50 protein-coding genes, 1 pseudogene and 2 riboswitches (2 of these 53 cut by a window edge) are annotated in these 57,671 nt (G+C 47.2%); of the genes and pseudogenes, 40 read left to right on the top strand and 11 right to left on the bottom strand.

The features are described from left to right. Window positions 1-1,981 carry the 5' portion of a DUF2339 domain-containing protein gene (locus G358_RS0109935; protein ID WP_157274320.1) on the bottom strand. 389 nt of this gene lie to the left of the window's left edge, so only the first 1,981 of its 2,370 coding nucleotides appear in the window; the start codon lies at window positions 1,979-1,981; its stop codon lies beyond the left edge, outside the window. Window positions 1,982-2,768: 787 nt separating this feature from the next. Here G358_RS0109935 and G358_RS31645 point away from each other — a divergent pair. From G358_RS31645 to G358_RS0109900, 6 genes are all read left to right on the top strand, one after another. Beyond that, a complete protein-coding gene (locus G358_RS31645) occupies window positions 2,769-3,941 on the top strand; it encodes an SEC-C metal-binding domain-containing protein (protein WP_019637061.1) in 1,173 nt (390 codons plus the stop codon). A 58-nt stretch (window positions 3,942-3,999) separates the two neighbouring features. Next, window positions 4,000-4,103, top strand: a riboswitch (TPP riboswitch). Between the two features lie 209 nt (window positions 4,104-4,312). After that, window positions 4,313-5,002 (top strand): thiaminase II, encoded by a 690-nt coding sequence (tenA, locus tag G358_RS0109920; protein WP_019637060.1) that lies wholly within the window; start codon window positions 4,313-4,315, stop codon window positions 5,000-5,002. Between the two features lie 79 nt (window positions 5,003-5,081). Continuing rightward, entirely contained in the window at window positions 5,082-5,927 is an 846-nt protein-coding gene (thiM, locus tag G358_RS0109915; protein WP_019637059.1) for a hydroxyethylthiazole kinase, read from the top strand. Beyond that, a complete protein-coding gene (thiD, locus tag G358_RS0109910; RefSeq protein ID WP_019637058.1) occupies window positions 5,924-6,739 on the top strand; it encodes a bifunctional hydroxymethylpyrimidine kinase/phosphomethylpyrimidine kinase in 816 nt (271 codons plus the stop codon). Before thiM ends, thiD begins: the two co-directional genes overlap by 4 nt. Beyond that, entirely contained in the window at window positions 6,739-7,407 is a 669-nt protein-coding gene (thiE, locus tag G358_RS0109905; protein ID WP_019637057.1) for a thiamine phosphate synthase, read from the top strand. Before thiD ends, thiE begins: the two co-directional genes overlap by 1 nt. Window positions 7,408-8,231: 824 nt before the next feature. After that, window positions 8,232-9,476, top strand: a complete 1,245-nt coding sequence (locus G358_RS0109900; protein WP_019637056.1) for an outer membrane protein assembly factor BamB family protein — start codon at window positions 8,232-8,234, stop codon at window positions 9,474-9,476. Between the two features lie 545 nt (window positions 9,477-10,021). Here G358_RS0109900 and G358_RS29835 read toward each other — a convergent pair. Further along, window positions 10,022-10,237 (bottom strand): hypothetical protein, encoded by a 216-nt coding sequence (locus G358_RS29835; protein ID WP_240479999.1) that lies wholly within the window; start codon window positions 10,235-10,237, stop codon window positions 10,022-10,024. A 179-nt stretch (window positions 10,238-10,416) separates the two neighbouring features. Here G358_RS29835 and G358_RS0109885 point away from each other — a divergent pair, with 179 nt between their 5' ends. Together G358_RS0109885 and G358_RS0109880 are read left to right on the top strand one after the other, a co-directional pair. Then, window positions 10,417-10,758 carry a hypothetical protein gene (locus tag G358_RS0109885; RefSeq protein WP_019637053.1) on the top strand — a complete coding sequence of 114 codons (342 nt, stop codon included), beginning with the start codon at window positions 10,417-10,419 and terminating at the stop codon, window positions 10,756-10,758. Next, window positions 10,710-10,928, top strand: coding sequence for a hypothetical protein (locus G358_RS0109880; RefSeq protein WP_019637052.1), 219 nt, complete (start codon window positions 10,710-10,712; stop codon window positions 10,926-10,928). Before G358_RS0109885 ends, G358_RS0109880 begins: the two co-directional genes overlap by 49 nt. 119 nt (window positions 10,929-11,047) lie before the next feature. On the opposite strand, the gene G358_RS29830 is transcribed toward G358_RS0109880, so the two are convergent. Both G358_RS29830 and G358_RS0109870 read right to left on the bottom strand, forming a co-directional pair. After that, window positions 11,048-12,928: an S-layer homology domain-containing protein gene (locus G358_RS29830; protein WP_019637051.1), complete on the bottom strand. Its 1,881-nt coding sequence runs from the start codon at window positions 12,926-12,928 to the stop codon at window positions 11,048-11,050. Window positions 12,929-13,190: 262 nt separating this feature from the next. After that, window positions 13,191-14,213, bottom strand: coding sequence for an AraC family transcriptional regulator (locus G358_RS0109870; RefSeq protein WP_019637050.1), 1,023 nt, complete (start codon window positions 14,211-14,213; stop codon window positions 13,191-13,193). A gap of 128 nt (window positions 14,214-14,341) precedes the next feature. On the opposite strand from G358_RS0109870, the gene G358_RS0109865 reads away from it, so the two are divergent. Beyond that, a complete protein-coding gene (locus G358_RS0109865) occupies window positions 14,342-15,238 on the top strand; it encodes a sugar phosphate isomerase/epimerase family protein (protein ID WP_019637049.1) in 897 nt (298 codons plus the stop codon). Window positions 15,239-15,377: 139 nt separating this feature from the next. Beyond that, window positions 15,378-16,418, top strand: coding sequence for a Gfo/Idh/MocA family protein (locus G358_RS0109860; protein ID WP_019637048.1), 1,041 nt, complete (start codon window positions 15,378-15,380; stop codon window positions 16,416-16,418). 298 nt (window positions 16,419-16,716) lie between these two features. On the opposite strand, the gene G358_RS0109855 is transcribed toward G358_RS0109860, so the two are convergent. The 3 genes and pseudogenes from G358_RS0109855 to G358_RS31260 all read right to left on the bottom strand — a co-directional run. Continuing rightward, complete coding sequence (locus G358_RS0109855) at window positions 16,717-18,015, bottom strand: DUF4179 domain-containing protein (protein WP_019637047.1); 1,299 nt, start codon at window positions 18,013-18,015, stop codon at window positions 16,717-16,719. Continuing rightward, on the bottom strand, window positions 18,002-18,577 hold the full coding sequence (locus G358_RS0109850) for a sigma-70 family RNA polymerase sigma factor (protein WP_019637046.1): 576 nt from the start codon (window positions 18,575-18,577) through the stop codon (window positions 18,002-18,004). Before G358_RS0109850 ends, G358_RS0109855 begins: the two co-directional genes overlap by 14 nt. Window positions 18,578-18,817: 240 nt before the next feature. After that, a pseudogene (locus G358_RS31260) lies at window positions 18,818-19,144 on the bottom strand (type II toxin-antitoxin system death-on-curing family toxin); the annotation flags it as partial. Between G358_RS31260 and G358_RS32270 the strand changes: the two are divergent. From G358_RS32270 to G358_RS29815, 4 genes are all read left to right on the top strand, one after another. Then, window positions 19,086-19,502 (top strand): glycoside hydrolase family 88 protein, encoded by a 417-nt coding sequence (locus G358_RS32270; RefSeq protein ID WP_084662740.1) that lies wholly within the window; start codon window positions 19,086-19,088, stop codon window positions 19,500-19,502. The pseudogene G358_RS31260 and the gene G358_RS32270 sit on opposite strands and share 59 nt — an antisense overlap. Before the next feature lie 108 nt (window positions 19,503-19,610). Beyond that, window positions 19,611-19,723, top strand: a riboswitch (purine riboswitch). An 84-nt stretch (window positions 19,724-19,807) separates the two neighbouring features. Beyond that, window positions 19,808-20,815 (top strand): EamA family transporter, encoded by a 1,008-nt coding sequence (locus G358_RS0109830; RefSeq protein WP_033403931.1) that lies wholly within the window; start codon window positions 19,808-19,810, stop codon window positions 20,813-20,815. 663 nt (window positions 20,816-21,478) lie between these two features. Next, the gene (locus G358_RS31640) at window positions 21,479-22,642 is read left to right on the top strand and encodes a hypothetical protein (RefSeq protein ID WP_019637041.1); all 1,164 of its coding nucleotides are present in this window, start codon (window positions 21,479-21,481) and stop codon (window positions 22,640-22,642) included. A gap of 650 nt (window positions 22,643-23,292) precedes the next feature. Continuing rightward, window positions 23,293-25,887 (top strand): DUF5704 domain-containing protein, encoded by a 2,595-nt coding sequence (locus G358_RS29815; RefSeq protein WP_157274319.1) that lies wholly within the window; start codon window positions 23,293-23,295, stop codon window positions 25,885-25,887. A gap of 334 nt (window positions 25,888-26,221) precedes the next feature. Here G358_RS29815 and G358_RS0109810 read toward each other — a convergent pair whose 3' ends face one another. Further along, window positions 26,222-28,756, bottom strand: a complete 2,535-nt coding sequence (locus tag G358_RS0109810) for a polyprenyl synthetase family protein (protein ID WP_019637039.1) — start codon at window positions 28,754-28,756, stop codon at window positions 26,222-26,224. Between the two features lie 480 nt (window positions 28,757-29,236). On the opposite strand from G358_RS0109810, the gene G358_RS0109805 reads away from it, so the two are divergent. Beyond that, the gene (locus tag G358_RS0109805) at window positions 29,237-29,818 is read left to right on the top strand and encodes an LURP-one-related family protein (RefSeq protein WP_019637038.1); all 582 of its coding nucleotides are present in this window, start codon (window positions 29,237-29,239) and stop codon (window positions 29,816-29,818) included. A 540-nt stretch (window positions 29,819-30,358) separates the two neighbouring features. Further along, entirely contained in the window at window positions 30,359-31,618 is a 1,260-nt protein-coding gene (gene tyrS / locus G358_RS0109795; RefSeq protein ID WP_019637037.1) for a tyrosine--tRNA ligase, read from the top strand. A gap of 110 nt (window positions 31,619-31,728) precedes the next feature. On the opposite strand, the gene G358_RS0109790 is transcribed toward tyrS, so the two are convergent. Next, window positions 31,729-31,968: a hypothetical protein gene (locus G358_RS0109790; RefSeq protein WP_019637036.1), complete on the bottom strand. Its 240-nt coding sequence runs from the start codon at window positions 31,966-31,968 to the stop codon at window positions 31,729-31,731. 327 nt (window positions 31,969-32,295) lie between these two features. Here G358_RS0109790 and G358_RS34520 point away from each other — a divergent pair, with 327 nt between their 5' ends. From G358_RS34520 to G358_RS0109775, 3 genes are all read left to right on the top strand, one after another. Then, window positions 32,296-32,568: a macro domain-containing protein gene (locus G358_RS34520; RefSeq protein WP_420836053.1), complete on the top strand. Its 273-nt coding sequence runs from the start codon at window positions 32,296-32,298 to the stop codon at window positions 32,566-32,568. Between the two features lie 438 nt (window positions 32,569-33,006). Beyond that, a complete protein-coding gene (locus G358_RS0109780; RefSeq protein ID WP_420836054.1) occupies window positions 33,007-33,273 on the top strand; it encodes a helix-turn-helix transcriptional regulator in 267 nt (88 codons plus the stop codon). Then, on the top strand, window positions 33,270-33,659 hold the full coding sequence (locus G358_RS0109775) for a hypothetical protein (RefSeq protein ID WP_019637034.1): 390 nt from the start codon (window positions 33,270-33,272) through the stop codon (window positions 33,657-33,659). Before G358_RS0109780 ends, G358_RS0109775 begins: the two co-directional genes overlap by 4 nt. Before the next feature lie 109 nt (window positions 33,660-33,768). On the opposite strand, the gene G358_RS0109770 is transcribed toward G358_RS0109775, so the two are convergent. Then, a complete protein-coding gene (locus G358_RS0109770; protein WP_019637033.1) occupies window positions 33,769-34,281 on the bottom strand; it encodes a DUF3231 family protein in 513 nt (170 codons plus the stop codon). A gap of 246 nt (window positions 34,282-34,527) precedes the next feature. On the opposite strand from G358_RS0109770, the gene G358_RS0109765 reads away from it, so the two are divergent. The 21 genes from G358_RS0109765 (at window position 34,528) to G358_RS0109660 (ending at window position 57,063) form a co-directional block, all read left to right on the top strand. Next, window positions 34,528-35,280 (top strand): GntR family transcriptional regulator, encoded by a 753-nt coding sequence (locus G358_RS0109765; RefSeq protein WP_019637032.1) that lies wholly within the window; start codon window positions 34,528-34,530, stop codon window positions 35,278-35,280. 222 nt (window positions 35,281-35,502) lie between these two features. Continuing rightward, window positions 35,503-36,294, top strand: coding sequence for an SDR family oxidoreductase (locus tag G358_RS0109760; RefSeq protein WP_019637031.1), 792 nt, complete (start codon window positions 35,503-35,505; stop codon window positions 36,292-36,294). A 97-nt stretch (window positions 36,295-36,391) separates the two neighbouring features. Beyond that, a complete protein-coding gene (locus G358_RS0109755; protein ID WP_019637030.1) occupies window positions 36,392-36,808 on the top strand; it encodes a PTS sugar transporter subunit IIA in 417 nt (138 codons plus the stop codon). Next, a complete protein-coding gene (locus G358_RS0109750; protein WP_019637029.1) occupies window positions 36,805-37,299 on the top strand; it encodes a PTS sugar transporter subunit IIB in 495 nt (164 codons plus the stop codon). Before G358_RS0109755 ends, G358_RS0109750 begins: the two co-directional genes overlap by 4 nt. A 3-nt stretch (window positions 37,300-37,302) precedes the next feature. Continuing rightward, window positions 37,303-38,052: a PTS mannose/fructose/sorbose/N-acetylgalactosamine transporter subunit IIC gene (locus G358_RS0109745; protein WP_019637028.1), complete on the top strand. Its 750-nt coding sequence runs from the start codon at window positions 37,303-37,305 to the stop codon at window positions 38,050-38,052. A 4-nt stretch (window positions 38,053-38,056) separates the two neighbouring features. Further along, window positions 38,057-38,908, top strand: a complete 852-nt coding sequence (locus G358_RS0109740) for a PTS system mannose/fructose/sorbose family transporter subunit IID (RefSeq protein WP_019637027.1) — start codon at window positions 38,057-38,059, stop codon at window positions 38,906-38,908. A gap of 75 nt (window positions 38,909-38,983) precedes the next feature. Further along, the gene (locus G358_RS0109735) at window positions 38,984-40,150 is read left to right on the top strand and encodes a mannitol dehydrogenase family protein (RefSeq protein WP_240480002.1); all 1,167 of its coding nucleotides are present in this window, start codon (window positions 38,984-38,986) and stop codon (window positions 40,148-40,150) included. A 6-nt stretch (window positions 40,151-40,156) separates the two neighbouring features. After that, the gene (dhaL, locus tag G358_RS0109730) at window positions 40,157-40,801 is read left to right on the top strand and encodes a dihydroxyacetone kinase subunit DhaL (protein WP_019637025.1); all 645 of its coding nucleotides are present in this window, start codon (window positions 40,157-40,159) and stop codon (window positions 40,799-40,801) included. Between the two features lie 12 nt (window positions 40,802-40,813). Beyond that, window positions 40,814-41,812: a dihydroxyacetone kinase subunit DhaK gene (locus G358_RS0109725; RefSeq protein ID WP_019637024.1), complete on the top strand. Its 999-nt coding sequence runs from the start codon at window positions 40,814-40,816 to the stop codon at window positions 41,810-41,812. A gap of 23 nt (window positions 41,813-41,835) precedes the next feature. Next, complete coding sequence (hxlA, locus tag G358_RS0109720) at window positions 41,836-42,471, top strand: 3-hexulose-6-phosphate synthase (protein ID WP_019637023.1); 636 nt, start codon at window positions 41,836-41,838, stop codon at window positions 42,469-42,471. A 15-nt stretch (window positions 42,472-42,486) separates the two neighbouring features. Continuing rightward, window positions 42,487-43,050: a 6-phospho-3-hexuloisomerase gene (hxlB, locus tag G358_RS0109715; protein WP_019637022.1), complete on the top strand. Its 564-nt coding sequence runs from the start codon at window positions 42,487-42,489 to the stop codon at window positions 43,048-43,050. 299 nt (window positions 43,051-43,349) lie between these two features. After that, the gene (locus tag G358_RS0109710) at window positions 43,350-44,147 is read left to right on the top strand and encodes a CPBP family intramembrane glutamic endopeptidase (protein WP_019637021.1); all 798 of its coding nucleotides are present in this window, start codon (window positions 43,350-43,352) and stop codon (window positions 44,145-44,147) included. Between the two features lie 240 nt (window positions 44,148-44,387). Beyond that, window positions 44,388-44,555: a hypothetical protein gene (locus tag G358_RS29810; protein WP_019637020.1), complete on the top strand. Its 168-nt coding sequence runs from the start codon at window positions 44,388-44,390 to the stop codon at window positions 44,553-44,555. Between the two features lie 18 nt (window positions 44,556-44,573). Continuing rightward, window positions 44,574-45,239: a TcaA NTF2-like domain-containing protein gene (locus tag G358_RS0109700; protein ID WP_019637019.1), complete on the top strand. Its 666-nt coding sequence runs from the start codon at window positions 44,574-44,576 to the stop codon at window positions 45,237-45,239. 945 nt (window positions 45,240-46,184) lie between these two features. Next, the gene (locus G358_RS0109695; RefSeq protein ID WP_019637018.1) at window positions 46,185-47,189 is read left to right on the top strand and encodes a LacI family DNA-binding transcriptional regulator; all 1,005 of its coding nucleotides are present in this window, start codon (window positions 46,185-46,187) and stop codon (window positions 47,187-47,189) included. Window positions 47,190-47,509: 320 nt separating this feature from the next. Continuing rightward, the gene (locus G358_RS0109690) at window positions 47,510-48,922 is read left to right on the top strand and encodes an ABC transporter substrate-binding protein (protein WP_019637017.1); all 1,413 of its coding nucleotides are present in this window, start codon (window positions 47,510-47,512) and stop codon (window positions 48,920-48,922) included. A 461-nt stretch (window positions 48,923-49,383) separates the two neighbouring features. Further along, the gene (locus G358_RS0109685) at window positions 49,384-50,466 is read left to right on the top strand and encodes a carbohydrate ABC transporter permease (protein WP_019637016.1); all 1,083 of its coding nucleotides are present in this window, start codon (window positions 49,384-49,386) and stop codon (window positions 50,464-50,466) included. Then, a complete protein-coding gene (locus G358_RS0109680; RefSeq protein ID WP_019637015.1) occupies window positions 50,467-51,558 on the top strand; it encodes a carbohydrate ABC transporter permease in 1,092 nt (363 codons plus the stop codon). A 57-nt stretch (window positions 51,559-51,615) separates the two neighbouring features. Beyond that, a complete protein-coding gene (pgmB, locus tag G358_RS0109675) occupies window positions 51,616-54,705 on the top strand; it encodes a beta-phosphoglucomutase (RefSeq protein WP_026342173.1) in 3,090 nt (1,029 codons plus the stop codon). A 1,088-nt stretch (window positions 54,706-55,793) separates the two neighbouring features. Continuing rightward, window positions 55,794-56,417, top strand: coding sequence for a hypothetical protein (locus G358_RS29805; RefSeq protein WP_019637012.1), 624 nt, complete (start codon window positions 55,794-55,796; stop codon window positions 56,415-56,417). Window positions 56,418-56,505: 88 nt separating this feature from the next. Then, window positions 56,506-57,063 carry a glutathione peroxidase gene (locus G358_RS0109660; RefSeq protein WP_019637011.1) on the top strand — a complete coding sequence of 186 codons (558 nt, stop codon included), beginning with the start codon at window positions 56,506-56,508 and terminating at the stop codon, window positions 57,061-57,063. 179 nt (window positions 57,064-57,242) lie between these two features. Here the strand turns inward: G358_RS0109660 and G358_RS0109650 are convergent, their stop codons facing one another. Next, a protein-coding gene (locus G358_RS0109650; protein ID WP_019637009.1) for an NAD(P)-dependent oxidoreductase crosses the window boundary here: on the bottom strand, window positions 57,243-57,671 show its 3' portion. The gene runs 210 nt beyond the window's last position; the window shows 429 of its 639 coding nt (coding positions 211-639); the start codon falls outside the window, past its right edge; the stop codon is at window positions 57,243-57,245.

Below are 57,671 nucleotides of genomic sequence, written 5' to 3'. Positions count from 1 at the left end.
CCTGCTGTCTTTTTACGACAAAATAAGGAATCGGGAAGCTAACCAAGAGTAAAATCCAAGCCAAAGTCTCCGCAGAGAAAATCTGGTCTATCCAATGAAACATAATAAGCAACGTACTATACAAATACAAAGTTAAACCGACAGATTGCTGCAAAACGCTTCTGAGTTTAATGCCGAACAAAAAGGATAATAATCCAATGATGAGCAGAACGGATGCTCTGAAATCTGCAGTAACATTTTCAATCAGGAATAATACCCAGCTGTATGTAGCGATTGAGGCAAACAAATCCGCCATCCCTTTTCGCTTAAAGGACGTGAGAGCAGTAATGCTATACAGTACAGCCAATAATGTAATAAGTATAGAATATGCTGGACTGTCATCTATTCCATACAGGCCTATAATCCAGAAAGATAACAGAATGAACCCGATCGGAAGCAGGATCATCTGGTCAAGCTTGTGACGGTAACGATGGGTTACGGTAATGGTATAAAGCACCAGGTGCTGCACAATTACCGCAATTAGAACTAGATACTTGCTCTTATCATAGTCTCCTTGCGCATAGAGCAGAAGAAGCGGGACATGCAGCACGGCAAAAGCGACAATGTACGCTCCGCGAAAATCAAAGCGGACGGATATTAGCATCATCGCGATTGAAAATAATGCTTCATACAGTATAAACATCCACGGATTGTCAGGAGACTTGATGAGAAACGGGATGAGAAACCCGGAAAGCATTGCAATGATGACTAGTGTCTGCGAACGGTGCTGTACTGCCGTAAATATGCCAAAAATGATGGACATTATGTATAGTACAAAAGCGATGCCGATTGGAAGTATGTCGTATAACATATGGGCAGCGAAAAAGGTTAACACCAATATGGCATTCGCTCCGCCCAAAAGCACCTGTCCTAACGCTTCCCGCTGCTGCTGAACTTGTTTGTTTCCAAACCAGTACATAGCTACGGCCAAGACGATGCCTAGAAGACAACGGACGGGCTCACTTAGGTATCCGGCGTTTACAGCGGCCATGAACCCCCACATTACCCCTAACAACAGCACTACGATGAATACACGAGGCAGCCAAACACGGGAAATAGTATATTCCCAGTCGTGGGACGGCGCTGGTTTGCCGGCGGGCAACTGTGCTGGCACTCCCTGCTGATGGTAGTGGTGAGACTGCTGTGGGTAGTTGGGTTGTCCGCCCGGCATTGGCACTTGTTGCATCTGCTGTGAGTAATGAGGCGGCCCCTGCTGTTGTGTATGGTGAGAGTGCTGTCCTCCCGTTGCAGGCCCTTGCTGCAACCCGCTCTGCTGTTGTTGCTGCAGCTGCTGCTGCTGCTGCTGATGTTGTTGTTGAAGCTGCTGTTGCTGGTCTGGCCTGTTCTGAGGGTCCCATATAGGCGGCCCCTGCTGCTGTGCGTGGTGAGAGTGCTGTCCTCCCGTTGCAGGCCCTTGCTGCAGCCCGCTCTGCTGTTGTTGCTGCTGCTGCTGATGTTGTTGTTGAAGCTGCTGTTGCTGGTCTGGCCTGTTCTGAGGGTCCCATATAGGCGGCCCCTGCTGCTGTGCGTGGTGAGGCGGCTGCCCCCCCGTTGCAGGCCCTTGCTGCAACCCGCTCTGCTGTTGTTGCTGCTGCTGCTGCTGATGATGATGATGATGATGATGATGATGATGATGTTGTTGTTGTTGAAGCTGCTGTTGCTGGTCTGGCCTGTTCTGAGGGTCCCATATAGGCGGCCCCTGCTGCTGCGCGTGGTGAGGCGGCTGCCCCCCTGTTGCAGGCCCTTGCTGCATCCCGCTCTGTTGTTGTTGCTGCAGCTGCTGCTGATGATGATGTTGTTGTTGTTGTTGCAAAGGTTCCTGACTGTACTGTTGATGCTCACGTGGAGAAGAGGATTCCTCGTTTTGTTTCAAATCAGATAATTGTTGTGTAAGTTTTCTTAACTGTTCCTCCAATTCGCTGATCTTTTTGTCTTTATCCAACTGTAAATCACCTCTGACTTTTCTGAATGGTAGTAATCATAGCGGCAACCACTTATCGGCTTAAGGTTTCGTAAGCTCTTACTAAGTGATCCCCATTATATGGAAGTGGAGCGCTTGGTTTTAAAGGGATTATATGCTATATATTACCGCGAGTAAATACATCTCATGGGGGAATTCCCTGATTTAGATAGTAAAAAAGGACATTCCTGAAGCTTTCAGGCGAAACGTCAGTATCTCGAAAACAGGCAAGAGCTCTCGGTGCGGATTCAGCGCCAACTCCAGCTACGCGAACGATTATGTATGATATTTCATTCATAATCCTGCGTTTGGCAGCTAAGTGGGTGATTATGTATGATAATTCATAAATATTTCCTATGTCTGGCTGCTACAAAATCGCTTGTGTATTATATTTCATCCATAATCCTGCGTATGGCGGCTAAGTGGGTGTTTATGTATGATAATTCATATATAATCCCTACGTCTGGTTACAGCTTTCAAGCTGACCGAAAATCGCGTTTCATCCTATTTAATGGAGTGTAATCCCGTTTATTAACATCTAAATTTTATAGTACAAATTGCCGCAAAAATATTCCGTGACCTTAATTGTGTGGTATTATATGTAGTTGAGTCTTAATAGAGGCTGAATTACTCAATGTAGAATCGGTATGCAGGTCAGGAAACGGTAATAGTTTTTTCTTACTTAATAGCATGAATGAACGAAAGAGTATAACTGTTCTGGCGCCTATAAGAGAAGAAGAACGAAGGAATTGAAAGAGGAGAACTGAACTTGGAAGAGTACAACAATTTACTTGAACAAATGAATATCCAGCATGCAATTATAGGAGATGTGACGACAAGCTTGCCTGACATACTTCATGATTTGACGAAGGTTCGTCTTGCCTCACTTGCTTCGGCCTGTAATTTGCCTGGGCGTTCAAAAATGAAAAAACAGGAGCTCATACAAGCGCTCATAGAACATCTGACAGATGCGGATCATCTGGAAGCTGCTTTGCTGATTACGAGTGCAATGGAATGGCAATTGTTCGAATCCCTTCTTCGCCAGTCCGTTCTGCACAATAATTTCATACAGTTTGAGCACTACAGCTACTTAATGGATCGCGGCCTCGTATTTACTTACTTTAGTAAGGGAGGGCTGTATGTCATTATTCCGGATGAAATCAAAAACGCCTTTACTAAGCTGGATGCCGCAAGTTTTAATCAGAAGCACGGAAGCATGCAGCTGATTTATGAGTATATACAATCCCTTTCAAACTTATATGGGGTAATTAAGCCGGCGAAGCTGCTGGAAATTTACAATGCACAGAATAATGTTGCTTTAAGCGAAGAAGAGTTCATGGAGCGTTTTGAGAAGCTGAAAAACAGGCAGCAGAGCTTTTTCATGCTGAAGGGATATATTGTGAACAGCTATTTGGCACCCGAGGAATCACCGGGAGAGCTGGAAGAACTTCTGATTCAAATAAAGGATAAGCCGCAATATGTTCCGGAACGTAACGAACTATTGAAATATGCGGATGAATTCTACTTTGAGATGACGCCGCAGCTCATGAAGCTGAGAGCTTATATTTTGAAGGAAATATGCCGGGATACAGAAATGGTGGACGACTTAATTGATGACATTCAATTGGCTTGCACGATGGAAGCGACCCCACAAGATCTGATCTTTGAATTTGAAAGAAGAGACTTGCAGTTTCAGAGCATGGAGCAGGCTGACATTATTGTTGCCTTAATGAATGATGTGTATAACCATACTAGATTATGGATTCATGGCGGGCATACCCCGTTCGAAATGAATCGGCTGAAGGGAAATATCCCGCTTAGATCAGCAAATCGTCCCTTGAGCGCACTTAACAAAAACCAGGTGTCTGTAACAAAGATTGGCCGCAACGAGCCTTGTCCTTGTGGCAGTGGATTCAAATATAAGAAATGCTGCGGGAAATAAGCATAGAAGTTTGACAACTCCTACAAAGACAGATACAGTTAATAATGAAAATGAATAGGAAGTCCACTAGGGGAGCCGTCAGCGGCTGAGATAAGAACGTTTCTTGGACCCTTTGAACCTGATCTAGTTCGTACTAGCGTAGGAAAGTGGAGTCGGACCAATGCATGAATGCCTGACACTTACTCGTTCTTGTTTTCGTGTTTAGGTGACGTTGATAAGGCCGCTCCATATCCGGGGCGGCTTTTTTTGTTGTATTGCGACCGAATCGCGGTATGCAATTTCAATTTGGGCCGGATATACTTCAACTAACAATGGGGTCATCCTCAACGGCTTCCAGATCATATTCTTACATTATTCGGAGGTGGGGAACAATGAGTTTTACGCAGGGACTCCGTCAGCAGGCGGACGGGATTTTTCAGGCCATTTTTGAACATCCTTTTGTAAAAGGAATTGCTAATGGCAATTTGCAGAAGGAGCAGCTGATTCATTATGTCAAGCAGGACCATGAGTATTTAACGGCATATATGCGGATTTATGGCATTGCCATATCCAAGTGCTCCAGCCGGGATGAAATTGAAATGTTTAATCAGCAAATTTCCTTCATTTTAAATAGCGAAGTAGGTCCGCACCATAACTTCTGCACAGCCGCTGGAGTAACGTATGACGAAATGCAGGGCTATGCGCTGGCTCCGGGGGCACACCATTATATTCGCCATATGCTGACCGTTGCCCACGAAGGAAGTTTAGCGGAAATTATGGCGGTGCTGCTGCCTTGCCCGTGGACGTACTTGGAAATCGGCGAGAAATTAATGAAGGAAGTGCAGCCGACTGAGAGTCATCCATTCTATGAGTGGATTCATTTCTATGCGACCCGCACGACAACTACTGCGAAATTTTGCGAATGGCTCGATAAGTGGGCGGAAACAACGACCGAACTGGAGCGAGAGAAGATGACTGAGCATTATTTGCTTAGCTGCCAGTTGGAATACATGTTTTGGGACATGGCATATAACGTGCAGGATTGGCCTGTACCGATGAAGACTGAGGTATACGCACTATAAGAGAAAGAATGGCTTGATCCTTGATCTACTCTGAATTTATAGATTGGTTAATTTTAATAAGAAGTGAGGCCGGATCACAATGAGTACACTTGAAAACAATATTTCAGCTCTTCTTACGAAGGTTCAAAGGAATAAACCGCTCATTCATAACATTACCAATGTGGTAGTTACTAACTTTACTGCGAACGGGCTGTATGCGCTAGGAGCTTCACCTGTAATGGCCTATGCTCCCGAGGAAGTGGCGGATATGGCTAAAATAGCTGGGGCGCTCGTTCTTAATATCGGGACCTTATCTACCGCGCATGTAGAGGCGATGATTCTCGCCGGATTATCGGCCAACGAACATGGCGTTCCTGTACTGTTGGACCCGGTCGGCGCAGGAGCTACGAAGTTTCGCACAGAATCCGCGCTGAAAATTCTCCGCGAGGTAAAAGTGTCGCTCGTGCGGGGGAATGCAGCAGAAATTGCGAATCTTGTCGGTGAAGCGCGTGAAATCAAAGGTGTTGATGCGGGAGATAGCGCTGATAACGAGAATGCACAGCTTGGGCTGCGGGCAGCTCGTCATTTGAATGCCGTAGTAGCAATCACTGGAAAAGAGGACGTTATTACGGATGGCCAGGTGTGCCGGGTAATCAGCGGTGGAGACGCCATGCTGACCCAGGTGACCGGAGCAGGCTGTTTGCTGACATCGGTGCTTGGCGCCTTTGCTGCAGTAGAGAAAGATCTGCTGTTGGCTGGTACCGCTGGACTGGCGTTCTACGGAGCGGCTGCAGCCCGGGCTGCAGAGCGCACGGCGAGCGTTGGGCCAGGCAGCTTCCAGATCGCTTTCCTTGATGAGCTGGCCAAACTGCATCCGCACTCGCTCAAAGGCTATTCGGCAGTTGCCGAATTTCCAGCTCCAGCCGCAGGGGGAACATTAAAATGAGTACACCTATACCGAGAGCCCTTACGATTGCCGGATCGGATAGCGGGGGAGGGGCAGGAATACAGGCTGATCTTAAAACATTCCAAGAGCTGGATGTGTTCGGAATGTCAGCCATTACGGCCATTACGGTGCAAAATACGTTAGGCGTTCAAGGGGTATATCCACTGCCGCCCGAAGCCGCTGCAGAGCAGATCGATGCCGTAAGCTCCGATCTTGGAGTCGATGCGTTGAAGACGGGGATGTTGTTTAGCGCTGATATTATTACGGCCGTATCCGAGCGGATCCGGGAACACGGCTGGCGCAATGTTGTGGTGGACCCGGTGATGATTGCCAAAGGGGGCGCAGAGCTGCTGCTGTCAGACGCCGTACAGGCTATCAAGGAGCGCCTGCTGCCGCTTGCTCTCATCGTTACACCGAATATCCCGGAAGCTGAAGTTTTATCGGGAATACGCATTCAGTCGATGGAGGATCGCCGGGAAGCCGCGAAGCGAATTTCCGCTTATGGTCCGGCAACGGTGGTGATCAAGGGCGGGCACGATGAAGGAAGCGAGCGGGTCACCGATTTGCTGTATGACGGGGCGGCTTTCACGGAGTTTTCCGGTCAGCGGATTGATACTCCGCACACCCATGGCACAGGCTGCACTTATTCCGCTGCGCTTGCCGCCGGGTTGGCGAAGGGATTATCCGTGCCGGAAGCGGTGGAGGCCGCGCGGGCATTCATTCAGGCGGCGATAGAGGACGGGTTGGGGCTGGGGCAAGGGCATGGCCCGACCAACCATTGGGCGTATCGCCGGAGAGGGGAGCGGCGCTAATGAGCGGAAGCGTCTCGCCAGAGCAAATGCGACAATACCTGCGGATGTACCTGGTTGTTGGCAGTGTAAACTGCCAAACAGAACCCATTCGCGTTGTGGAGGAAGCATTAAGCGGAGGGGCGACGATGATCCAGCTCCGCGAGAAGGGCCCGGGGGCGCTGGAAGGAGAGGCGAAGCTGGCGCTCGCCCTTCAGCTGCAAGCCGCCTGCCGCCGCGCCGGCGTGCCGTTCATCGTCAATGATGACGTGGAGCTGGCCGCCCGAATCGGCGCCGATGGCATCCACGTCGGACAGGACGATGAGCCGGCTGGCTCGATCCGCGCCCGGATGGGCAGCTGTATTCTCGGCGTATCCGCCCATACGGTGGAAGAGGCCCGGCTGGCGCTGGCCCAGGGAGCGGATTATATCGGCGTTGGCCCGATTTATCCTACTGCTTCAAAAGCTGACGCCCAACCAGTACAGGGCCCCCGGATGATCGAGAAGATGCGTAAGCAAGGGATACAATTGCCGTTGGTAGGAATTGGGGGAATCACGGCGGAACGGGCCTCCGAAGTGATTCGGGCTGGGGCAGACGGCGTGGCGGTCATTTCTGCGGTTACGCAGGCCGGCGATGTCCGCGAAGCGGTACAAACGTTCATAAAGCAGGTCGGAAATAAATACTTATCCTGAGCCGCTTATAAGCAAGTCGGTAGTAAACAACTTATCTTAAGGCGTCAATGAGCAGGTCGGTAGTAAACACTTATCCTAAGGAGCCTGTGAGGAGATCGATAGAATTAAACACTTATCATTAAGCGCCTATAAGCAGGCCGCAGATCCCATAAGGGCAATCTGCGGCCTGACTCATTATTTTAAAGTTTGCAGTGATGGCCTCTCTTTCTCAATCGATGTCATAAATCATCCAATTTACACAATTTTACGGACTCAACTGAGAGTTGAGAGACGGCTGGCAGATATAACTGTATTTTTAGTAACTAAAAAACGCTGTCTGTTGGGAACACGACAATTAACTGGATTTCGTGTCATTAATATAAGGTAAAGGGAGAGGGAAGGCGATTTTCTTGTTTTTAAATACACTAAATACTATTATTTTATCGCAACCATTCTAATCTGTTGAAATAGATACTTCAAATCCAATTAAAACCAAAAGGAGGTGCAGGATAAAAGCTGTTTCAGCGCGATCGGCAAGTTAAAGGTATATCAAGACCTACTAGGGCACACTTACTATTGAATGCTAGAATACCCGAACACCCGACTGCTCGATGTACGAACATTAGACTCCTGGATCCCCGTATACCCTGCTGCTCGATACTCGCACATTCGAATGCTAGACTCTCAAATGCTCGAATGTCCGAATGCCCTTGCGTAGAGATCGTTAGTTTACAGCGGTGGAGATAGGTTTAAAGGCCTGGAATCCGTTCATATTTCATGACTAGAGTCCGATATTAAAGTTAATTAATCATTCAAATCAAGCAGCAAATAAAAGGAGTCATGACATGAGGAAAAAGATAGGTTTCAAGCTAGTGTTGGTAATAGCGGTCGTACTTAGTTTTATTCCGGGAGAAATTTGGGCGGCCAGCTCTTCGGTGCATCCCAGCAACCAATGGTCGAGGCAATCCGTCTATAAATCACCAAAGCAGCCGATAATTAAATGGGCAGTGGATTTGGGGCAGGACACGGGGAATATGGTTATCGATTCCAACAATACTATCTATGCTGTCGGACAGTATAACTTTGCAACGAAATTAACGGCCGTTTCGCCAGACGGTAAAATTAAATGGAGCGTGCAATTGGAAGGGGAAACAAATGATCTGGCGCTATATAACGATAATACGATTGTGCTTTCTATTTTTGATGCCAAAAACGGCTCCATCATTGCCGCCTATTCGACAGACGGAGAGCTAATATGGGAGAACAAGTATGCAGATGCCACCTCTGCTTTTCAGCCGATCGCTCTATCTTCGAACGGAACGATTGTCGCGACAACCCGAAAGCAAACAAACGATTGGCAGGAGGAAGAGGCCAGAGTCATTGCGCTATCCGTCACCGGGGAACAATTGTTTGATATTTCGACCACATGGAAACATAAGTATTTAAAAGTCTCTTCTCCTATTATTGTGAAGGATCACATTTATTTCACGGTAGCCCAAGGAACGTATCGGCAATTGAGTAAATCCGGAGCGGGGACTGTTGATTATTTCAACGGCGGGAAGCTCATTAAAATGGATTTGAACGGTAAAATCAAATGGAGTGCTGCTTATAAAGCGGAATATAACGAGGTTTCTCCAGTTTATACGAATAACTTGATCTATGTTCAATCTCAAGGAGCTTTATTTATGTTTAGCCCAGAAGGAGCTCTCAAAAAAACAATTACTGACGAAAAGGGATACAATTTCTCTTATAGTCCATCGTTTAGCGAGAACGGTACCTTTATTTTCGGGCACAGATTATACAACTCAGCGGGAAAGCTGCTGTGGAGCTTTAACCCTCAAGATGACCTGAAAAGCAAAAAATATATCCAGAACACCGTCTTGATTGATCGGGATCAGAATGCGCTGTATACTTATCGGCTTTACGACGATGGAATTAAGAGTGGGGTCACCTCCGTGAATTTGAAAACGAAAAAAACAAATTGGAGTCTGCCGTTATACCAGCATATGAGTTCGCCTCCGGTTCTCGGATCTGATGGAACCTTGTACGTAGGCGGGGACAGGAAGCTGTTCGCAATTAGCGAAAAGTGAGCGCACAGGGAAGTTCAGTACACTACATAACATTACCTTACATAACGTTCACATTCGTCGCATTACATCAATTTACCTTACCCCAGCTCAAGCGCGAGCGGATAGCCGGGCATCGAAGTTCATGCTCAGCTCAAGCGCAAGCGGATAGCCGGGCATCGAAGTTCATGCTCAGCTCAAGCGCGAGCAGATAGCCGGGCATCGAAGTTCATGCTCAGCTCAAGCGCAAGCGGATAGCCGGGCATCGAAGTTCATGCTCAGCTCAAGCGCAAGCAGATTGCCCGGCATAGTAGTTCAAGCTCATGCGGGTACCCGAAAATAGTCATAATTTTGCCCACTTTCGAATAAGATGTATCAGAGACATTGCCCTTGTTTTCTGTACAACCTTAGGGAGTGGGGGATACTGTGAAATGCAGATGGACAAACAGGAAGCAACCCCCCAGGAGCGATGCTTGGCGTGGACGGCTTCCTGTTTTTTTCATGGCTTAGTGAAATCAACCGCAACATGGCGGTATTAGCTGCGTCAGAATTGCCTTTACAAGCTTTCTTCATTTAGTAACCGTCTCAGCCTGATCGGCAGCTTTGGGATGATCATTGTGGGCTTCCATGCTTTTAACTTGCTGGGTTAAGAGGTGTAGGGCGGCATCCATCTTGTCTATCTTTTCACCCATCGTTTGCAAAACATACTTGATTAAAATGAAGCTCAATGTGACGGGAAATCCGACATTTGTGATCAAGGAAATCATGTCTGTGACCTGCATCATTGCTCCCTCCTTTCTGTGAAATGTCCCTTCACTATATAGAGCAAATAAACAGGAGATTTTACAACTAAAGACTAGAAATAAATGTTATAATTTCAATAAATAAGTTAATTCTTCAGTTGTTAAATTTGTTTGAATTTTTCCCTACATGTAGAAGATGAATTTGAAAGGGGGAGGTCGCTTTGGAGGAACAACAAACCGTGTACGAGCATTACAGAAAAGAAGTGTATCGGATCGCCTGGCGGATTCAGTATAAAGCAAAAGTTGTACGGAAACGGGAATGTTCATTTGGTGGAGTAGAACCAGCCACATCCAATTTCACCTCATCTTCTGATAACAAAATCGTTGTGAGACAGCTGATTAATGCCCTCCCGTCGGACACAGGAAGAACGATTATTTTCAAAATTTATTTGCAGGACAAGACGGAAACCGAAGTTGCCCGCGAACTGAATATGAGTCAGCAAGGGGTGAACAAATGGAAGCGAAAGATGATCAAGGAATTGTCACGGATGGTGAGTTCTTAAAGCTGCTGTATAAAGCGAGGCAAAATGATGCGGAGTCCACCCTTAAGCTCATCGAGCTTTATAAGGGGGATATTCTCAGAGTTAGCAAGTTCATTCACACGTCGGAGGAAGATGCCGTTTCGGATATTATTTTAGAGTTTTTGGAGTTGATCAAGAAGCAAAAAGAATAGGCAGAGCCCTATGAAGGGGTCTGCCTGTTTTTCTTTTTTAAGCGCCAAAATTTTTCACTAAAATAGTTACAAAACGGTTGTTATTAGTGCAGCGGAATTACCCTTATTATTGGGAGCGTTTAAGACGTTATAGCGTTAAAGGCTTGATCCAGCAATTCCTGGAGCTTCTGCAAACAGACATAAGCCTGCTCTCGGGTCATATTACCGGACGGATCAAATTTGTTATCTCCAACCCCGCTAATGAGTCCTAAATGGACTGCTTTATATACGTTGTCTTTTGCCCAAGGGCTGATTTTGGCATCATCCAGGAAAGTGACACTCGAGCCCGGAACGGGAAGTGAGTCCGAGGATTGACCGGACATGACTTTATTGTAAATGTTCAAGAGCAGAGTGGCTGCTTCTTGCCTGGTGATGGTGCTTCCGGGAGAAAACGTATTTTCAGAAGTTCCTTTGATCAATCCCAAATGATAACTATAGGAGATGTCCCGGCTGTCAATATCTTTAAAAGGCGTGCTAATTTCTCCGCTTTGTTTGCCCAAAATATTCTCATATACTTTAAGCGCGGCTGTGGCAAATATACGCCTGTCGATCGGAATTTGGTAGTTATTATCATAGTTGATATCGATAATCCCGTTACTTTTGGCTTTATTGTAGTAGCTCTTTGCCCATGAGCTAACTTGCTCTGTCCCGTTGTCTTCACGGACGTGAATATGAACGAAACGATATGTGACGAAGTAGTTGGATAGACGAATGCTAACCGTTCCTGCCGACTTGGCCGTAACATTGCCGTTCGCGTCTACAGATGCTACAGCGGGGTTAGTGCTGCTAAATTCCGGCTTTAAAAACTCTGTCCCAGAACCGGGACTAAGCTTTCCCACGGAATGAAACAGCTGCAGCTGTTCTCCTATTGTAAGTTTAATGTTCTCTCCTCTTAGGGTGCTCTGGGGAATCATATTAAAAAAGACGGTTTCATAGCTAATAGACGTTTCTTGTCCACTCTTCGTATACAACCCGGTAATTTCGACCTTAAAGCGGTCATCTTCCGTAAAATTAGCAATCATGTCTGGTCTGAAAATAATGCAAAAAGGAATGCCAAAATTGGAGGTCTCCACATTGAAGTATTTTCCTTCTTTATCTTTGTCTTGCTTGTCAAAGTGCCAGGTCTGTCCGTCAGACGCTCTCACTAAAGAAACGCGAATATTGCTGGTTCGTTTATTATCGTACTTCTCCGTATTTAAAGATACCGACCATGGATGATTTGTCATGAAGACTTCACTGGGAAAATGCCCGGCAGAGGGCCAGCTGATATAGTCATAGGTTACTTCACTCGCGGCTCTGCTTCGATCAAAGGCGTACATCGAGCTGAACGGAAGGAGATTTTCCGTACCTCTGAACGTGAATCCGAACATCGTCGTTGTCATTTGCGGATTGATGATCCATCTCCGGTGACCCACGCGATCAATATTTCTGTTGTCCGAGTCGGGCATGTACATCTCCATTACGCTTGTATAAAGAGTGGGGGTCCCATATGCAATGTTGCTGCTTTTGGAACCGGCATAGCCTAATTGGTAAAGGGCCTGATTCATCCCTGCAGGCTGGGAGGGAGTATGGCTTAAGCTGTTGTTGAGCGCATTGATGAGTGCGGATGCCTGCTCCTGTCCTTCCAGGCTCCAATCGGGCAGGATATCATCCGGAACTCCGGCTAAATAACGTGCCCAGTTGACGGCAGCGATTCCGTCTAGTATGTATTCTTTTTTTAATTTTCCTGCCTCATAGGGAGCAGTATAGGCAGGGATTTTCTCGAAAACATCATTTGATTCCATGTATCTGTCATTTTTGTCTAGAGGAAGATATCGTTGGAACGTTTTGATGATTTCTTCTTTGCTTCTCTGTGCCACGTTTTGCTGCACGTTTTGACCATAGGCTGTATCGTGATAAACCAATGATAGAAATAAACCTAAGGCCATGACGGCCATTAACCTGGTAATGCTGTTTTTCATGAAAAGACTCCTTTACTGAGGATAATGATTCAAGATCTCAACACTATTAATATCGGAAAAGAAGGCAGCTCCATCAAGTAGATTCAAGGAGAATCTGGACAGCTGCAAAATCGCATTCGCCACGCCGGGATTAACTTTATAACTTTAATTTTATACTTTTAACTTTATGACTTTAGCTTTATAACTGTAGCTTTATAACTGTAGCTTTATAACCTTAGCTTTATGACTGTAGCTTTATAACTGTAGCTTTATAACCTTAGCTTTATGACTGTTCAGCTTCTTCACCTCTTTCACCTCTATCACCTTTTTCAGCGTTCTCAGCTTTTTCAGTCTTTGCAGCCTTGGTAGTCTTTTCAGTTTTTACAGCCTTTGCAGCTTGGAATTGCGATCCGTTCGCCTCTTTTCTCCACTGTGAAGGAGGCATGCCTTTATATTGCTTGAACAGTTTGGTGAAGTAATTCGGGTTGCCGCAGCCGATTTGTTCCGCGATTTCCGTCACGGTCAGATCGCTTTCGCGCAGCTGCCGCCCCGCTTCGTTGATGCGGATGAAGTTCACGTATTCAATGAGCGTGGAGCCAGTTGTCTTTTTGAAAATTTTGCAAAAATGATATGGATTAAGATTCATCATCGAAGCGGCCATGGATACGGTAATCGGCTCTGCATAATGCGTATCGATATAGAGCAATAGCTGTTTGAAGCGATCCGCATTACGCGAATGGGCCAGGCTAGCCCGTCCTTGCTGCTCGCTAGGCATGAAGCGGCGGGATAACAGGGTGAATAACATGTACAGATGGCTTTTGACCATTAACTCGTATCCGGGATATTTGCTTTCGAATTCACTGATGACCTCTTTCAGGACGTGTTTGAGCTGCAAATTTTCCGTATTTTGATGACTTAACTTTATAGGGAACAGCAGCTCCCCATCCAGGTAGGGCGCAATATAGAGCGCATGCTTGGGATCGGGAGTTTTGCCCTGCCGGAGCAGTGCCGCGTTAAACACGATAGCATAGTATTCCAGCGGGCCTTCGTCAGCCGCGTAACCCGCATGCAGGGCGCCGGAAGGAACGATGATAATATCGCCGGGCTGTGCTTCATAGGGGTTGCTGTCGATAAGGAAAATGGTTTTTCCCTCAATTACTACTAGAATCTCGAAATGGTCATGCCAGTGCAAATAGAACGAAGGGGTGCCTTTCTGCTGCTGTTCCCGGCGAATACGAAATATATTAAAAGGATAGGACGGATCGTTAAAATACGTATGCTCCCGCAATTCCTGGGGGTGGGTCATTTCAGGCTACACTCCTCTAACGCAATTTAGAACCTAAAAAACACAAGATTAGATAGAGAAATATTCATATTTCCGCTATACAATGGGTTTATGTTTCTCAATATACTCAATATAGGAGTGGTTGGCAAATGCAAAACGGCAATCATTTTTTACGTATAGGCACTTTGGTAGGCGGGCAGGATGCGGTACGGGTCATTCCGCAAATTTTGCCTCATGGCTTTGAATCCTTCAGCCTGACCTTCTGGCAAACGACAGGAGGCATCGATCTGGCTGAGCTTGCTAAACAGGTGCGCGAAATTGTGGATGAGCATGGCGCGGTCATTTCCAGCGTTGGTGTATTCGGCAACCCGCTGACAGGGGAAGGGGACAATGCGGATACGCTGGCCAGCTGGGAACGGGCGATTGACCATGCGCACTTGTTCGGGGCAGATATTGTGAGCGGCTTTACCGGCCGTCTGACGGATCGTCCGATCGACGAATCGCTGCCGCGCTTCAAGGAAGTGTTCGGGGAGCTGGCGAAGCGCGCGGCGGATCGCGGCGTACGGATCGCGTTCGAGAACTGCGACATGGGCGGCACGTGGTGGAAGGGGGACTGGAACATCGCTCACAATCCGCAGGCTTGGGAGATGATGTTCAATGAGGTTCCGGCCGACAACCTCGGCCTGGAATGGGAGCCCTGCCACCAAATGGTCAGCTTGATCGATCCGATTCCGCAGCTGCGGAAATGGGTGGACAAAGTATTCCATGTTCATGGCAAGGACGCGACGATCGCCTGGGACATCGTCAAGGAATACGGGATACATGGCCCGAAGGAATTCGTCTGGCACCGGACGCCGGGATTTGGCGACACGAACTGGACGGACATTATTACGATTTTACGTCAAGCCGGGTATAAGGGCACGATCGATATCGAGGGCTGGCATGACCCGGTCTATCAGGGCGAGCTGGAAATGACCGGCCAGGTGCATGCGCTGAATTATTTGAAGCAGTGCCGCGGCGGTGCGTTCGTGCCGAACCCGGTTTAAGGCAGGGTCTTATGGGTTATCCAAGTTGAACTTAGCAACCCGCAGCAAGCGGATGTTTGGCTAACGGAGCCAGCTCCATCTGCATTCATTAGTTCAGCTTCATATGTCTGTAAATGTTGAATTATAGGTGGTGAGAAGAATGAGCAAGCAGCATCGAATTGTGGTTGCCGGCTGCGGCGGGATGTCGAATGTGTGGATCAAAGACCTGCTGAAGCGGGACGACGCTCTCATTGTCGGGCTGGTCGATGTGTATATCGGCCAGGCTGAGAAGATCCGGGACGCTTATGGGCTGGATTGCGGCGTTTATACCGCGCTAGCGGAGGCGATTGCCGATGCCGAAGCAGATCTGGTCATCGACGTGACGATCCCGGACAGCCATTTCGAGATTAGCACGACCGCTATGCAGCATGGCTGCCATGTCTTTGGCGAGAAGCCAATGGCCTCCACGATGGAACAGGCCAGGAAGATGATTGAAACGGCGGATGCCACGGGCAAGTCGCTATCGGTGATGCAAAATCGCCGGTACGACGCCAATATCCGCGCACTACGCGAGCTGATTTCATCCGGTACGATCGGCAGGCCCGGCATGATCAATGCGGACTTCTTCCTTGGGCCGCATTTCGGCGGGTTTCGTGATGTGATGGAGAGTCCGCTGATTTTGGATATGGCGATTCATACTTTTGACCAAGCCCGGTTTATCATCGGTGCCGACCCGGTATCGGTCTACTGTCATGAGTTTAACCCGCCAGGCTCTTGGTACAAAGGAAACGCCTCGGCCGTCTGCATATATGAGATGTCTGACGGGTCGGTATTCAGCTACCGGGGGTCATGGTGCGCGGAAGGCGCTTCGACGTCCTGGGAGGCCGATTGGCGGATCATAGGCGAGAAGGGAACGGCCATTTGGGACGGAATTCAAGCGCCTTATGCGGAAGTGCTGGCTAGTGAGCTGGCGGCTGACGAAACTGCGGAGAAGAAGTTCATACGCGATACGGCGCGCGTGGAGGCGGCGATGGGCTGGAACGGTAAGCTGGGGCATGAGGGATGTCTGGATGAGATGTTCCTTGCTCTGAAGGAAGGTCGTCCAGCCGAGACTGATTGCCGCGACAATATCCACAGCATGGCCATGGTGCTTGGAGCGATCGAAAGCGCGAAGAGCGGGCGGAAGGTCATGCTGAGCTGATGCTGAGGTAACGCTGGGTAAGCACAGAGGTAGCTCTGTGCTGATGCTGAGGTAACGCTGGGTAAGCACAGAGGTAGCGCTGAGCTGATGCAGGGGAACGCGGGTGAGCGCTGAGATAACGCCGAGGTCATGCAGAGGTAGTGTAGTGAGCTATCTCAGTAAGCTACCGCAATGAGCAATAGGCAGGTTGCTGTAAGGAGAGGGCGATTTACCGATTGCTCTCTCCCCTTTATTTTTGTGAAAAAGTTGAAGTAGCAGGTCGGCTCCGCGTCAAGAAAAAAACCGCCGAAAATGGCGGTTAGTTCACAGGGATTTCAATCACTTGATTGTATTCCTTCATATAATGCATCCCTTTAATGTGCAGGTATTCCGGCATTACTGAAGTATCGAACAGCAAGGTGCGTTCCTTCATGATTGTTCCGTCTTCCAGTTTGCTATCCAATTGATTTACAGTCGTTCTTAGCGAGGTAACCTCATCCTGCGCCTCTATAGATACGCCATCTAGCAAGACATCGTCATCTGTGGCAATTGTTATTTCTACGCCTTGGGATGTGACAGCTGCTTTTTTCACCCATAAACCTTTGCCTTCCAGAGAAATAGGCTCATTTTCATTAATGGAAGCAAGAGACAGCTTTTGATCCAGCTTCTGATAGCCGACGAACTCTTTCATGACGAGTTCTAGTGAATCTAATTGTTTCGGCAGCAAACCATAGTGAATACTGAAATTTCTGCCTCTAATTGAAGATTGATGACCGGACCCTAACTCTTCTACAGGAGTTCCATTTGCAATTAACTCAATTCCGCTTAATCCAGAATGGATTCTATCAAAGTTCTCCACATTGAACGAACCTTCGATCAAGGTCATCGTTGGCGTAGCGGTTATCGAACGGAACGTAATCGTGCCTTTATCGACTTTAATCGTTTTCCTGATCGATTTTTTCACCTGTGTTTGCATGGCTTTATTCGGATCATAAGGAAACGAAATACTTCCGTCTTTCCCTTGGTTATTTTGCAGCTGCTCACGGTAATGCAATGTTAACTGCTTGGCGAAGGGACTTACCGGTTTAAATGTTCTCATGCCTTTTATCTCGGTATGATCTTCATTGATCAGTGACGTGCCGGAATGAACATTGGAATTCGTTAAAAAACCGGTTATTTGTTCAGGGTTAAAAATGCCGCCCATAGCATCTTCGATTCCCTTTGGATTTCTTAAGGTGTAGTACAGGATCAATTGATTGGCATCCGACATAATGCCGTCAATAGTAACCTCGGTCCCGTCTTCTAGTGTTACCCCTTTGTCTACGAGTTGTCCCATACCTTGCTCATTGAGCTCCTGCAGCAGCGTGCCGCTGATCAATTCATCGAATCCAAGCAGCTTTTTCCCATAGTAGGCGAAGGCATTATAATGATATCCGAAAATAACGATTAAAAATAAGGCGGCAGCCGCAGCCTTCCAGACTCGGGGAATCCGTCGTTTTGTTCTCTTGGGTGCTGCCTCGTTCAGTGCGTTTCTTAACCTTGTCTCCAACTCCTCGGGTGCCGTTATGGAGTTTATTCGCTTCTTCTCATCCCTTAATCGTTCCTCAACGTGATTCATCTATTTCACCCCCATAGAGTTCTCTGAGCTTCTTTAGTCCTTGAAAAATCCGGGATTTCACGGTTCCTACAGGTACATTCGTGATTTTCGCGATTGTCTGATACTCGAGATCGTGGAAATATTTAAGTTGGATGGCTTCTTTTTGTTGTTCATTTATTTGCTGCAACAGCTTCTGGATATCCATTTGCCGATCGCTGTTTGTATATGGATCGTCAATAGGAACCAGATCCGGGGCAGGAAAAGAACCAGCGTCAGCCGCCAGATTGCCGTTCATGCCCACCTCATCCAGAGGCACCAGCTTCTGCCGCTTGCGAAGCAACGCTTTGCAGCTATTGGCCAGAATAGTTTTGCTCCAGCTGTAGAAGGCTTCCTCTTTTTTGAGCTGACCGATGTTCTCGTATAATTTGACGATCATATCCTCCATGGCATCCATCGCATCATGCGAATTTCCCATATACGTGAGAGCGAGTCTGTAATAGTCGTCTTTCTCAGCCATGATCAATTGGAGGAGCGCTTCTTTGTTCCCCTTTTTTGCTTTTTTTACGTATCGAACCGCGTTCATTGCTTCACCTCACTCCCCTATAAGAGTCGCGACCCTATGGAAAAGTTCATTTAATCAGGAAAATATTTATTAGCTGCTTTATTGGCTTGGCTACTTCAAAGTATACATTGTTATATTTGGGAAAGGATTCTCCCTCATCCAAATTAAAATCTCCACAACCGCTCAGGCTGTGGAGATTGATTCTTCTATATTTGCTGCACGGGTGCAGTCGGGAGCTGAATCACAATTGTTTCAATTTTTTTATTCACCTTTAGTGGAATGGGCATGAATGATGGAAGCGATTTGCTCAAATGAATATTTATGATTGACCATATCTACTGTCAAATCTTCTGCGGCTTTTTGATCCATTTTGAAGTGATAGCCATTATATCTGAGAAAGATAACAAGCGAGGTGAAAGCTGTTCGCTTGCTGGCGTTATGGAAGGGATGATTTTGACCAAGGGATTCAAATAATGCTGCCGCTTTGTCCCAAATTGTAGGATAAGCGTCTTCTCCAAAAGCTGAAGACATGGGCCGAAGAACGGTTGACTCGAGCAAACTGGAGGTTTTGACACCGATTTGCTCTCCTGCTATCACAGGCATCAATCAGTCGATTGCCCATGAAATCGGGACTTATATCAGGGAAGTTCAGGAGCGGCTGGCGGATGGAGCCTTTTATCGCAAGCACTCCCAGGGTGACGAACATACGATGTGGGCGGATGATTTGTATATGAGCATCCCTTTTCTATGCCGTTATTATGAGTTAACCGGTGAAGAACGGTACATCGATGATGCTGCCCGGCAATTCCTGCTGTTTCGCGAGTATTTATATATTCCAGAAGAGAAGCTGTCAGCCATTATTACAAATATGATCTGCTTCCATTGCAAAACGATACGCATGGCATTGGCATTGTTATGCTGGCCGGTGTGGACTTGCTGCGGCTGACGGAATGGCTGGATAATTATAAGGATTGACAGTGTCTTGCTTGTCGTGTAAGATGTGTTTTGGTTGTTGCGCCGTGGTTTGCTGCAGCTGCCAAGCACGAGTGTGACAATCGCATTGCATATATTTATTCGTATAACCTCGCTAAACTAACATGACAGAACGGAGCGAGGGTTTCTACTGGAAGCCGTTACTTCCTAGCTACGATAATGAGAATGGCATTGCCGTTTCTTATTTCGCAGCTAGGATTTTTTGTGTTTTAGGGCTTATTTTGATATACATTAGGGAGGATTTGCTAGGGAATGAAAATGAAATACCTATTATCTGTATTAATTGGCGCGAGCAGTTATGGCATATTGTCGACTATCGTTGTGCTTGCTTATGGCCAAGGCTATCAGCTTGGTGAAGTGGTGGGCACGCAGCTTTTGACAGGGTGTATTTTGGCATGGCTATTGGCTTTATATACGGGATGGAAGGAACGGCGCAAAAAGGGAAATACTCGTGTAGAGTCAGCGTCAGAATCGATCATATCAGTGGAAACGAAGTCAGACAATTTATTAAAGTCACAGCAATCCGTAAAATCGTCGAATCGGTCACCACGGCTGACTTGGAAGCAAAGATTGCTGCTGATGTTAGCCGGGACACCGACTGCAATTACCGGATTACTCTACTATCATTCGCTGCGCTACATTCCAGCTTCACTGGCAATTGTGCTGCTGTTCCAATTTACTTGGATCAGTGTGCTGATTCAAGCAGTAAGCAAGCGGCAGCGGCCGAACGGGATCACAATGTTAACACTCGTACTGCTGCTCGGAGGCACATTGTTTGCAGCAGGGCTTATGGAACAAAAGACGGGGAGTTTTCCAATGATCGGCATTGCACTTGGACTGCTGTCGGCTGTAAGTTACACTTTATTCATTCTATTTAGCGGTAAAGCAATACCGTCGGTGCATCCCGCTTATCGCAGCGCTTGGATGATTACAGGCGGACTCGTTCTAGTATTCATTCTATTTCCACCGCAATTTTTATTTAATGGCATGCTGTGGAGCCAACTCTTATTATTTGGTTTCCTGCTGGGCTTGTTCGGGGCATTTATACCTCCGGTCTTGTTCGCGATTGGCGTCCCACATATCGGCGGGGGAATGGCCGGCATTTTGGGCGCGGCGGAACTTCCTGTTGCCGTGTTGCTCTCCTCATTTGTTCTTCATGAGCAGGTGACTCCGCTGCAATGGGGAGGCGTCATCATCGTTCTACTAGGAGTCATGCTCCCAGAGCTTTATAAGAGAAGGGCAAGAGTAGTAGAGTATTCGAATTAATCACGGGAAGTTTCTGGTGATGGTCAATGACTGTCTTTACAACTAGGCAAGCTCTATATATACTAAACAAGTAGGAGAAAGTTCTGCAATTACTATGGTGAGGCACACCTTATTAATCGGCTTGGGCCGATTTAAGAGGGTGTGCTTTTTTTGCTGCGAATATTCCTTAATTTATCAAATTATCCATTTGAAAGGAGGCCTTTAGTCCTGTAAGGGAGAATAAGGAGGGGGAGTAGAGATATAGAAGGGACACCTTTCCTTCAAAGGGGGTGATCGGAATTGGACACGCTAAACGTTGTTGTTGCTACGGTGGTGCTAATCGGGGATTCTTGGGGGCTGTTAAAGCAGCCTTGAAAGAGTGGTCTGAGATCCAGAAACTTTTGCGAGAATTGAAGAAATTACGCAAAAGAAAAAAGGATGGCTCCATCCGACGCAAACGTTAGGGGCAACATCCTTTTCCGGGAGGGGCGAATTCGCCTCGTCCTTTCCCTTCTTTATCTTTATTATAACCAATTTTTTTATTCATACAACTTGAAAGGTGGTGATGCCATGGCATTATTTTTTGGGATATTAATCTGTTCTGTAGCTGTTTTATGGTTAGTTGCTGGTCTTCTGATCATTATTCGAAAAAATTTACAACGAAAACTAAGGAGTGTGAAGTAAATGAAGAAGTTGATGACGGTATTGTTAGCTGGTGCCTTTGTATTTTCATCTGTCCCGTTTGTTGGGGTTGGAGCAGCTAGAGCTGATAATTCAGTAACGGAAAAAGAATCCAATGGGCATATAACTCTAAGCTTTCTTGATGTTAAGCCTAATCAATGGGCTAAACCAGACCAATTTATTAAACGTAATGAGTTTGTTTCGATGGTTGTTAATGCTTTGAATCTACCAATAGAACCAATTGAAGGCAAGGGGTATGAACCGGTTGTTCAGGCTGCTCATGATTATTCTCTATATACAGGTACTGAATTTAAAAATACAGAGCTGGAATGGAATAAAAATATAACTAGGAAAGAAGTGGCCCAAATTGCTGTGCGAGCTACCGGTCAAACGACCACTGAAAGTGATAAGTGGATGTACCTTGCGACTAAAGCAGGGCTAATCACGGGGCTCGGGAAAGGGGAGTTAGGGGAAACGCTGGAGACTACCCGCGCCCAGGCTGTCAAAATTATAGAGCGTATATTGACAGTTAAAAATGGAGGGACATTGCCTGTCGATAAGTATGCTGTATCAAGTGCTGAGATTGCCTGGCATGGAACTAACATTTTTACCGTCATGCCGGAAATTTTTGTTCATGATGAAAGCTTATTGAAAGGTAAAGAGGTTGCTGAGTTATGGAAAGAAGAGAAAATGACGATTGATTCCATTGATGGTAAATATCGCGGTAGGCTGAATGCGCTTATTGCTATTGATATGGAGGATCCGAATGATCCAAACTGGAAGCTCCTTCCTCCAGTAGATAAATTGAAGTGGAATAGCCATGATGTGGAGAAAATCAATAAAGTTACAGATTGGCCAAATAGCTATCTGCTTATTTTTGACGGAGAAGAAGTATACAACAAAGATACAAAGGCTTACGGGAAAAGAGGTTATGTTCCATTTATAATTCACGGGATTGATTCTCCTGATATGCGAAAGTTTTTTCAAGGAGAACTTAATAAAATTGCAGGAGTGCATTATGAACGATCTGGCGATTTACCTGTTGTGATTGTCCCCAAAAAGGGATGGACGACTGATGGAATTTCAATTTCATTACAAACCCCAAGTTACTCTAATTATGCTTTTAAAAGTCAATCTGTATTAGAGATAACTGGATCAAGAAAATAATAAAAGTGGTGAAGTCATTGATAAAAAAGAACTTCATTATTCTTTTGATTATCAGCTTATTATTCACATTTTTTCTAAATCACCCCCCATTTGAAGTGAATGCAGCAAGTGAATTGGTATTTCAAGAAAAGAATATTGAATTTGCTGATGACATATACACCATAACAGGTGGAGGATCCATTTATACAAAGTATCCTACACTAAGTACTAAGCCAATAAATGTAGATGTCGGATCAGGTCATATCATCACTAAAATAGAGTTTTTTAATAATGATGAAGTCGTAAAAACAATTCGCGTAAATGCACAAACCTTTTCAAGTGAAGTATCTCTAACAGGGGAAGGTGTGCCATTGTCATCGAAAGAAAATGAAGCTAATGGAGCATTCATTAGTTATCAACGTAGTAGTTCTGATGCTAAATGGACACTAGGTATATCAAACCATTATGGGTACATGCTGGAGGAACGATTACCCGAAAGCAGGATTGAAAAAGAAACGGTGGGGGGGATTGTTCGAGATAAATACCCAGGGAATTTCTTTCGGTACGAAATAACTTATCCACGAAGCGAGCCGTTTAAAGATGCCCAGGGCACTCCTTTCGATGGGCGAGTGGTCGATGACAACCGAAATCGCTTAAGAGGTTGGAATCAAGTGCCAGGACAAGTAGACGTGAATTGGGATCAGAAAGTACAGGTTCCTTACTATCCACAGATTGAAGATTATTCCGACCGCTCAACGGTAGTCGAACAATATACTGTTGTTGGTATTACTGACATAGTAATTCAAGTTGCTCAAACATATGATCATATGGGTCATAAAATTGATTTGCCAGCTACAGGAGCTGCAATGATGTATTACCTTAGTGCTTTTATATATGATATGTATTCATATACTTATAAATATCCAGGAAAGTATAAGGTCTACTATCAGGAAGGCCCTTGTACGGAGAATTGTGAACCTGATGAACCTGAACCTGGTGGTGTAGTTTGTACTCCTCCATCTCCGAAAGGATCTATGGCAGGAGAAGACTTTAATTCTAATGTTAGTGCAATGATTAAGGCAGATTCCAGAGGCAGTGAACGATTTGATGTCCTCGATGGAATACCAACTACGGAGAGTCTATACGGGAATGTCTGGACGAAGGATTATTTGCATAAGTACGGGTATCAGGAAATGGGCGGCACGTGTACCTTTACTGTAGATGTCAAAGTTATGCCACCACCGCCGCCGCCAGGTGAACAAGCCGGCGAACCATCAACGGTACAAGTTCAGGTCGATAAGGATTATTCTTTCTGGACGATAGCGCAGGTGGAGGTCTACCAGATCAAGGAAGCTGTGCTCTGGAATTATGCTTTCGATGGAAATGGCATTCGGATTCAACCAAACGGTTATAATGCTCCTTATTACGCTACAGCACAGACCCATCACTACGAACCATCAGACGTTCCAAGCGTCAGTGTTAGTCATAACGGGGATCCCGAAGCTGCAGCCAGGAATGCCGTGAGTGTAAGAGTCAGGAATGATACCTTTACCTTCTATAATCAAACTCTCATGAACGGAACGGAGACGACAGGAAGCGGACCGGCTCCCTCACCGATCCCTACGGCTCCCATGACCGGCGATAATGTCCTTTATAGTCCAGGGAACGTTGTTCCCATGTCTAAGACGAATAAGGCCAGTCAGCCGAGTACCGGCACAATTTATTATACCCAGGTGAGCGGTTCCGCTGCAAAAGACTATCCGATCTATGGCATTAATCCGGTAACAGTACATACCCCGGTTGTGATCTATCCGGATGTGTCTGACGACAAGGCGCATAATCAAAAGACGAATCCAGCTGCAGGGAGATCCGCAATTATTCTGGATCGGCCGTTTACAATTGATATGCCGAACTCCGGGCAGCATACGAGTTATCTTGGTTACGGCAACCGCAACTATTTAAAGTACATCGGTAGCAAACAGGTCAGGTTTCCGTTTGATGTTTATGACGGCTCTAAGACACAATTTTACCCGAAAAATACATGGATTGAAGTCGAGAAGTCCCAGGAATCTTTTACATTCTTCTTGCCGGTGTGGGTTGATGAAGGATTCTATGACGTCGAGTTCCGGACAATCGCGCATAATGCTTCTGCAGACGCGAGTCATCAGACGAATGCCAACTTAGATCTAACTCACCATATCGCTTATGACACCGTGTCTGTGGATGCGATTGGCCGCGTCTACGACTTGCGGATTACAGACATTGGCGATTACAATTGGGAGACGGTGTTCCGCACAGCGAAGGGCAGCAGCAGTCCTACCGGAACGGTCTACTGGGTGGGGCAGCAGGGCATTGACGGGGCGGAGAGGGGAATTACTCCCCGGTACACCCTGCCGATTCGTCCAGGCAGCCATCCGCTGTACAGCAATATTTCCATCAAGCAGGGGTATCACTTCAAATTTGATTTGAAGACAAAAGGAAATATGTTCGGGCTTCACGATCAAATTACGATCAAGCCAAGCTTTTATTTTATTAGCGCTGAGGACGGCTCGCGCACACCGGTCGATCTGTACTATCACAGGCGCGACAGGAGCTATGTCAAAGTCGGCTCGCCAAACGACGAGGTGGCTCGGTATGTGATCCTAAACGAGCGGCTGCGCAACGTGCCTATGGAGGAATTGCAGGATACGGCGCTCTATCAATACGATCACGATTACACGTTTGATCAGGTGGCGCATATCGGGCGGGAGCAATTCGTGAGCCGCTACGTGAACATCGCGGCGAAGAACAAAACGCCGATCGGCAGCTTAAGCCTGCTGCGGCTTCCGGAAGGAGTCCGTACGCTGATCGGGCCGAAAACCGGCCTGCCCGCAGGGGTAGACCCGGGCCGAGTGAACGCCGCCGTCCAGAAATGGTACGGGGAGTACAGCCTGCCGGCCGATCTGTATGCGGTGAAATCTGGGACGAATGTCGCCGAATATGGCCGGACCCACCAAGGCTTGACGGACAAATCGCCGATCTTTTTGAAAAAGGGTTATATCGTCGTCAATTTCAACATCGAAACGGTTCGAAATGGACAAATGGGCGCCCCGCATTTACAATACATTGACGGGCCGCTGATGAATCAGTGGTACCAGATGGAGGGCTTTAGTCGCAGCGTGCAGGATCCTTTTGGCGTAACTTACAGGCTGCAGGACGGGGACGTCGTATTGTACGATGCGGACCGTTCAAGCCGCGATGATTTCAGTCCGATGGTGACGCATTAAAGTTCGAATTTGATGTGAGGTGGAACAACATGATTCCGGTAGCGGCAGCAATTATTGAGAATATAAGACAGGTACTATTCTATTAGCCGATCATGATGAATACCGCTGGGTCGAAAAAAGTAAACTGGACTCATTTGATTTTGCCGAGGCGGATCAGGTGTTTATTAAGATGGGTTGGAACTAAAGTGTAAAGCTGCTGAATTAAAATAAGATACATTTTTAAAAATAATGAAGTACCCCTGCCCAGTTTTTAAACTTGGATAAGGGGTACTTTTTTTGTAGCAAATTCAGTTGCATATTTTGCAACGTAGGAATTGCAGCAGGGGGTCATCGCTTATCTCTCCCTGCTTATCATATAATTCAATAAATGTTTAAGAAAAACGTTGTTTCGCGGTATTTCGTTCAATGTTTCGATGGCCAGGCAATAGTGCTCCCACATCGCTCTTCGGGCGCCTTTATGACCGAGTAGGGTCACGAACGTCGAATTGTTGTTTTCAACGTCCTGACGAACGGGCTTTCCCAATAAGCTCATTTCACCTTCGGAGTCCAGTAAATCATCCTTAATTTGAAAAGCGATGCCTGCATGATAGGCATATTTCTTTAAAGACGTAATTTCCGTCTCCTTGGCCTGAGCAAGGATGGCAGGCATCACGAGACAAGCTTCAAAGGCTATTCCTGTTTTGTAAAAGCATATCGTATTCAGCTGTTCCAGCGTTAATGCCTTTCCACGGGATTCCAAGTCCATCGCCTGTCCCATGCAGATTTCACCTGCCTTTTGGGATGAATATCGGATCAAGGCAACAACGGCTGCGGCATCGAATCCGCTTAGGGACGACTGTTCTTCAACGGCTTTTTGAATCAAATACAGACCCGTCAACTCCGCGGTGGCACTATCATGCACCTGATGCAGCGTCGGGCGCCCCCGGCGGGTAGACGCGTTATCCTGTGAAGGCAGGTCATCGAAAATCAAGGAAGCGGTATGCATATATTCTAGTGATTTTAGCAGAGGCATGATCGCCGCAGCCTGCAGTCCATACTCATTTACACCCATGACCCAGGTTAAAATGGGCCGTAGGCGTTTGCCGTCGCCTTGAAGACTGTAGTTTGCCGCATCAATCAGCAATTCCGTGACGGGCGAAATCCCATCCAATTTAGAAATTTGCAATTGTTGATTGATTTTCTGGCGGACAGATCGGATCGTATTGATAAAGCTCTCCTGTTCCTTGCGGCTGTTTTTCAGCACGTTTACCACCTGATCCCGAAGCAGCTTGTCAAGAAAATCCACATCGTTTGCTTGGTGAACCATACGTTGGATAAGCCGATTGAACTCTGGATTTCCCGAGGCAAAAATGTCCAAGATCTCGTTGTACTTTTCTTCTCCAAGACGTTTTTTACAGCGTTTTAAGCCGTTGATGGCACGATCCAGGATGATTTTACGGGTCTTGGCATCGGAATGATACACGTTATGGATCAGGTAGGAAATAACCGTCCAATATAATTCATAGGGATTTATTAGGTCTGGACGTTGCCCGCGGTATTTTAAATAATACGTATAAGGTGTTACTGCTCCGGCCTTCATATCATCGAACATATCCGTAAAATCATCAGCGAGCTGGTTATAGATTCCATAATAAAACGTTCGCTGCTCAAAGCCTTCATCCTCCGGGGCACTTAACACAGAACGGACAATTAGCCGGGAAGAGGACGATTTCAAAATAATAGGCAAATACAGTTCCTCATTGGTGTAGTCCGAATGCGAGATCTCCTTAACACGATCCAGATCCTGAGCTTGAAAAAACACATACGATTGCTCGAAAAAAGTATTTATCGCTTCCGGCCGCTGGCAGTTCTTAATATACTCAAAAGCTTCCCGAAGCTCCGAATATACGTAATGCATGAAGTCTTTATGTTCACCGCTCCATTTCTCGGATTCCGGAACAGTACCGGTAAGCAGCGCCGTTTTTATCATAAGGGAGTATTGTTGTTTCTCTTCGGAATTTAAAATTTCGGAATCAAGAAGATCGTCGATAAAAGGATAAGTCAGACCATAGGAGTAGCCGAGCCGGATGGCTTCATCCAGCCGCTTAGAACGCATGTTAGGCAATAGGCTGCCGGCCTTCTGATCTAATTCGTCCAATACACCCAATACATCCAATCCGTCCAACTTGTTTATCACACTCATCTCACCCGTCTCACCTATCTCACCGATCACACTCATCTCACCCGTCTTACCTATCTCACCGATCTCACCCGTCTCATTCATCTCATCTATCTCGTCCATGACATGCAAAACTACCCCGAGGATGATCTTCATTAACTTTCGCTGGGCATGCTCCGCGTTCAATCCCTGAGGAAGATGGGAGGATACGCTATTCAGTTTATCGATTAGCCAGATTACGGCTTCTTCAATGTTTTCCTTCTGAGCCCAGCGATAGAGCCCGGCTAAATTCATAAAATCAGGCTGGTCTCCTTGAGCGGTACCAGATGAACGAAGTAAATAATTTTTAACATCTGCAGCCGTTCGCTCTATGCGCGCTTGGGTGTCCGGGGAATCCAGAGCTTTACCTAGATCACGCATGTAAATATAAGAGATGCTTCGATCTAAATAGTCGTCCAATCTTCCGGTACGATTCATCCAGCCGATATATTTGCTATAGCCGAGGGTATCTGCCGTCTTGCCGGCATGAGGAAGCCAAGCATACCAGGAGCGGCGAATCAGGTTCTTTTTCCACCATTGAAAATCAGCTGTCAGGGTTTGCAGATTCGTTTGATCCTTAACCCGCATTTGCAGATAGGCGAAATATTGAGCTGCCTTTTTCTCCGCCTTCCGGTACCATGTATCGGCTTGAGCCGTAAATTCCTTATTCATTGTTGGGTTCCCTCAATTTCTAGTTGTTGATCGACTGATAATGTTTACATGTTTATACGCAATAGAATTTTTGGGGTTACAACTGGCGAATGAGAATATAATGGAAATTTCCTATAATACTTAACTGATAAATTTTTATGCGTTCATTGGGAGGAGGGTTTGTGCGTTCGCTGTGGACAAATGTAATAGAATGTCCATTCAAAAGAGGACACTAAGGAAGTTGATCGCTAACTAATTAGAATTACTACATATTGTGTTTGGGATAAAATATAATGCTGCATATAGATGTTATCTGGACTGTGGAAATATGTCTCTCGCATAGAAAAGTGTCCACTATTTGAAAGACATTTCGTCAAAAAAGTCCACCCTAAGAGTACATGGGTTTGGAAGTTTAACTTTGACTAGAAGAATCTATATACAGCGACTTCAGCCTGTCGTATTATGGAGAAATAACTTATTTTATGGAGGTAATTAGAAGAAGTGGATAACAGATTCGGCTACAATCAATATTTGGTTAGAAGAAAGGTACTCTCCGTACTAGGCGCCAAGTTTCATATTTACAATGCCAATCAAGAGCTAATCATGTTCTCGCAAATGAAGGCCTTTAAGCTTAAGGAGGACATTCGACTGTACAGCGATGAGAGTATGAGCGAGGAATTGCTGACGATCCAGGCGCGTAATGTGATTGATTTTTCCGCTACCTATGATGTTAAAGATGCGCGTACAGGTGAGCATATTGGAAGCCTGCGGAGAAAAGGAATGAAATCTATTTTGAAGGATGAATGGATCATTCAAAATAGCGCCGAAGCTGAAATCGGACGGATTAAGGAGGACGGCAGATTGTTTGCGTTGCTGCGCCGGTTCCTTACGAGCTTGATTCCGCAATCTTACAACGTAGAGGTGAATGGCAGCAGAATTGCTACTTTTAAGCAAAATTTCAATCCGTTCGTAATGAAGATCAATGTGGATTTCTCCAGCGACCCTGCTTATACGCTTGACCGCCGTCTGGGGCTTGCCGCAAGCGTACTGTTATGTGCAGTCGAAGGGAAACAGTCGAACTAAGCATTGAAAAAGGAATTACTTCCATATTACCATATTAGAAGAGTGGGGAAGAGGTTGGAAATCAGAATCTGTACATAAGGTATAAATGAATGACATAATTGATCACATAGGCCTGCTGATTCTTCCTAATAATAATATTCGCATTGAGACAAGGGCCAGGATGTGCATAACAGCAGGACCAAGGATGAAAGTTGAAATCCATTTGACAATTGAAATCCAATTCAATATACTTTCTGTAAACTTATATGTGGTTACGATGATGGAACGAAGTAGCAGGCAGTCACTGTTCTCAGAAAGCCAGGGGTCGATGCGACCTGGCAGCATTACTGAACCCTTGCGAATTACACTCCGGAGTATCTTGGGTAATGCCAAGCGGGTTGGCTCACGATAATGAGCTAAGAGTGGTATGTTGACAAGCCGGCTGACGGCTGCTAAGTTCATCGTACAAATTGGGTGGTAACACGGTTAATTCAATCGTCCCTTTAGTCTGAAGCAGACTAGGGGACGTTTTTTATTTTATTTTATAGGGAGCTGAACAGGTTGAACATTATCGATGAATTGGAATGGCGCGAAGCGATTAATCAACAGACGGATGCGGAGGGGCTCCGCAAGCTGACCGAGGAGAAGGCAATTTCCTTGTACTGTGGAGTTGATCCGACGGGAGACAGCATGCATATCGGGCATTTGATTCCTTTTATCGTGCTGAAAAGATTTCAACTGGCAGGGCATAAGCCTGTCATTCTTATTGGCGGTGCGACTGGAACGATCGGCGATCCGAGCGGCCGTCAAACCGAGCGCAGTCTGCAGACGATGGAGCAGGTGCAGGCTAACGTTGAGGCGTTAACCGCGCAAATGAAGAAGCTGTTTATGACCGACGGGGACAATCAATTGCGGTTGGTGAACAACTACGATTGGACGCATCAGTTGAATGTGATTGATTTTCTGCGGGATTATGGGAAAAACTTCAGTATCAATGCGATGCTAGCCAAAGATGTCGTAGCAAGCCGCTTGGATAGCGGAATTTCGTTCACGGAGTTCTCGTATCAAATTCTGCAGTCGATGGACTACCTGCATTTATATCAGGAGGAGGATGTACAACTGCAAGTTGGCGGCTCCGACCAATGGGGGAACATTACGAGCGGGCTTGATCTCATCCGTAAAAAAGTAGGCCCGGAAGCCAATGCGTTCGGCCTAACGATTCCGCTCATGCTAAAGGCCGACGGGACAAAATTCGGTAAAACGGCTGGCGGCGCGATCTGGCTTGATCCGAAGAAAACGACGCCGTACGAGTTCTACCAATTTTGGGCGAATACTGACGACCGCGATGTCGTTAAATACTTGAAGTACTTTACTTTCTTGGATAAAGAGGCGATTGAGGCGCTGGCTGAGAAGGTACAGACCGAGCCGCATAAGCGCGAAGCGCAAATTACGCTGGCCGAGGAAATGACCCGGTTTGTGCACGGCGAGGATGCGCTGGCTCAAGCTAAGAGAATTACAGCCGCTCTGTTCAGCGGGGATATTAAGTCTTTGACCGCCGATGAAATCGAACAAGGCTTCAAAGAAATGCCTACCTTCGAAGCAGTCAAAGAATCGAAGAATATCATCGATTGGCTCGTTGATGTAGGCATTGAGCCTTCGAAGCGTCAAGCGCGCGAGGACATTACCAGCGGCGCGATTTCTTTGAACGGCGAACGTATCAATGAGCTGGAGTTCGAGATCACAGTGGATCTGGCAATCGAAGGCCGCTTCATCATCGTCCGCAAAGGGAAGAAGAAGTACCATTTGGTGAAATTGGTTTAGGAGTACGAAGAATAAGCATAGCATTGTCCTTTTGAGGGGGAGTGCTATGCTTGTTTTGTTTATTTTAACGCAAAAGACGCCGAGTTTTCATATCGTCACTGCGTACGTTATTAGATGAGCGTTTCGGAGGTGCCGCCGGTTTTCAAATCATTCCAAGCCACATATAAGCTGAGCGCCGCGGCGATTAGAAATAAAATGGCGGAAATCAGCGCGATTTCATTTCTTCGGGTCGTTGAAATCGAACTGCCACCGCCACCGCTGCTACCGCTGATACTTCGTATTTTTACGGGTTTAGCATGCCTTCTTGCCGACTGCTTTACATGCCTTTTTATAGGGTTCACACGCTTCACACGCAGTCACTCCTTTGGAACGCAATGACAGTAGTAAGTAAATATAAGTTAAAAGCATATTGTAGAATATGTTGGTGTTAGGATGACCGTTCCGAAAAGAGAATAAAATGGACGAAATAGTAGAATGCCAATTATCTGATTAACTCCGCTTGTCGGCATTTTTTACGAATGTGGGCTTTGAGTCATGCTACCTTCATAATGTGATGAAGAAGGAATTAATAAATATTATTGATTACCGTAATAAGCTAAGAACCTCATTATTATCGGATCGAAACTGTTTTGTGTGTAAAAAATGGATACTAAATATGGTTTTACTAAGGCTGTGAAATGATGATTGAGTGTAGGAATGGAAATCTGCTGAAAGCGGAAGCGGAGGCACTAGTGAACGCTGTGAACTGTGTCGGGGTTATGGGGAAGGGGATTGCTCTTCAATTTAAACAAGCCTTTCCCGATAATTTTAAAGAGTATTCAGAAGGCATGCAAGAAGAATTTAGTTATCCCCGGAAAAATGTTTACCCATTTTACAGATTCTATGTTTCCCCCAAAATACATTATCAACTTTCCAACAAAGCGTCATTGGAGAGAACAGTCAAATATTGAGGATATAAAGTTTTTGTTGAAACTATCCGAAAATATGATATTAAGTCAGTGGCAATCCCTCCTTTAGGTTGTGGTAACGGGGGATTAGCGGGTCTCACATCGAAAAAGGCGTTGAGACACTTAACAGGTATAAATAAATTACAGACACTCTAAATATGATCCCTGCCAGGTGATTAGTTGGCAGGGCGCTTTTTCTATTCAAGCTACCCCCCAAACCGATTCGCCGCATCAAACATCTTGCCGAACTCCACAGAAAGCAGGCTATTCGAGGTGATCCTATCTTTCCCGAGCGTCTCGTGATGGACTTATCCGATTTGTTATCCTCACTCATAGTACCAGTCCTCCCTTGACCCTGATATTCCCATTATAATACAGGCAGCATTTCTTATTGCTTTACAGACACTGGTGTAAAAGATATTTGACACCCAATGTGTCTTTATTTATAATGTGGGTGTAAAATATGTTTTACAACCATCAAGACCTGAAGGTGGAACTCGCATGAAAAATAAAATAAAAGAGTATCGGGAAAGGAAAAATTTTTCCCAAGGAAAGCTGGCGGAATTATGTAATGTAAGCAGGCAGACCATTAATGCAATTGAAAACAATAAATATGATCCCAGTTTGCAATTAGCTTTTGATATTGCCAAAACGTTAGGGGTGACGGTGGATCATTTATTTTCGGGTGATGGAGGGGAAGACCAATGAGTACACGTAAAATTGGCGCATTCCTATTTGGAGTGGCGACATTCATTGTAGTCGGGTTTACGATTTATAAAATGGTGACAGGTAAAGAGGTGGGCTTCAACGAGGTCGTAACTATCGGGGTGTTGTTGATGATGTTCTTCTCTACGATGACTTGGGGAAATAAAGGAGAGAAAGATGGGATCATGCCCGAGGAAGAACTGGGGCGGAGTATCGTGGAGAAAAGCTCGAAGATCAGTTACTATATTCTCACCTTTTTTATTTTGGTTGCCGTGGGTGCGGATCAAGTCGTGCATGGATCCATCAACGTGTTCTTATTAGCTGTTTTGGGATTAGCGATAATTATTTCCCCAATTGTGGAATTTTTAGTAGCCAGAAAGTATCAGTAGATGATAGATGAACTAGGTATCTGTAGAGTTACTAAAATTATAGCCCGGCGTTATGGACGCCGCCAAAATTATAAAATCCCGCTCACTGAGCAGGATTTGGATGAAGTAATTATTCGGACTCAGGTCTCTGTATTTGAAGCGGCGGAGGAATGAGCCATCCTTTTTCTTTGTTCATCTGCAAAATCTTAACTCCCAGAGCTGCCTTGGACAGATGGTATTTAGCGAACAAGGCGCCGACATCTTCTCGAATGGATTGGCCCATTACTTGGCTGCAAGCAACTAATCCAGCCGAAGTATCTATAGCAATTTTAGCAGCTATTTCAGGGTCAGTAAATCTTGCGCCTGCTGGAATGTCTTCTAGCTTGACGGGCGGTTTTTCGGGCATAATCGGAGCCGTTGGAATCCCATTATCACTGAGCAATGTATCGCACTCTTTAATTTCCTGCTTAGCTTGATCAATTAGATCATTAAGTACTTTTTTAAGCTCTTCGTCACCAGCGTGGTTTAAATATGTCTGGTAGCATGATACGGCCCCCCTGGCAGCCATTGAAGCAGCCCATATACCAAAAATTTCGCCGTAGTGTAGAGGCTCGTCTTTAGGATTTCCGCTTAAAATACCCATTGAATTCGCTCCTTTTTAATGATTTTACTTATATATCATGCCCAGAAACAAGATATTAACTCATTAAGCTCAAATTTGGCCTGATGCCGTTGTGGAGTATAATGAGAACGTTTGGAGTTATTGCGTTAAATTGATCAGCGGGGGGACCAGTCCCTGCTGAATTTTTTTGTTATTTGTACAACAAGTCATAACTGCTGTATAATGGAAGTACGGACAACGTGACATCTTAATCTGTAGGAGGACGCAATGGCGAATTCAGCGCAATATGAACTGGAGAAAAACAGTCCAATTCCCTTATACTTTCAACTAAAAGAAGATATGATCCAAAAAATCAGCGATAAAGTGTACAAAGTAAATGACAGCTTGCCTTCCGAAACTCAATTAATGACGATGTACGGAGTCAGCAGAACTACAGTGAGACAGGCGATCGATTTGCTTGTTAGCGAAGGTTATTTGGAGAAGCGGAGGGGGGTCGGAACCTTTGTAACCAAACCGAACCTTAATCTGTGGGATTTGGCCGAATTGCGCAGCTTTAATGAAGAAGCCAGCCGGCAAAACCTTGTGGCTAGAACGGAATTGCTAAGTATGAAGCGGATCAAGGCGAATGATGCTTTAAAGGGGATTTTCGGCGAGGGTCCCTCCTTGTATTACAAGCTGGAAAGACTCCGGTTTATTGAGAATGAGCCTTCCGTGCTGGTAACGACCTATGTTCCGGTTGATATTGCGCCCGACCTGGAACGGTTTAACTTTTCCGAAGTATCCTTGTTTTCAACGCTAAGAGAGTATTATGGTCTTAAAATCAGTTATGCGAACAAGACTTTCCGGGCAATTAATGCTAGCCCAGAGGATGCAAGGATGCTAAAGGTAGAGCCGGATGTCGCTATTCAACTGGTTGATACGGTTACCTATGATGACAAAGACAGAGTTATTGAATATTCCCTCTCCAGGGATAGAGGCGATCTTAATCGGTTTAAGGTGCGGTTGAGATACAAGGAATGAAGGACTATTAAAGAGTAAATGAATATAACAAGACAAAATAGGCCTGCCGCTAAATATTTTCCGTCGAGACGGTGATATTTAGGTGGCGGTTTTTTTTGTTCGTATTTTTTTGAAAGCGCTTGACAAAGATAAAAAGCAGTGCCATTATAATGATATGACATAAGGACGTCACGATGTCCTTAAAGTTTAAAGTCTGCATCATAAGGAGGCGGAATTTAGCTAATGACAGACGATTGGTTGAATATGAAAGGGAAGGTCGTCATCGTTACCGGGGGAAGCTCAGGCATTGGGGCTGAAATTGTACAAAGCCTAAGCAAAAATGGGGCGCAGGTTATTATTGCCGATATTTCGGGCAGCGCGTACGAAAACGTGGACTTTATCCAATGCGACATCACGAATCAGCTGCAGGTGGAAGAAATGATGGACAAGGTCGTAGCGAAATACACCCGGATTGACGGATTGATTAACAATGCCGGGGTCAACCGGCCTAAATTGCTGGTGGATTATTATCGCGGCGACAAGGCTCATGAGTTTGACGAGGCGGATTTTGATTTTCTGTTCAATGTTAATGTAAAAGGGGCTTTCTTCTGTGCCCAGGCGGCTGCCAGAGTGATGATCAGACAACAATGCGGTGTCGTTGTTAACATCAGCTCCGAAGCCGGCATGGAGGGATCTGTAGGCCAAAGTATTTATTCCGCCACCAAAGGCGCTCTAAATTCTTTTACCTTATCATGGGCGAAGGAACTCGGTCGCTTCAACATCCGGGTGATCGGCGTCGCTCCCGGGATCAATGAACCTACGCCAATGGGGAATCCCGAGCATGTAAAGGCATTGGCTTATACCCGAGGGATAGAGTCCGGCGACGTATCCGTTGATTATATGAAAATGATCCCTTTGGGCAGACAAGGTAAGCTGGAAGAAATTGCGGATCTGGTCACATATCTTTTGTCCGATCGTTCCAGCTATATTTCCGGCACGATCTTAAATATTACCGGTGGTAAATCTCGCGGTTAAGCAAAGAGGGTATTATATTGGTCTTTTAAGTAAGCGCTTTATCTATCAAGGGGCATCGTGCCATTGCATAAACAACCAGACTGGAAGGAGGCTGACAATGGACATTAAGCCTTGGATTATTATCATTACGCATGGAACTTTCGGCGAGGAGCTAAAAAGGAGCGCGGAGCTCATTATCGGAAAATTGGAGGATGTATACTGCTTTTCTTTATTGGAAGGGATGGAAAGTAAAGCGCTGATCGAAGAGATCGGAACCCTGCTAACCGATGCTCCGCGGGAATCTATTTTCCTGACTGATCTGTACGGTGGAACTCCATCGAATATCGGTGCTTATTTTGCGAAAAGGGACGGGTACTCCGTCATTTGCGGAGTCAATTTGCCAATGCTGATCGAGGCGGAAACGCGCAGATCGCTGGGGGAATGGGAAAGTATCGAAGACAATATTATCTCATTTGGAGCTGAAGGCATTCGGAACATCACCAAAATTATAAAAGAAAGGAGAGGATCAGCGTGATAAATGGAATCAAATTGGTTAGGGTCGACTTCAGACTCATTCATGGACAGGTCGTTACCAAATGGAGCAATACCATCACGGCCAAAACGATCATCGTTGTCAATGACGAGCTGTCCGAAGACGAGTTTATGGCGGACATTTATGTCATGGCAGCTCCTCCTGGCATCAAGGTGGAAGTGCTGTCCATCGATGCATTTGCCGAATATGCCCAGGCTGGTCAATTTGACCAGGGCAGCATTCTTGTCCTGTTTAAAAATATCGAAGATGTGCGCAGCGCGGTAGAACGAGGTGTCGCCTTTACCGTAGTGCAGATTGGCGGCCTTGGTGCAGCCGGGAATAAAACATCAGTGGTCAAAGGAATTTCCATCGACCGGTCCGATGCGGAAAATTTGATTTATCTGAAGGAGCAGGGAGTCGAGGTTTTTTTCCAGGTCACCCCGGAAGAAACCAAGCTTACGCTGGATAAAGCATTAAAAAAATTGGGGGGCTAAGCGATGGAAATGCTGGCTGTAAGTATATTTGCGGGGTTATGGTACTGGATTTGTAAAACAGATGTCGGTTACGCGATTACTCACGCGGTTCGGCAGCCTCTATTCGCCGCCCTTCCTATCGGGCTGATTATGGGCGATGTGAAGCAGGCGATGATTATCGGGGCGGCTGTTCAAATACTTTATATTGGTTTGGTTGCCGCAGGCTCCAACCTTCCAGCTGACGATTGTCTGGCTGGTCTGATCGCCATTCCGATTGCCATTCAATCGGGGCTGACGCCGGCGTTGGCGATTGCGATTGCCGTACCTGTGGGTGTCATGGGCGTGTTCGTCGATCAGCTGCGCAAGACGGTCAACGTCATGTTCGTCCATATGGCCGACAGGTATGCCGAAGAAGGGAATACCCGAAAGATTGTACTTGCTTCCGTCGTCTATCCTACTGCTTTAAGCTTTTTCTTCCGTTTTCCGATTCCGTTTTTCGCTATTATTTACGGCGCGGATGCCGTCAACTCTTTCATGAACAGCGTTCCAGAGTGGCTGATCCACGGCTTCAGTGTGGCTGGTGGTCTGCTGCCTGCTCTCGGTTTCGCACTAACCATGTTCGTCATCGGGAAAAAAGAGTTGTTTCCATGGTTTATCATTGGCTATTTCCTCGTTCAATTCAGCGGGATTCCCATTATCGGAGCGGCGATTTTCGGCTTGTGCGCAGTGCTCCTGATCACCTTTTACAACAATAAGAAAAACATGGAGGTGTAAAGAAATGACGGAAACTCACGAAATAGCAGAAACCGGCACGGAGACTGGCAAATTAATTACCGAAAAGGATGTCCGCCGAAATTGGCTCACCTATTATATGGTCGCGGAGATGGGGATTTCTTATGAGCGGCTGCAGGCGTTGGGATTTACTACGGCGATGATCCCGATTTTGAAAAAGCTGTATCCGGATCCGGAGGATCTGAAGGAAGCGTTGAAGCGGCACCTCGTCTTCTATAATACGGAGGCGGTATTCGGCTCGCCGGTTAACGGCATCGTGATCGCGATGGAAGAACAGAAGGCAAAAGGAGAACCGATCACCGATAAATCGATTACCGGCATGAAAACGGGTCTTATGGGGCCGCTTGCGGGCATCGGGGATTCCATCGACTGGGCGACGCTGAAACCGATCATTTTCGCACTCGCGGCAACGCTGTCCGCAACCGGCAGCGTCATTGGCCCATTCATTCTTTTGCTGCTGCCGCTGATTCAAATTATTGTCGGCCTCCGATTGTCAGTGTATGGGTATCGGACTGGGAAGGCATCCATCCGGGAGCTGTTGCACTCAGGACGGATCAAGGAGTTGATCGTTGGCGCGAGTACGCTTGGCCTGTTCATGATGGGGGCGCTCTCATCCACCTACGTTAAACTCAGCACTCCACTGACGATCGATTTTGGTAACGGCAACGAACCGTTCGTATTGCAGAACATTATTGACGGGATTGTTCCTGGCTTGCTGCCTCTTTTGGCTGTGTTGGGTCTGTACTGGTGGCTGAATAAGAAAAATCAGAATTTTACGGTCATTATGCTGGCCATCATTGCGACTAGTATCATCGGTGCGGTAACAGGCATTTTTTAAAAACAAGCCTTGTTATGGCCATGGACACCAACAACGAAAGAGCCACATGAAAAGAGGGGATTGGCTTTGAAAGCGGTGCATTTTGGAGCCGGAAGCATCGGAAGAGGTTTTATCGGCGATTTACTGCATGAGTCGGGATACGAAATCACATTTGTTGATGTCGATCCTGCAATCATCACACAGATCAATCAGGATAAAGCTTACGATCTGTACCTGATTGAACAAAATTATGCCAAGAAGACGATTGAGCGGGTTCGTGCCGTTTCTTCCCTTACTCAGGAACAAGAGACCGTGGCGGCGCTGGCAGATGCGGACATCATTACCACTTCGGTCTGGGCCGACAATCTGCCAAGAATAGCTCCGGTCCTCCTGAAAGGACTGCGAGCCAGACGGGATGCGGGCAAAGCTAAGGTGAATATTCTCGCGTGTGAGAACGCCATGTTTAACTCTGATATTTTACGGGAGAGCATACTGGAGCTGGAAGGCAGCCTTTCCGCGGCAGAGCTGGCGGAAGTCGCCGCCTTTCCGAATACGGCTGTTGACCGGCTGGTGCTGGAGGATGAGCGGGAAGGCAAGGCCGTCATTAACATTGGCCAAGATTATGAACTGGTCATCGAACAAAACAAGCTAGCACAGCCGGGAAGTATCCCGATTCGGAATGCGGTGTACACCGGCCATTTGCAAAAATATTTGGAGCGGAAATTATATATTATCAATTGCGGCCATGCCTGGGCGGGTTATATCGGCCATATATACGGCTATGAGATGATGCAGGATGTGTTCCATCATGATGCCTTGGTGCAGGAAGTGCGGGAGACAATGCTGGAGTCGGCGAGGCTGCTTGTGCGGAAGTACGGCTTTTCCATGCGGGAACTTACCGAATATGTCGACTTTGCGATCTCCCGCTTTCAAACGCCGGGGATTGCCGATACCATCAATCGGGTATGCCGGTCGCCGATCCGTAAGCTGCATACCGACGACCGGCTGGTGGGGCCCTGCCTGCAATGCGAGGAATACGGGCTGGAGAACGACCAGTTGCTGAAGGGCATCGCCGCAGCATTTCAATTTCGTAATGCGGAGGACAGCCAATGTGAACAATTGCGGCTGTTTATAGCCGAGCATGGCATCGGTACGGCGATAACGAATTTTACCGGGATTCCGGCGGAGACTCGTTTGTATGGGGCAATTTTGCAGCATTATGAAGAGCTGTCCCGGATAAAACAGCAGCATGAGAAGGGATGAGCGAATATGGAATTTACGAACCTAAAGGGCAGTGCAGTCGTAACGGCGATTATTGAGGCTGTCTGCGCCAATCGGGATTATTTGAGTCAAATAGATGCTGCATTAGGGGACGGCGATCATGGCATCAACATGAGCAAGGGCTTCTTCATCGCAGGCGAGGAGTTAAGCATGCGTGACGCTGATATGAGCGAAGGTTTTCTTACGATCGGCAAAGTGCTGGTCGGCAAAATCGGAGGTTCGATGGGCCCCTTGTATGGCAGCTTTTTTATAGGGTTGGCTGCGGCGTCCAAAGCGGAGACCGTTATTAACGCGACGGTCATGCTGAACATGCTGAAGAAAGCATATGAGCAGACCGCTCTTTTAACAAGCGCTTCGGTAGGGGACAAAACGTTGATCGATGTGCTGGATCCTGCGGTGAAGGCTTACGAGGAAGCCGCGGTCAGAGGCGGCAATTTGGAGGCTTGCCTCAGTCATATGCTGGCCGCGGCGAAGGAGGGGCTCGAAGGGACGAAGGCGATGGCGGCCAAAGTTGGCCGCGGCAGCCGTCTCGGAGACCGCGCAATCGGACATCAGGACGCGGGAGCGACTTCCTGTTATATCATTCTGGAGGCAATGGCCGAGGCTTCTCTCCGGCTGGCCAAAGCCGGTTAAGGAGGGTGTCAAATGCAGCGATTTGTGAACAATCCTGATTTTATTGTGGACGATATGCTAAAAGGGTATGTCAAAGCCCATGGTGATACGGTTACACTGTCAGACCGCAATGATCGTGTGGTGAAAAGGGTTCAAGCGCCGGTAGAGGGGAAGGTAGGCATTGTTGCGGGTGGCGGCAGCGGACATGAGCCGGCTTTTCTCGGTTATGTCGGGGAAGGGCTGGTGGATGCAGCCGCGATTGGCGAAGTTTTTGCTTCTCCGCCGGCCCAGTCGTTTTTGGATGCGATGGTCGAGGCCGATTCCGGCAAAGGGGTCGCCTGCTTGTTCGGCAATTATGCCGGTGACAACATGAACGTCAAGATGGCAGTGCAGCTCGCGGAAGACGAGGGGATTACCGTAAAGTATGTGACCGCAACGGATGATATGGCTTCATCGCCGCCGGAAACCCGGGAAAAACGACACGGCATAGCCGGAGGCCTGTTCATGTGGAAGGCTGGAGGGGCGCGGGCGGCGATGGGCGGATCGCTGGATGAAGTGATCGCTTCTGCGCAAAAAGCCGTCGACAACACTCGAAGTATTTGTGTAGGGCTTGGCTCCTGCACGATTCCGGCGGTTGGCTCGCCCAATTTCTCCATTGAGGAAGGGAAGATGGAGTTCGGAATCGGCCATCACGGCGAGCCGGGAATTCGGGTGGAGCAGTTGGGGACGGCAAATGAAATCGCCGCAGAAATGACCGAAGCCATCCTGCAAGATTTTGACTTCAGCGAATCGGAGAACTTGGCCGTTATGCTCTCCGGTTTGGGCGCGACGCCGCTAATGGAACTGTATGTGCTTTATGACAAAGTGGCAGAGATATTGGCAGGACAGGGCCACCGGATCGATCGCACGTATATCGGGAATTACGTTACGTCCTTGGATATGAATGGCGTGTCACTGACGATCGTGCGCCTAGACGAAGAATTGAAGGAGCTCTTGGACTATCCGGGACAATGCCCAGCCGTCAAATACTGACTTATGGAGAGGAGACAGGAAAGATGAAACTGCAACTGGCTTTGGATGAAATGAAACTGGAGGAAGCGTTGGAGTTTGCCGAAAAGGTGAAAGACTATGTTGATATTATAGAAATTGGCACCCCATTCGTGATCGCCGAAGGCATGAACGCGGTAAGAGCGTTCAAGGAGCGCTTTCCAGACAAGGAAATTTTGTCCGATGAAAAAATTATGGACGGTGGCTTCTTTGAATCCAAGCTGGCCTTTGATGCCGGGGCCGAATACGTGACGGCGCTTGGGGTCACCGACGCGCTGACGATCAAAGCCTGCCTGAAGGCGGCGCACGAGTTCGGCAAACAACTGGTGGTCGATATGATCTGCGTGGACAATTTGCCGGACAAGATCCGGGAGCTGGAGGAACTAGGTGTTCATGTCTTGGCCGTCCATACGGGCGCCGATCAGCAGGCGGCCGGCAGACAGCCGATTGACGATCTGAAGGTGATGAAGGCACATGCCAAGTCGGCCCAAATCGCTGTTGCCGGCGGCATTAACAGCAGCACGATCGACAAATATGTTGCGCTTGATCCCGACATCATTATCGTAGGAACGGGAATCACCCATGCAGAGGACCCGGTCAAAGAAGCACGGCTGATTAAAGAAGCGATGGAGCGGAGAGCTTGAAGGGGGAGAACAGTAATGAAACCTTGCAGTAACTTGCTGGCGATACTGGAAGAGCTTGCGGAGGACGCGAAGCTGGTCGACGGCGGAGAGGTTGAAGCGGTCAAGGACCTGATCGTCAAGGCCGAGCGGGTGTTCGTGGCGGGAGCGGGCCGTTCCGGCTTCGCCGCCAGGGGATTTGCCAATCGTCTAATGCATTTGGGATACAGCGCATATTTTGTTGGAGAACCGACAACACCGTCCATTCAGCAGGGCGATCTGCTGATCATCGGCTCGGGCTCCGGCGAGACGGGAAGCTTGAAGGTGATGGCGCAAAAGGCGCTCGATCAGGGGGCAATGCTGGCTACCTTAACGATTTTCCCAGCGAATACTATCGGTTCCATTGCTTCGGCCTACATCAAAATTCCCGGCGTCACCTCCAAGGTAGAGAAGGAAGCAGGCAAAGAGACGTCCATTCAGACCAAGGGTTCTTCCTTCGAGCAGCTAAGCTGGCTGATCTATGACAGCATCATTATTGATTTGAAGCGGGAGACCGGTCAAACCGATGCCGATATGTTCGCCCGGCATGCCAATCTGGAGTAATAGAGATTTAGCTTTAGGGTAGTGAATAAGCAGCTGCACATGCACCGTCAGGGATATTTCCCTGACGGTTTTTGAGCTTCATCTCCCCGTCGTTTGTTGCTGAAAGCCTTGTTGTTTCATAGTTGTAAAAAAACGGGCCATCCATCGCCATTTGTGCTTTAATGAAACTAGCGATTATGGAACGGGAGGTGACCTTATTGTCATTGAATCTGTTAGCCCATTCCTTGCCATTTGGTGATAAAAATAACGTCCATCCATTACAATTTAATATATACTTCAAAACGTGAGGTGAAGAAATCGTGAATGACAAAAAAATCATAGTACAATTTACAATGCTGACATTTTGCATAGCTTTTCTTATGTCAGGTGCTTTGATTGCCCTTGGCCAATTGGGATATTCGGTTCAATCTTCGGTTCAAGAATCGTTACGGAACTTAGGGATGAATATTCCTTTTGCAATCTATATTTTGTCGCCCGCTATTTCTTCATTTATCGTTCTGAAGAAAAATAATAAAATAGCAGATTTTAAGGAATGGTTGAAAACTGTTTTTTACGCCAAAAACAACATATGTCTTTATTTGTTCGTTGTTGCAGTTCTTGCGCTGTATTTTTTCATACATATTGCAGTTTCAGGCCGCACCGAAATGGTACTTCCATTATATATGTTCTTCCTTGCCTTGCCTGGCAATCTTATTATCGGTGGCTTGGAGGAAGCTGGCTGGACGTATATATTGCAGCCCGGGCTTAACAAAAAATATGGTTTTGTTTTATCTTCTATATATGTTGGAATCATTTGGCTTTTGTGGCACATCCCTCTCTTCTTTATTCCAGGGACAGGTCAATATGAGGGCCTTATTGGCTTTGGGATGTTTGCAGTTCAAATCATTGCGTTTCGGTTTTTATACGGAGCAATCTACAAAATATCAGGCAAAGGCCATGTGTTTATGTGCGTATTATGCCACACCATGTTCAATGCGGCAACCTACGCCTTTGGCATCCTGCCTACGACTTGGGCTAGAACCATTGCCGCAAATATTGTGATTGTTTTTGTTTCAATCGTAACCGTTGTGATATACGACAAAAAGGAAAGGGCATAAGGACACAAGATGTGTCACATCATGCATTACCTTACCAGGGACTTTTCAATATTTTTAACAATTCCATTTAAATAGTATGGATGAGTATAAAGGTTGATCCTAATAAAATAGATGAGTTATCTCGCAAACCAAACGTTCGGTGAATTCGTTGAAAGAGAGGAGTGGAATGTCTATCAATCCATATCCCAGCTTGTCCGCGAGACGTAGAGCCAATATCCTGAGTTGTATGGCAGGAATGAATTGAATGAGATAGAACGCCTGATTCGGGAAATTCAGAAGCAAGCAGAAGCCATTTCGGTGGGTCTTCGAGACAAAGCGAAGGTACTCACAGAGGCGGCGGCACGCTATCGAAAAGATGAGGAAACAGCAAAAGCCAGTACGAAAAAGCAAGAAATTGAAACTAACTAGGTAAATATAGGGGGATAAATGATTTTAAGAATTCGATATCTTGCAATAATATTATTCATTATCAGTATGTGTACTGGATGTTTTCGGAGTGAAATGAATACTTCCATGCCGAAAACGGAAGAGCGGAGTAAGGAAGTGGATAGTGAAGAGCTTAAAATAAAAGATACGAGTTCCAATATTAGCGTGGAGACTCAACAGAACTTTGACCAACAGGAATCGGTTGAAGACACTTTAAATAGAAATGATACTGATTTAAGTGATGAAGAACTAGATATACTGTATGGTGCTGCTAAAGATGATAGCTATTACCCAGAAATGCTTTTGGATGCTTATCAATCCGCAATAGAAGAAGCGATTAACGAGAGTGATTTCTCTATAGTGGCAAAATATCTCGTTAAGGACAGTGAGTTCTATCGTGAACAGCAGGAATATGTAGCAGATCAGTATACACGAGGGGCGGTACATACCTTTATTTCATGGGAGTTTGAAGATTTTGAAATGGTAGCCCCCGATTATATCGAGAACAAGCTGTATGTGAAAGAGAATTTTGCTGTGAAATATCCAGTACAGGACGAGATTATTGAAGAGCTAGGTTACTGGGTATACACCATTATTTATAACGAGGACGAGGAGCAGTGGCAGATTAGCCGTAGAGAAGCTTGGATAAATCATGCTGAAAGATGACTGACATGAGGTCATACGAAAGAATAAAAGGAGGCTCTCCTCTTTGTGAGTATATCTGAATCACCAAGTTCCGCGCCAGCAGAATAGCGCTGGCTGCTTGATGCTTCTCGAACGGTTAACCTGATCGGTTTGGTCATCGATTTTATATAAACAACTTACAATGCTGCAGTTGCAATCTGCAGAAAAAAAAATGAGCCAGCCCCCCAGTAAACGATGAAACGAAGCTGCTTTTGCCATTTAAGGTGTTTTTTGTTAGATTTAATTTGCGTCCGCTGGAAAAGGAATACAATCCTCATGACCTTGTTCTATTGGGGTTCTAATGAACTGTTCGAGCGGGCCGATTGGTTGACCGGAGAAGCCTGATTGGTTAGTGAATTATACATGGGTTGTAGCTGAGATTGAAGCATAGGTTCACCTAGAATGAACGGCAACTAATAAATGGATTTATAGTAGTTAATTTCTATTGAAAAAGAAGGAAAGTAAATTTAAATGGATTTCATGTCATTAAAAGAAGGGAAATGGCCAATCATGGCTTGGGTTCTTGATTTTAAGTACATCAAATCCGTCTAATCACCTGAAACATTCGTTTAGAGCATAATTAGATACATTGAATCCATTTAGTGAACGTCATTGTAAATGTATCTTAATGTACAGAAGCATAGTATACAACACTAGTAACATGTACAATCAACTAGCTAAATAAATAACGAGTTCACACGATAAATAGGGAGCTTGTTATTTATTTATTTATTTATTTATTTATTTATTTATTTATTTATTTATTTATTTAGCTGGTCAGATGCTAATGGACAATCCTTCAACATAATACAAACCAGATAGCGGTTCTACACCCCTTTTGAAAGCGCTTCAAAAAGTTCTTGTCAAAACAAAAAGGGCTTGCTATAATGGCCTTGAAAAGCTTTTCAAAAAAGGAAGTAGACGAAGATGAAACCTACAATTCGGGATGTTGCCAAGATAGCTGGTGTATCCATCAGCACGGTATCCCGTGTTATGAACACACCAGATACCGTGATTGAGAGTAAACGAAGGCGCGTATTGGATGCGATCGAGGAGCTGCGGTATCAGCCGAACTCTTTTGCACGGGGCCTGATTTACAAAAAGTCATTTACGCTGGGCCTGCTGATCCCTGATATCGAGAACATTTACTATTCCGGCATCATTCGGGGAGTGCAGGATGCTTGCATCAAGCTCGGCTACAGTCTCATGATTTGCAATACAGACCGCGACAAGGATCGCCTGCTGTCCTACATCGACGCGTTTCATGAGAAGCAGGTGGATGGCATCGTTTTTGCCAGTGACATTATTTTTCCGGAGTATTACGAGAAGCTGGCCGGAAGCCGGATCCCGTTTGTACTTGTCTCCTCCCACTCCTATGAATATGACATTCCGAGCGTGGAGATTGACGATAAGGCCGCGGCATATGATGCGGTCAAATACTTGATCGGGCTAGGCCACACGGACATCGGCATGATCGGCTTCAACCATGATAATTCCATATCTGGACCGCCCCGTTTCGAAGGTTTTGTGCAAGCGCTTACCGAATGCAGGCTGGAGCATAACATCGAGAAGGTCAAATATGCGAATCACCGTTTCGAGCATGCGTATGAGGCGGCCGACGAGTTGTTCACTGAGCACCCAAGTATCACCGCGCTCTTCTGCGTAGCTGACGAGTTCGCTATGGGGGCGATTTCTTATTTGAACGATCGGAACATCAGCGTTCCAGATCAAGTATCCGTTATAGGCTTCGATGACCTGCGGGTAGCAAGCATGTATATTCCGAAGCTGACAACGATTGCGCAGCCGATCTACGAGTTGGGCTATCGCGCGGCGGAGAAGGTGCATGAACTGGTTACGACGGGAAGCAACGACATTTTACGAGAAAAAATGACCCATCGGCTTATTGTACGAAATTCCTGCAGAGAAAAGTAAGTTTTACTTATTTTTCTCCCGATTTTGAAAAGCTTTTCAGAATTGGGCTCAGATCCAAGGATTTCGTAAAAATTTGAATGGGCAATCAGAGGAATGTAAACCTATGAACCCATGTAGATCATGATATGCTTAGCATAAGAAACGAAATTTGAAGCTCTTTAAGGGGGTGATCCTGGAATAGAATGATCCGTTTAGCGGGCATAAAGCGAGCAAGAAGCAAACAAGAAAAAACAAGAAAAAACAAGAAAAAACAAGAATCTAGCAAGAAGACCTGCAACCAGGGACGCAAGTTTTACTAAACTAAAGGGGATGTTCATAAAATGAAGAATGCTGTAGGACGCAAAATGTCATTGCTTCTCGTACTATTGCTGTCATTCACGATGGTGCTGAGCGCCTGTGGTGGAGGCGGCAATACGGCGAAAAATGAGCCGCCAGCGAATAATCAGACCGGAGGCAACAACCAGGGAGCGGCAAACGAAGGCAGCAGCAACGAGAATCTGTCTCCGCTGGAGCTTGCACTGAAGGGTGAGTACAAAGGGACGAAGGTATCGATGTTTGGTCCGTTCGTGGATGCTGACCAAGTGAAGTTCGAGAACAGCATTAAAGAGTTCGAGGAGAAAACCGGCATAGACATTCAATATGAAGGCTCCAAAGAATTCGAAGCGACGATCAACATCCGCGTAGACGGCGGAAATGCTCCGGATATCGCTGACTTCCCGCAGCCGGGTCTGCTGGCTTCTATCGCAAAAACGGGTAAAGTCATCGACTTAACAAACATTCTTGACCAGGACAAATTGAAAGCTAACTATAACCAAAGCTGGCTCGACATGGGGACGATGGACGGCAAAGACGGCAAAATTCTGGCCGGGATCTGGAACCGCAGCAACGTGAAGAGCTTGGTGTGGTATCCGAAGAAACAGTTTGAAGAAGCAGGTTATGAAATTCCTGAGACATGGGATGAGCTGATGGCCTTGACCGAGCAAATTGCCAAAGACGGCGACCCTGCTTGGAGCATCGGTATCGAGAGCGGTGCAGCCACAGGCTGGACGGCTACGGACTGGGTGGAGGACATCATGCTCCGCACTACAACTCCAGAGAATTACGACAAATGGGTAAACGGCGAGCTTCCGTTCACATCTCCTGAAGTGAAGCGTGCTGTAGAAATCATGTCTGACATTTGGATGAATAAAGATTATGTATACGGCGGTACGAAATCGATCGTAACTACGGCATTCGGTGACGCTCCGGGTCCAATGTTCACGGATCCTCCAAAAGCCTGGTTCCACCGTCAAGGCAACTTCATCACCAGCTTCTTCCCGGAAACGGCTAAGGTGGATGAAGACTACGACTGGTTCTACCTGCCATCCATTGATGAAGAATATGGCAAGCCAGTGCTTGTAGCGGGCGACATTTACGCGATGTTCAACGATCGTCCGGAAGTTCGCGCGGTCTTGGAATTCTTCACGACGGGCGAATCCATCAAAACTTGGGTTCAATCCGGCGGTGTAATCGCGCCAATGAACGACGCATCTCTCGACTGGTACAGTTCTGAATCCGACCGCCGCATGGCGCAGCTCGTACAAGATGCATCTACGCTCCGCTTCGACGGATCTGACCTGATGCCTGGTAAAGTTGGTGCAGGTACGTTCTGGAAAGGCATGACCGACTACGTGAGCGGTACGGCTTCCTTGGATGATGCATTGAAGCAAATTCAGTCCGGGTGGGATAACTAATCTGCAATTATCATCATTTTTCACACGTTGTTAACTGATAAAGAGGAGCACTGTGGTTCGTTTGCTAGCTGCTCCTCTTTTCTTGTCTAATCAACTTTTGATCACGAAGTAATTTAGGGTGCTAATCGGCATCGAATCTTGCACTCACCCTTGAAGAGCTTATGCTTCCGTAGTATGTTTCCTTTGGAAACATTGTAGGTGCTCATGTAGGCTTCCCCTACACTCCGCTCCTCTTAAAAGTTTTGCAAAGCAAAACTCACATCGGAAGCAAAGGCAACAGGGTTCGTGCAACCTAAAACGTTTTGAAAAAACGTGCATCGAAAGCTTAGGCTTCGGTGCTGAAAAGTTGACACTTTTGATCACGAAGTAATTCAAGGCTTACGAAGACAGTTTTGCTCCGCAAAACAAGCGTATGCTTACGAAGTTAGTTTTGCTTCGCAAAACTTATAGGGGGAGCTATTATGAGTGCTCAAGCAAAACCAAGAATTAGCATGAAAGCCGTGCTCTTTTCCTTGCTTGTACTATTGGCCAATATCGCCGTACACGGTTCCATATTTATGTTTTTCCGCGATTCGACGCTTAATCCGCTGCTGACGGCCGTATTTGCCGTGTTATGGGGAGTCTTCGGCGTCTATCTCATTTATTATACGTTTAACTGGGCAGTGGAGCAGTACCCGGAGCAAGTCCGGCGGAAAGTTCTGCCCTTTATCTTCGTCGGTCCGGCAACCCTCGTTCTGGGCTGGCTGCTTATTCTGCCTGCATTGCGGACGCTTTACCTAAGCTTCTTCAATGCTTCCTCGGATAAGTTCGTTGGTCTGGCCAACTATGCGGCTATTTTTACCGACCGCCTGCTTGCGACGGCGCTGCGCAACAACCTGCTGTGGGTGTTCGTCGGGACGCTGGCCTGCGTAAGCTTGGGTCTGCTGATTGCGATTCTGGCTGACCGCAGCAGCTACGAGAAGATCGCCAAGTCGATCATTTTCATGCCGATGGCGATATCCTTTGTGGCCGCCGGCGTCATTTGGAAGTTCGTTTACTATTATCAGCCTGGTGATGAACAAATTGGGATACTGAACGCAGTCGTTACATTTTTTGGCGGTGAGCCGCAGGCCTGGACAAGTATGCTCCAGCCATGGAATAACTTTTTCCTGATTATGATACTGATTTGGATGCAAACGGGATTTGCGATGGTTATTTTCTCCGCTGCGATCAAGGGCGTCCCTGAGGATATTTTGGAGGCGGCGCGCGTGGACGGCGCGGGTGAAGTAAAGATTTTCTTCGGCATTATGATTCCATATATCTCTACGACGATTTTGACGGTCACCACGACCATTATTGTATTCACTTTGAAAATATTTGACGTCGTCATGGTGATGACGGGAGGTCAATACGATACAGAGGTTGTTGCGACGCAGTTCTACCGGCAGTTTTTCATGTACCGCAACTTCGGTTACGGCTCCACGCTGGCTATCGTGCTGCTGATCGCGGTCTTGCCTGTAATCATTATCAATTTGCGCCAGTTCCGCAAGCAGGGGGGATTCTAAATGGTCGGCCGTAAAAAGAGAAAAGGAAACAAGACCGTAGTCAACGTCGTGCTCGGCATCATCTGCTTCATCTGGCTGCTCCCAACGCTGGGATTGTTTATCTCCTCATTCAGGCCTGCAGCGGATATTCTGCAGACCGGCTGGTGGAAGGTATTCCCGCACCAGGAATGGAAGGCCGGGGAAACGTTGCAGCTGTCCAAGGACGTCGATTTGCGCGAGCCGATCGAGGTCAATGGCAAAACCTACAGCGATGACCAGCTGAAGGCTGGGGTGAGCGAAGGCGACCACCGCTTGATATGGGAAAATCGCAGAGCCCGCACGATCAATGTGCAGGAGCGCGGCTGGGAAGTGAAGCCTAATTTTACGCTGGACAACTACAAAAACGTCCTATCCGGGAAGGAATATAAGCTGAAGCTCGGGGACGGCAGCGAAACGGTGCAAAAAGGAACCGGCTTGTCCCAGGCGTTCTGGAACACGCTGACCATCGCCGTTCCGGCGACGGTTATTCCGGTGCTGATCGCTTCGTTCGCGGCATACGCCTTTGCTTGGCTGCGATTCCCGGGCCGTAAAACGTTATTTGTCGTCATTATCGCCATGCTCGTTATTCCAATTCAGGTTGCGCTTATTCCGATCTTGAAGGATTACACGGCGCTTGGCCTAAATGGCAGCTACCTGGGTATTTGGCTAGCGCATACCGCGTTTGGTCTGCCGCTTGTGACGTACTTTATGTATAACTTCATCAGCCAGCTGCCTAAAGATTTGTTCGAGTCGGCGTTTATTGACGGCGCGAGTCATTTTACGATTTTCAGCCGGTTGATTTTGCCGCTGTCCGTGCCGGCATTGGCTTCGATTGCGATCTTCCAGTTCCTATGGGTTTGGAACGATTACCTTGTATCGCTCATTTTCATCGGTAATCAGCCGAACGTGCAGGTTATGTCCATGAAGATTGCCGATCTCGTTGGCTCACGGGGCAATGACTGGCATTTGCTGACCTCGGCCGCATTCATTTCGATGCTGATGCCGCTGACGATTTTCTTCCTGCTGCAGAAATACTTCGTCAAAGGACTCATGGGCGGATCGGTCAAGGGCTAGTCCCTGCTTGCAACAATCAACAAGAGAATGATTACGGAATTGGAGGGCCTGGCAGAGATGAAAATGAAGCCATATGAGCATCCGAAGGCACTGTACCCTTATGAGGAATGGTACGTTACTGAACAGTCCTATGATGAAGAGAACAATCAGAGAAATGAGAGCATATTTGCTCTAGGCAACGGATATATCGGCATGCGCGGCAATTTTGAGGAAGGATATTACGGCAAGACGGGAACATCGGTCGTCGGCAATTACTTAAACGGCTTCTACGATTCCGAGCCGATTATCTACCCGGAGGGGGCTTACGGGTACCCGTCGCGCAACCAGTCCATGCTCAATGTTCCGAACGCACAGTTGATCGAGCTGAGAGTCGAGGGGCATCCGTTTCATTTCCACTCGGGTAAGGTGCATAGCTCCAAACGGCAACTGAATATGCAGAAGGGGATCTTGCAACGCGAGGTAGAGTGGGAGTCGCCGGCGGGACATCGCGTGTTGATCCGGGTTCAGCGGATGGTCGCTTTGCAGCACAAGCATTTGGCGGCGATTCAATATGAGGTGACGGCGCTGAATTTTGAGGGCAGCGTCGCGCTGATTTCCGCGATGGACGGCAAAATCGCCGAGCCGGAAGCGACGGACGATCCCCGTCTTGGCGGAGCACGCACTGAGCCGAATTTGCTGCTCGAAGAGACCGGGCATGAGAAAGCGATGTTATGGATGAGGCATCGTACCCGTTATACGAAATTTGCCCTGCTCACCGCGATCAGCCATCGCATCGAAGCCCCTTGGGGATACGAAATGTCGGTGCAGCAGAACGAGCTGCGGATGTCGGCGAAATACAATCTGCAGCTCAAAGGCGGCGAGACCGCGCGGCTGACCAAATACATCTCGTATCATACGACCCGGGATTATGCCGAGGAGGAGCTGGTCCGCCGCAGCAGCGAAGTGCTGCGGCAGGCGAGCGACAGCGGCTTTGAGCTGCTGGCTGAAGAGCAGCGCGCTTATTTGGAGCGCTTCTGGCAGCGGGCCGACGTGGAGATCAACGGCGACGTGGCGCTGCAGCAGGGAATTCGCTTCAATGCCTTTGCCCTGCTGCAATCAGCAGGCCGCGATGGCGTCACGAACATCGGGGCCAAGGGCCTTACCGGCGAGGGCTATGAAGGTCACTATTTTTGGGATACGGAAATGTATATTTTACCGTTCTTCACGTATACACAGCCCGAAATCGGCAGGTCTTTGCTGGAGTTTCGCTATAACACGCTGGATAAGGCGCGGGATCGGGCAGCCGTTATGTCGCAAAAGGGAGCGCTCTACCCGTGGCGGACTATCGACGGCGCTGAGAACTCGGCATACTTCCCGGCGGGCACAGCCCAGGCGCATATCAATGCGGATATCGCTTACGGGATGAAGCAGTATGTACAGGCGACCGGGGATATCGAATTCCTTGTTGCCAAAGGGGCCGAAATTTTGTTTGAGACGTCCCGTTTCTGGGCGGACCTCGGCCATTACAACCCGGCGCGAGCGGGGGCCTTCTGCATCGATGCCGTAACCGGGCCGGACGAATACACGGCGATCGTCAACAACAATGCTTACACGAACCTGATGGTACAGGAGCAGCTGACCTATGCTTATGAGACGGCAGCGCTTTTGCGGGAGTCGTATCCGCAGGATTACGACCAGTTGTGCCGGAAGCTCGGGCTGACGGAGGAAGAAATTGAAGGATGGCTGAACGCAGCGGAGAAGATGTTTATTCCGTTCGATGAAGAACTGGGCATTTATGCGCAGGACGATACCTTTTTAACGAAGAAAAAATGGGATTTCGAAAATACACCGGCAGATAAATATCCGCTGCTGCTGCATTATCACCCGCTGGTGATTTACCGCCATCAGGTGCTGAAGCAGGCCGATCTAGTACTCGCGATGTTCCTGCTCGGAGACCGGTTCTCCCTGGCGGATAAAATCCGCAACTTCAATTATTACGAGCCGCTGACAACACACGACTCCTCGCTGTCCACATGCATTCACAGCATTATTTCCGCGGAAATCGGGGATTTGGCCAGCGCGTATTCCTATTTCGACCGCACGGTGCGCATGGATCTCGACGATGTGAACCGCAATGCGAAGGATGGCCTGCATACCGCGGCGATGGCGGGTTCCTGGATGTCGATCGTAAACGGCTTTGGCGGCATGCGCGCGTATGATGGAGTGCTCAGCTTTGATCCGAAGCTGCCGGCGCAGTGGGACAGTTATCGCTTTAAGGTAATGAACCGTGGCCAACGGGTTGATATTTTCGTTGATCGCGAGGCCGTTGTATATACACTGCTGGAAGGTAATGATCCGGGGAGCATAAGCAGCATGAATGGCAAAGATGGCAAAGATGGTATAGATGGTATAAATGCCATAGTTGGTATAGATGGCTTGAAGGGCTTGGAGATCAGGCATAAAGGACATACTGTGAACCTGCTGCCTGGAGAACCAGTGAGAATGCCATTTGTGAAAAAACTGGAGGCCGTCATCTTCGACCTTGACGGCGTGATTACCGATACGGCAGAATACCATTATCTAGCCTGGAAGGAGCTGGCTGAGGAGCTAGGCCTTCCGTTCGACCGCGCTAAAAACGAACGCCTGAAGGGCGTCAGCCGGATGGAGTCGCTGGAGATCGTGCTCGAGGACAGCGAGCGGAGCTATACTGCCGAAGAGAAGGCGGAACTGGCAAAGCGGAAGAACGACAGTTATAAGCGGATGATCGAGCATATCACGCCTGACGACTTGCTGCCGGGCATCCGCGAGCTGCTCGTTAGCCTGCAAGAGCAGGGAATCGCGGTCGGATTGGCGTCGGCCAGCCACAATGCGCCGTTTATCCTGGAGCGGCTAGGCGCCAGCTCCTGGTTCCAGGCGGTGGCTGACCCTGGCAGTGCCCGCAAAGGCAAGCCGGATCCGGAAATATTTCTGCTGGCCGCAGAAATGCTTGGTGCAGATCCGGCGAACTGCCTCGGCGTCGAGGATGCCGAGGTAGGCATTGCCGCCATCCGGGCCGCCGGCATGAAGGCCGTCGGCATCGGAAGCGCCGCCCAGCTCGGCGCTGCCGACCTGCTGCTCGCTTCGACGGCCGAGCTGAGCCTGGACAAGCTGCAGCAGCTGATGGCTTAGTCTGGCTGCTGCCGGGCTAGGGCTGTTCTGGCTCGGCAGCAGGCCCCGCTCCTCTCCCGCTTGCAGGGAGAAGGAGCGGGGCTTTTTTGCATTGTGCGCCTGCACGCTGTGCGAGCCTATACCTCGCATGACCCAATGCAGCAACCCCATCGCCACATGCCCCGCACCTACACTGCTTGTTCACACACGTTCACAAGTTACACAGGCAGCACGTCGCACACTCGGCACGTCGCACACTCGGTACATCGTACACTCGGCACGTCTCGCACGCCGGTACATCGCACGCGGCACGTAGCACACTCGGCATGTCTGCGCACGCGGTACATCGTACACTCGGCACGTCTCGCACGCCGGTACATCGCGCACACGGTACGTCGCATACTCGGTACATCACGCACGCGGTACGTCGCATAATCGGCATGTCTCGCACGCCGTACATGCACGCTAAGCACATCGCACGCTCGGCACGTCCCGCACGCGGCAAGTAGCACACTCGGCCACCTCTACGGCTTTAATCCACCGCCAACGGACCCTGTTTCCGCTATTTGTCCCAAATCAGCAAATTTCACAGTCTATCGGACCCTAGTTCCGCTATTCCACCATTACAGCAGCAAAAACGCGTGAAAATGTTCAAATAGCTGATCCTGTGTCCGTAAACACACGAATCTGCCTCTTTTTCTACAAATAAGGTCTCCCATGTCCGTAAAGACTGGTGAAAGCAGGAACTCACAATTCCCGGGGGCATGCTTAGTCTATCTTGTAAATAAGGACTGAGTTGTTTTTTGGATGGCAATAAGATAACTTAAATATTAACAAGCTAATCGGTACGAAAGCCACCAAACTGCAACCAAAGGAGTGAAGGGCAATGAGAGAGATGGATATTAAACAAGTATCCAGACGACCTTCAAATCTTGAGAGAATGCGTTTTATTCAAACAACGTCATCTAAGAAACCGCGGTCGGAAATAGAAAAGGTTCTTCTTATGCGTAGTATACGAAATCGCTTTTTGAAGAGTCTTGAAGAGGGAAAGATTCAAATCAAGAGTGAGAGAGAGTGGGTTTTATTTTGAATCGGCTGGAGGGATAAGTGTGTCTACTGTGTGGGATAGCGCGGAATTTCTGCAGACATTGGCTAAAGCAAGGAATCTCTTAAATGAGCTGGCAACCGATCCAAACCGTCAGTCGTGGAAAGAGCTCTATGCCATGGGGATAATAACTCCTTTACTTGATGAGGTTGGAGCCGATCCCGCGGTAATTGTAGGAGGGCATGCTGTTGAATTTTATACTTCGGGCAGTTACAAAACAGCAGATGTTGATTTGGTTATGATTCGTGATGATTTGGCGCGTAAATTGTTTGAACTACTTGGATTTGAGCGCACTGCTGGTCGCAGGCATTATTACATCAAAGAATTGGATATACCGATTGAAATCCCCAGCGATACCTTGGCCGGCTCTAAAGATAAGATTGTGAAACTGTCTACCCCCGAAGGCTATTGCTATGTAATAGGAATTGAAGATTTGGTACTTGATCGGTTGAAGGCAGCGCTCTATTGGGATGATAAACGGAGCGAAGAATGGGCTATTTTTTTAATATCCGCACAGATGAATCAAATCGATATGGACTATATACGTACTGCTGCCCAACAGGAAGACCCGGATTTGTTCACCAAGCTGGAAGAGGTTATTCAATGGATTAGCAGTCAAAGTGAATAGGGGTTATGGGTAGCAGTTTTATTGCATTTCTCGCAAATCTATTATATGTTGAAATTTAATACATACGATCATGAGGTGACAGAAATCCATGCCAACAATCTATGACTTCAACGTGCTTAAGACGAATGGAGAGCGGTTCCCATTGTATAAACTGGAGGGCCGGCCGATCCTGATCATGAATACGGCTAGCAAATGCAAATTTACGCCCCAGTTTGACGATGTGCAGAAGGTTTACGAGCAATTTCACGCCGAAGGGCTGGAGATCATCGGTTTTCCATGCAATCAGTTTGGGGAACAGGAGCCAGGTACGAATGAAGAAGCGGAGTCCTTCTGCCAGATCAATTATGGCGTGAAATTTCCGATTTTTGCAAAGGTGGAGGTTAATGGAGAGGAGGCGCATCCTTTGTTCGATTATTTGAAGAAGGCGGCCCCGTTCCAAGGTTTTGATGAAAGTGATATTAACGCGAAGCTGCTGAAGCTGATGGTGTCTGACAAAGCGCCGGAATGGCTGGTAGGCGATGCGATCAAATGGAACTTTACAAAATTTCTGGTCGATCAGCAGGGCCGGGTCGTGCGCCGTTTTGAGCCGACGGACTCTATCGATGTTGTCCAATCGAGCATCCAGGAATTGCTGCAATTGGCTTAATGCCAAATCCGGATCAAAATCGAAGTTGAATTCGAATCCAAATCCAAATCAAAGTTGAATTCAAAATCCAAATCGAAATCAAAATCAAAGATCGAAGCCAACCCGGATTTGAAGCCGTACTTGAGTCCCCATTTCGTGAAAACGATCCGGGGACTTTCTATTTCCCCAGCTTACTATCTCTAGGTAGCAATAAAAGGGGCCTTGTGAATGTACTTGGCCTCTGCCGCCTGGCGGACGATAAAGCTGGCGATGTCCTGATTGGAAATTTTGAGGCCGGGCATATCGGTGAGATTTACCTTGATGGCGCCGCTTTCTGCCCCCTCGACGACGAACGGCAGCCGGATCAGCGTCCATTCGATATTGCAGTATTGTTGGATGATGGCCGCTTCCTTCTGCTTGTCTTTGATCATCGCTGGGAAAAAGATTCTGAACAGCAGCGCACCGACTTTATTCGTGAATCGCTTCCGGTCTCCTTCCAAAGTAAGAGAGCCTCCTGTTACACCGATATAACGGCTGATTTCCAGCTCGTTCATTACTTTGAGAACTATGCTGGTTACGGAGCTATAAAGCGGCACATCTCCTGGCGGTTGGCCAAAAGCGTTCACCAC

Source organism: Paenibacillus fonticola DSM 21315, from assembly GCF_000381905.1.
Taxonomy (GTDB): Bacteria; Bacillota; Bacilli; order Paenibacillales; family Paenibacillaceae; genus Fontibacillus; species Fontibacillus fonticola.
This window is presented reverse-complemented; position numbering and strand designations above follow the sequence as displayed.

What these genes read in the sequence shown, in the direction of transcription:
- G358_RS0109880 (WP_019637052.1), top strand. Translation starts at nt 10,710, where the DNA reads ATGGAAGCGAAAGATGATCAAGGAATTGTCACGGATGGTGAGTTCTTA.
- G358_RS0109690 (WP_019637017.1), top strand. Translation starts at nt 47,510, where the DNA reads ATGAAGAATGCTGTAGGACGCAAAATGTCATTGCTTCTCGTACTATTG.
- pgmB (WP_026342173.1), top strand. Translation starts at nt 51,616, where the DNA reads ATGAAAATGAAGCCATATGAGCATCCGAAGGCACTGTACCCTTATGAG.
- G358_RS0109660 (WP_019637011.1), top strand. Translation starts at nt 56,506, where the DNA reads ATGCCAACAATCTATGACTTCAACGTGCTTAAGACGAATGGAGAGCGG.
- G358_RS0109725 (WP_019637024.1), top strand. Translation starts at nt 40,814, where the DNA reads ATGCAGCGATTTGTGAACAATCCTGATTTTATTGTGGACGATATGCTA.
- thiM (WP_019637059.1), top strand. Translation starts at nt 5,082, where the DNA reads ATGAGTACACTTGAAAACAATATTTCAGCTCTTCTTACGAAGGTTCAA.
- G358_RS0109765 (WP_019637032.1), top strand. Translation starts at nt 34,528, where the DNA reads ATGGCGAATTCAGCGCAATATGAACTGGAGAAAAACAGTCCAATTCCC.
- dhaL (WP_019637025.1), top strand. Translation starts at nt 40,157, where the DNA reads ATGGAATTTACGAACCTAAAGGGCAGTGCAGTCGTAACGGCGATTATT.
- thiE (WP_019637057.1), top strand. Translation starts at nt 6,739, where the DNA reads ATGAGCGGAAGCGTCTCGCCAGAGCAAATGCGACAATACCTGCGGATG.
- G358_RS34520 (WP_420836053.1), top strand. Translation starts at nt 32,296, where the DNA reads ATGATGATTGAGTGTAGGAATGGAAATCTGCTGAAAGCGGAAGCGGAG.
- G358_RS0109855 (WP_019637047.1), bottom strand. Translation starts at nt 18,015, where the DNA reads ATGAATCACGTTGAGGAACGATTAAGGGATGAGAAGAAGCGAATAAAC.
- G358_RS29835 (WP_240479999.1), bottom strand. Translation starts at nt 10,237, where the DNA reads ATGATGCAGGTCACAGACATGATTTCCTTGATCACAAATGTCGGATTT.
- G358_RS0109770 (WP_019637033.1), bottom strand. Translation starts at nt 34,281, where the DNA reads ATGGGTATTTTAAGCGGAAATCCTAAAGACGAGCCTCTACACTACGGC.
- G358_RS0109740 (WP_019637027.1), top strand. Translation starts at nt 38,057, where the DNA reads ATGACGGAAACTCACGAAATAGCAGAAACCGGCACGGAGACTGGCAAA.
- G358_RS0109760 (WP_019637031.1), top strand. Translation starts at nt 35,503, where the DNA reads ATGACAGACGATTGGTTGAATATGAAAGGGAAGGTCGTCATCGTTACC.
- G358_RS0109680 (WP_019637015.1), top strand. Translation starts at nt 50,467, where the DNA reads ATGGTCGGCCGTAAAAAGAGAAAAGGAAACAAGACCGTAGTCAACGTC.
- G358_RS0109865 (WP_019637049.1), top strand. Translation starts at nt 14,342, where the DNA reads ATGCAAAACGGCAATCATTTTTTACGTATAGGCACTTTGGTAGGCGGG.
- G358_RS0109745 (WP_019637028.1), top strand. Translation starts at nt 37,303, where the DNA reads ATGGAAATGCTGGCTGTAAGTATATTTGCGGGGTTATGGTACTGGATT.
- G358_RS0109695 (WP_019637018.1), top strand. Translation starts at nt 46,185, where the DNA reads ATGAAACCTACAATTCGGGATGTTGCCAAGATAGCTGGTGTATCCATC.
- hxlB (WP_019637022.1), top strand. Translation starts at nt 42,487, where the DNA reads ATGAAACCTTGCAGTAACTTGCTGGCGATACTGGAAGAGCTTGCGGAG.
- G358_RS0109870 (WP_019637050.1), bottom strand. Translation starts at nt 14,213, where the DNA reads ATGACCCACCCCCAGGAATTGCGGGAGCATACGTATTTTAACGATCCG.
- G358_RS0109700 (WP_019637019.1), top strand. Translation starts at nt 44,574, where the DNA reads ATGATTTTAAGAATTCGATATCTTGCAATAATATTATTCATTATCAGT.
- G358_RS0109755 (WP_019637030.1), top strand. Translation starts at nt 36,392, where the DNA reads ATGGACATTAAGCCTTGGATTATTATCATTACGCATGGAACTTTCGGC.
- G358_RS31640 (WP_019637041.1), top strand. Translation starts at nt 21,479, where the DNA reads ATGAAGAAGTTGATGACGGTATTGTTAGCTGGTGCCTTTGTATTTTCA.
- G358_RS0109830 (WP_033403931.1), top strand. Translation starts at nt 19,808, where the DNA reads ATGAAATACCTATTATCTGTATTAATTGGCGCGAGCAGTTATGGCATA.
- tenA (WP_019637060.1), top strand. Translation starts at nt 4,313, where the DNA reads ATGAGTTTTACGCAGGGACTCCGTCAGCAGGCGGACGGGATTTTTCAG.
- G358_RS29830 (WP_019637051.1), bottom strand. Translation starts at nt 12,928, where the DNA reads ATGAAAAACAGCATTACCAGGTTAATGGCCGTCATGGCCTTAGGTTTA.
- G358_RS0109775 (WP_019637034.1), top strand. Translation starts at nt 33,270, where the DNA reads ATGAGTACACGTAAAATTGGCGCATTCCTATTTGGAGTGGCGACATTC.
- hxlA (WP_019637023.1), top strand. Translation starts at nt 41,836, where the DNA reads ATGAAACTGCAACTGGCTTTGGATGAAATGAAACTGGAGGAAGCGTTG.
- thiD (WP_019637058.1), top strand. Translation starts at nt 5,924, where the DNA reads ATGAGTACACCTATACCGAGAGCCCTTACGATTGCCGGATCGGATAGC.
- G358_RS0109685 (WP_019637016.1), top strand. Translation starts at nt 49,384, where the DNA reads ATGAGTGCTCAAGCAAAACCAAGAATTAGCATGAAAGCCGTGCTCTTT.
- G358_RS0109850 (WP_019637046.1), bottom strand. Translation starts at nt 18,577, where the DNA reads ATGAACGCGGTTCGATACGTAAAAAAAGCAAAAAAGGGGAACAAAGAA.
- G358_RS0109860 (WP_019637048.1), top strand. Translation starts at nt 15,378, where the DNA reads ATGAGCAAGCAGCATCGAATTGTGGTTGCCGGCTGCGGCGGGATGTCG.
- G358_RS0109900 (WP_019637056.1), top strand. Translation starts at nt 8,232, where the DNA reads ATGAGGAAAAAGATAGGTTTCAAGCTAGTGTTGGTAATAGCGGTCGTA.
- G358_RS32270 (WP_084662740.1), top strand. Translation starts at nt 19,086, where the DNA reads ATGGGCCGAAGAACGGTTGACTCGAGCAAACTGGAGGTTTTGACACCG.
- G358_RS0109810 (WP_019637039.1), bottom strand. Translation starts at nt 28,756, where the DNA reads ATGAATAAGGAATTTACGGCTCAAGCCGATACATGGTACCGGAAGGCG.